The organism is Streptococcus zalophi, from assembly GCF_016481285.1.
Classification (GTDB): domain Bacteria; phylum Bacillota; class Bacilli; order Lactobacillales; family Streptococcaceae; genus Streptococcus; species Streptococcus zalophi.
The window spans coordinates 115343-157672 of sequence record NZ_JAENBP010000004.1 but is presented as its reverse complement, the minus strand read 5'-3'; the positions used below and the strand labels follow the sequence as shown (position 1 = coordinate 157672).

General features: G+C 35.1%; 44 protein-coding genes (1 of these 44 running past the window's edge). 6 read left to right on the top strand and 38 right to left on the bottom strand.

All coding sequences use genetic code 11. The features are described from left to right. Positions 1-194: 194 nt before the first annotated feature. The 3 genes from hpf to JHK64_RS04650 form a co-directional block, all read right to left on the bottom strand. On the bottom strand, positions 195-743 hold the full coding sequence (hpf, locus tag JHK64_RS04660) for a ribosome hibernation-promoting factor, HPF/YfiA family (protein WP_199567834.1): 549 nt from the start codon (positions 741-743) through the stop codon (positions 195-197). A 78-nt stretch (positions 744-821) separates the two neighbouring features. After that, on the bottom strand, positions 822-1484 hold the full coding sequence (locus tag JHK64_RS04655) for a ComF family protein (RefSeq protein WP_199567833.1): 663 nt from the start codon (positions 1482-1484) through the stop codon (positions 822-824). After that, positions 1484-2782 carry an ATP-dependent helicase ComFA gene (locus tag JHK64_RS04650; protein WP_199567844.1) on the bottom strand — a complete coding sequence of 433 codons (1299 nt, stop codon included), beginning with the start codon at positions 2780-2782 and terminating at the stop codon, positions 1484-1486. Before JHK64_RS04650 ends, JHK64_RS04655 begins: the two co-directional genes overlap by 1 nt. A 56-nt stretch (positions 2783-2838) precedes the next feature. Between JHK64_RS04650 and JHK64_RS04645 the strand changes: the two genes are divergently transcribed. Continuing rightward, positions 2839-3465 (top strand): YigZ family protein, encoded by a 627-nt coding sequence (locus JHK64_RS04645; RefSeq protein WP_199567832.1) that lies wholly within the window; start codon positions 2839-2841, stop codon positions 3463-3465. A 49-nt stretch (positions 3466-3514) separates the two neighbouring features. Beyond that, positions 3515-4435: a cysteine synthase A gene (gene cysK, locus JHK64_RS04640; protein ID WP_199567831.1), complete on the top strand. Its 921-nt coding sequence runs from the start codon at positions 3515-3517 to the stop codon at positions 4433-4435. Positions 4436-4466: 31 nt separating this feature from the next. Here cysK and JHK64_RS04635 read toward each other — a convergent pair whose 3' ends face one another. The 16 genes from JHK64_RS04635 to rpmG all read right to left on the bottom strand — a co-directional run bounded on the left by JHK64_RS04635 (position 4467) and on the right by rpmG (position 20486). Continuing rightward, the gene (locus tag JHK64_RS04635; protein WP_199567830.1) at positions 4467-4823 is read right to left on the bottom strand and encodes a S1 RNA-binding domain-containing protein; all 357 of its coding nucleotides are present in this window, start codon (positions 4821-4823) and stop codon (positions 4467-4469) included. Beyond that, positions 4823-6220, bottom strand: a complete 1398-nt coding sequence (locus JHK64_RS04630) for a Cof-type HAD-IIB family hydrolase (RefSeq protein WP_199567829.1) — start codon at positions 6218-6220, stop codon at positions 4823-4825. The genes JHK64_RS04635 and JHK64_RS04630 overlap by 1 nt, the downstream gene beginning before the upstream one ends. A gap of 30 nt (positions 6221-6250) precedes the next feature. Continuing rightward, positions 6251-6892: a response regulator transcription factor gene (locus tag JHK64_RS04625; RefSeq protein ID WP_199567828.1), complete on the bottom strand. Its 642-nt coding sequence runs from the start codon at positions 6890-6892 to the stop codon at positions 6251-6253. After that, positions 6885-7892: an envelope stress sensor histidine kinase LiaS gene (locus JHK64_RS04620; RefSeq protein ID WP_199567827.1), complete on the bottom strand. Its 1008-nt coding sequence runs from the start codon at positions 7890-7892 to the stop codon at positions 6885-6887. Before JHK64_RS04620 ends, JHK64_RS04625 begins: the two co-directional genes overlap by 8 nt. After that, entirely contained in the window at positions 7889-8587 is a 699-nt protein-coding gene (gene liaF / locus JHK64_RS04615; protein ID WP_199567826.1) for a cell wall-active antibiotics response protein LiaF, read from the bottom strand. The genes JHK64_RS04620 and liaF overlap by 4 nt, the downstream gene beginning before the upstream one ends. Before the next feature lie 132 nt (positions 8588-8719). Continuing rightward, the gene (pknB, locus tag JHK64_RS04610; RefSeq protein WP_199567825.1) at positions 8720-10579 is read right to left on the bottom strand and encodes a Stk1 family PASTA domain-containing Ser/Thr kinase; all 1860 of its coding nucleotides are present in this window, start codon (positions 10577-10579) and stop codon (positions 8720-8722) included. Continuing rightward, the gene (locus JHK64_RS04605; RefSeq protein WP_199567843.1) at positions 10579-11316 is read right to left on the bottom strand and encodes a Stp1/IreP family PP2C-type Ser/Thr phosphatase; all 738 of its coding nucleotides are present in this window, start codon (positions 11314-11316) and stop codon (positions 10579-10581) included. Before JHK64_RS04605 ends, pknB begins: the two co-directional genes overlap by 1 nt. Before the next feature lie 41 nt (positions 11317-11357). Beyond that, entirely contained in the window at positions 11358-12680 is a 1323-nt protein-coding gene (gene rsmB / locus JHK64_RS04600) for a 16S rRNA (cytosine(967)-C(5))-methyltransferase RsmB (RefSeq protein ID WP_199567824.1), read from the bottom strand. Next, positions 12670-13605, bottom strand: coding sequence for a methionyl-tRNA formyltransferase (fmt, locus tag JHK64_RS04595; RefSeq protein ID WP_199567823.1), 936 nt, complete (start codon positions 13603-13605; stop codon positions 12670-12672). The genes rsmB and fmt overlap by 11 nt, the downstream gene beginning before the upstream one ends. Before the next feature lie 48 nt (positions 13606-13653). Further along, positions 13654-16035, bottom strand: coding sequence for a primosomal protein N' (locus JHK64_RS04590; RefSeq protein ID WP_199567822.1), 2382 nt, complete (start codon positions 16033-16035; stop codon positions 13654-13656). Between the two features lie 40 nt (positions 16036-16075). Further along, positions 16076-16393, bottom strand: coding sequence for a DNA-directed RNA polymerase subunit omega (gene rpoZ, locus JHK64_RS04585; protein ID WP_199567821.1), 318 nt, complete (start codon positions 16391-16393; stop codon positions 16076-16078). 21 nt (positions 16394-16414) lie between these two features. Continuing rightward, positions 16415-17041: a guanylate kinase gene (gene gmk / locus JHK64_RS04580; protein ID WP_199567820.1), complete on the bottom strand. Its 627-nt coding sequence runs from the start codon at positions 17039-17041 to the stop codon at positions 16415-16417. A gap of 169 nt (positions 17042-17210) precedes the next feature. Continuing rightward, positions 17211-17678, bottom strand: a complete 468-nt coding sequence (gene smpB / locus JHK64_RS04575) for an SsrA-binding protein SmpB (protein ID WP_199567819.1) — start codon at positions 17676-17678, stop codon at positions 17211-17213. Further along, complete coding sequence (rnr, locus tag JHK64_RS04570; protein ID WP_199567818.1) at positions 17641-20007, bottom strand: ribonuclease R; 2367 nt, start codon at positions 20005-20007, stop codon at positions 17641-17643. The genes smpB and rnr overlap by 38 nt, the downstream gene beginning before the upstream one ends. Positions 20008-20055: 48 nt before the next feature. Continuing rightward, a complete protein-coding gene (gene secG, locus JHK64_RS04565) occupies positions 20056-20292 on the bottom strand; it encodes a preprotein translocase subunit SecG (protein WP_018369796.1) in 237 nt (78 codons plus the stop codon). Between the two features lie 47 nt (positions 20293-20339). Next, on the bottom strand, positions 20340-20486 hold the full coding sequence (gene rpmG / locus JHK64_RS04560; protein ID WP_199567817.1) for a 50S ribosomal protein L33: 147 nt from the start codon (positions 20484-20486) through the stop codon (positions 20340-20342). Between the two features lie 376 nt (positions 20487-20862). On the opposite strand from rpmG, the gene JHK64_RS04555 reads away from it, so the two are divergent. After that, positions 20863-21063, top strand: a complete 201-nt coding sequence (locus JHK64_RS04555; RefSeq protein WP_026216741.1) for a cold-shock protein — start codon at positions 20863-20865, stop codon at positions 21061-21063. Between the two features lie 71 nt (positions 21064-21134). Here JHK64_RS04555 and coaE read toward each other — a convergent pair whose 3' ends face one another. From coaE to rplK, 12 genes are all read right to left on the bottom strand, one after another. Continuing rightward, positions 21135-21731, bottom strand: coding sequence for a dephospho-CoA kinase (gene coaE, locus JHK64_RS04550; RefSeq protein WP_199567816.1), 597 nt, complete (start codon positions 21729-21731; stop codon positions 21135-21137). Beyond that, positions 21728-22549 (bottom strand): DNA-formamidopyrimidine glycosylase, encoded by an 822-nt coding sequence (mutM, locus tag JHK64_RS04545; RefSeq protein WP_199567815.1) that lies wholly within the window; start codon positions 22547-22549, stop codon positions 21728-21730. Before mutM ends, coaE begins: the two co-directional genes overlap by 4 nt. Positions 22550-22558: 9 nt before the next feature. After that, entirely contained in the window at positions 22559-23458 is a 900-nt protein-coding gene (gene era / locus JHK64_RS04540; protein ID WP_199567814.1) for a GTPase Era, read from the bottom strand. A gap of 15 nt (positions 23459-23473) precedes the next feature. Then, positions 23474-23878 carry a diacylglycerol kinase family protein gene (locus JHK64_RS04535; RefSeq protein WP_199567813.1) on the bottom strand — a complete coding sequence of 135 codons (405 nt, stop codon included), beginning with the start codon at positions 23876-23878 and terminating at the stop codon, positions 23474-23476. Next, positions 23862-24356 (bottom strand): rRNA maturation RNase YbeY, encoded by a 495-nt coding sequence (ybeY, locus tag JHK64_RS04530; RefSeq protein WP_199567812.1) that lies wholly within the window; start codon positions 24354-24356, stop codon positions 23862-23864. Before ybeY ends, JHK64_RS04535 begins: the two co-directional genes overlap by 17 nt. Positions 24357-24465: 109 nt before the next feature. Beyond that, complete coding sequence (locus JHK64_RS04525; RefSeq protein WP_199567811.1) at positions 24466-25425, bottom strand: PhoH family protein; 960 nt, start codon at positions 25423-25425, stop codon at positions 24466-24468. A gap of 115 nt (positions 25426-25540) precedes the next feature. Continuing rightward, complete coding sequence (locus JHK64_RS04520) at positions 25541-25756, bottom strand: YozE family protein (protein ID WP_199567810.1); 216 nt, start codon at positions 25754-25756, stop codon at positions 25541-25543. Between the two features lie 76 nt (positions 25757-25832). Beyond that, positions 25833-26699 (bottom strand): CvfB family protein, encoded by an 867-nt coding sequence (locus JHK64_RS04515; protein ID WP_199567809.1) that lies wholly within the window; start codon positions 26697-26699, stop codon positions 25833-25835. A 94-nt stretch (positions 26700-26793) separates the two neighbouring features. Next, a complete protein-coding gene (frr, locus tag JHK64_RS04510) occupies positions 26794-27351 on the bottom strand; it encodes a ribosome recycling factor (protein ID WP_199567808.1) in 558 nt (185 codons plus the stop codon). A 26-nt stretch (positions 27352-27377) separates the two neighbouring features. Beyond that, complete coding sequence (gene pyrH, locus JHK64_RS04505; RefSeq protein WP_199567807.1) at positions 27378-28109, bottom strand: UMP kinase; 732 nt, start codon at positions 28107-28109, stop codon at positions 27378-27380. A gap of 161 nt (positions 28110-28270) precedes the next feature. Beyond that, complete coding sequence (gene rplA, locus JHK64_RS04500; RefSeq protein WP_199567806.1) at positions 28271-28960, bottom strand: 50S ribosomal protein L1; 690 nt, start codon at positions 28958-28960, stop codon at positions 28271-28273. 95 nt (positions 28961-29055) lie between these two features. Then, the gene (gene rplK, locus JHK64_RS04495; protein WP_199567805.1) at positions 29056-29481 is read right to left on the bottom strand and encodes a 50S ribosomal protein L11; all 426 of its coding nucleotides are present in this window, start codon (positions 29479-29481) and stop codon (positions 29056-29058) included. A 246-nt stretch (positions 29482-29727) separates the two neighbouring features. Here rplK and JHK64_RS04490 point away from each other — a divergent pair, with 246 nt between their 5' ends. Next, positions 29728-30075 carry a DUF3397 domain-containing protein gene (locus JHK64_RS04490; protein WP_199567804.1) on the top strand — a complete coding sequence of 116 codons (348 nt, stop codon included), beginning with the start codon at positions 29728-29730 and terminating at the stop codon, positions 30073-30075. Between the two features lie 82 nt (positions 30076-30157). On the opposite strand, the gene JHK64_RS04485 is transcribed toward JHK64_RS04490, so the two are convergent. The 3 genes from JHK64_RS04485 to ahpC all read right to left on the bottom strand — a co-directional run bounded on the left by JHK64_RS04485 (position 30158) and on the right by ahpC (position 33412). Continuing rightward, positions 30158-31117: a Gfo/Idh/MocA family protein gene (locus JHK64_RS04485; protein WP_199567803.1), complete on the bottom strand. Its 960-nt coding sequence runs from the start codon at positions 31115-31117 to the stop codon at positions 30158-30160. A 189-nt stretch (positions 31118-31306) separates the two neighbouring features. Further along, entirely contained in the window at positions 31307-32839 is a 1533-nt protein-coding gene (gene ahpF / locus JHK64_RS04480) for an alkyl hydroperoxide reductase subunit F (protein ID WP_199567802.1), read from the bottom strand. A 12-nt stretch (positions 32840-32851) separates the two neighbouring features. Beyond that, positions 32852-33412, bottom strand: coding sequence for an alkyl hydroperoxide reductase subunit C (ahpC, locus tag JHK64_RS04475; protein WP_199567801.1), 561 nt, complete (start codon positions 33410-33412; stop codon positions 32852-32854). Between the two features lie 556 nt (positions 33413-33968). Between ahpC and JHK64_RS04470 the strand changes: the two genes are divergently transcribed. Beyond that, complete coding sequence (locus JHK64_RS04470) at positions 33969-34361, top strand: (deoxy)nucleoside triphosphate pyrophosphohydrolase (protein ID WP_199567800.1); 393 nt, start codon at positions 33969-33971, stop codon at positions 34359-34361. A gap of 14 nt (positions 34362-34375) precedes the next feature. Here the strand turns inward: JHK64_RS04470 and JHK64_RS04465 are convergent, their stop codons facing one another. Then, on the bottom strand, positions 34376-37252 hold the full coding sequence (locus tag JHK64_RS04465) for a DUF3427 domain-containing protein (RefSeq protein ID WP_199567799.1): 2877 nt from the start codon (positions 37250-37252) through the stop codon (positions 34376-34378). A 149-nt stretch (positions 37253-37401) separates the two neighbouring features. Beyond that, positions 37402-39735, bottom strand: coding sequence for a DNA translocase FtsK (locus tag JHK64_RS04460; RefSeq protein ID WP_199567798.1), 2334 nt, complete (start codon positions 39733-39735; stop codon positions 37402-37404). An 87-nt stretch (positions 39736-39822) separates the two neighbouring features. Here JHK64_RS04460 and JHK64_RS04455 point away from each other — a divergent pair, with 87 nt between their 5' ends. Continuing rightward, positions 39823-40572 carry a peptidylprolyl isomerase gene (locus tag JHK64_RS04455; RefSeq protein WP_199567797.1) on the top strand — a complete coding sequence of 250 codons (750 nt, stop codon included), beginning with the start codon at positions 39823-39825 and terminating at the stop codon, positions 40570-40572. A 94-nt stretch (positions 40573-40666) separates the two neighbouring features. Here JHK64_RS04455 and JHK64_RS04450 read toward each other — a convergent pair whose 3' ends face one another. Together JHK64_RS04450 and JHK64_RS04445 are read right to left on the bottom strand one after the other, a co-directional pair. Then, the gene (locus tag JHK64_RS04450; protein WP_373880452.1) at positions 40667-41611 is read right to left on the bottom strand and encodes a metal ABC transporter substrate-binding lipoprotein; all 945 of its coding nucleotides are present in this window, start codon (positions 41609-41611) and stop codon (positions 40667-40669) included. Position 41612: 1 nt separating this feature from the next. Further along, positions 41613-42330 carry the 3' portion of a metal ABC transporter permease gene (locus tag JHK64_RS04445; protein WP_199567796.1) on the bottom strand. 119 nt of this gene lie beyond the right edge of the window, so only the last 718 of its 837 coding nucleotides appear in the window; the start codon falls outside the window, past its right edge; its stop codon occupies positions 41613-41615.

Genomic DNA, 42330 nt, shown 5'->3' with positions numbered 1-42330 from the left:
TTTTTGACAGGTTACTTTCATAACCCTGCACGTTTGGTTTCTTGTCTTGTTCAGTTTTCAAAGGTCATGCTCTTTCGAGACAACTATTATATTCTAGCACCTCAACTAAGCTTTGTCAATACCTTTTTTTCTCTTTTTATAAAAAATTCTCACCAAGTAGGCTTGGTGAGAAGAATTATATCATTATTTTTGAATTATTTTGCTTCGATAAGACCAATTTGTCCATCTTCTCTACGGTAAAGGACATTTGTGGTGTTGTCATCTCCATCTGTATAGATAAAAAAGTCGTGTCCAAGTAGTTCCATTTGTAACAAAGCCTCTTCAACATCCATTGGTTTTAGAGTGACATTTTTTGTTCTCACAATTTTTGACATAGGTGCTTCTTCAACTTCTTCTGCCTCAAAAACAGAAGAGAAAACTTCATGTGACGGTAATTTTTCTTTGTGTTTTCTTTCAATTTTAGTTTTATTTTTACGGATTTGGCGTTCAATTTTATCTACTACTAAATCAATTGAACCATACATATCTTGTGATACATCTTCAGCTCTTAGCGTGATAGATCCTAGTGGAATGGTAACTTCTACTTTTGATGTTTTTTCACGATAAATTTTCAAATTAACTCTTGCATCTAATTCTTGTTCTTCATTAAAATATTTTTCAATTTTTGAAATTTTTGCTTCGACATAGTTGCGTATAGCATCTGTTACTTCAATGTTTTCCCCACGAATACTATATTTAATCATACTTATACCTCTTTTCTATTAATTAGCGTTACCTTTACTTATATTATAACGTTTTCATGGATATTTGCAAGTTTTAAATTACCTTGCTAGTGAAAAACTAATCACTTCTTTAGCACCTTTTTGATAGAGTAACTTTTGAATACCTAAAACTGTTGCACCTGTTGTATAAATGTCATCAATTAATAAGATTTTTGGGGGTATTTTAACCTTTGATTTTATTTCAAACCCCATTAGTGCTGCTAATCGTTCGTTTTTTGATTTTTTTGATTGGGCAATGCCGTCTTTTTTTATTAGTATATCTTGATAAGTTACTTTAGCATCATCTAAGAATCCTGTTACTTGGTTAAACTGTCTTTTGGAAAATCGTTCTTTGTTTGTTGGAACAGGGACAATAGTGTAGCTTTTATATCCTTTTAAAAACAGTTTTATTTGATTTGAAAAAACTTTTCTAAGAAGATAATCTCCTTCAAACTTATAGCGACTAAAAAAACCTTTCATCGCTTCATTATAGAGATACAAACTTTGATGTGATGGCTTACTGCCTTTTTCTTGCCAGCGGTGACAATCATCACAAATTCCTAAAATGCCTTCTTTGAAACAAGTCATGCAATGGCAGTCGGACAGTTTGGTAAATTGTGATGAGCATTCCGTGCAAATCGTTGGGATTTCTTTTTTAAGAAGGATAATATCAGTTAGTTTAATCTGATTTATCAGTGCTCTTTGACATAATAAACAAGTCATTAAAATCCTCCTTTTTGATTCATTATTTTAATTTCTTTTATAGCTTTTTTAATACTGACATTTAAACCATCATGAAAAAACAAAAGTTCTCCTGTGGGTCTTTCACTACTACGGCCGACCCTGCCGGCAATTTGCACTAATGAACTTTTTGAGTAGAGTTTATGGTTTGCTAATAGGACAAAAACATCAACACATGGAAAAGTAACACCTCTTTCTAAAATGGTTGTCGTGATTAGAATCCTCAATTTTCCTTGTCGAAAAGATTCAACAATTTCTAAGCGATCTTCTGATAAACTCGAGACAAAAGCTATGTTTTCATCAGAAAAATAACTGGTCATCACTTCTAATAATTGTTTGCCAAGTGTGATATCTGGGATAAACAGTAACAAAGGGTATCGTGTTTTTGCTTGTTGTTTTATTTTTTGTTGCAGTTTTCTGGGTAATTTTCCTTTGACAATACTTTCTCTTAGTTGGCTTAACCAAAAAGGTTTTGGAACAACTAAGGGATTGGCATGAAAACGTCTTGCTAAATCTACTTTTTGTAACCTTTTTTGAGCCACTTCTTTATCTAATTTTTCGGTTGATGTTGCTGTTAAAAAAATGGTGAACCCATCTTTTTTTAAAGCATTGGTCACTGCTCGATATAAACTTGTGTTATCAACAAAAGGAAAAGCATCTACTTCATCAATAATAATCAAATCAAAAGCATGATAGAATTTAAATAATTGATGAACAGTGGCAACAACCAAAGGACTTCTTTGATAAGGTTTTGAACCATTATGGAGTAAACTGATTGGAGACGTAAAATCACGAGAAAAACGATGGTGAAGTTCACGGCAGACATCAATCCTAGGACTTACAAGAGCAACACTTTTTCCTTTTTTTAAATAGCTTGACACAACTGGATAAATCATTTCTGTTTTTCCAGCCCCTGTAACCGCATGAACCAAACTATTTTCTTTTTCTTTCATTGCAACTAATAATTTTTGTGATACTTCTGCTTGTAAATCGGTTAATTTCCCTTGCCAGTTTAAGTAATCTTTTTTAGGAAAAACTTTTGGTGGCAGATAATACAGTTTTTCTGAACTGCTTATTCTACCAAAAACAAGACATTCTCTACAATAATAATCACCGTTAGGTAGGTTGGCTTCTTGTTCAACTGTTGAGGCACATCGCTGACAATAATAAACACCATTTTTCTTTGTCATGGCTGGCATGCTTTTCACATGTCCTTTTATAATTTCTGGCAAAGTATTTTGGGTAAACAATCTACCGTAATAATCATCTAAATTGGTCATCATTTCTTTATTCGACTTTTTTTGTCAAAAAATCTAAAAAGAGGTAAAATAAATCTATGAATTATAAAACAATTGCACAAAACGGTGAGAACGAACAAGAGATTAAAAAATCACGCTTTATTTGCCAAATGAAGCGTATTTCGTCTGAAGAAGATGGGAAAGCTTTTATTAATGACGTTAAGAAGAAGCACTATAAGGCCACTCATTCTTGTTCTGCCATGATTATTGGTGACAATAGTCTCATCAAACGAAGTAGCGATGATGGTGAACCTAGTGGTACTGCGGGTGTTCCTATGCTAACAGTTCTTGAAAAGAATCAGCTGACTAATGTTGTTGCTGTAGTGACACGCTATTTTGGTGGGATTAAGCTGGGTGCTGGAGGATTAATCAGAGCTTATGCTGGTAGTGTTTCTGAAGCCATTAACACTTTGGGCAAGGTTGAAGTCAAACAATTAGAAGGCATTAAAATTGAACTTTCTTATACCCAATATCAAACCTTATCTCAATTTTTAGAAACTGAAAACTTACAAGAATACCACACTGAATTTTTAGCTAACGTCACAACTTTTATTTACTTGGAAAAAGAAAACATTGAAGCTACACTTTCTCGTTTAACAGAATTTTACAATGGAAAAATAAAGACTTCTAGGGAAGGAAACCAAATTGTTGAAATTCCATTTTGATAGTGATAGTATACTGTGTTATAAAGCTAATAAAGATTGGAGAATTTTTATGACTAAACTCTATAACAATATTACTGAACTCGTTGGGAATACACCAATTGTCAAATTGAATAAGTTGGTTCCCGAAGGAGCTGCTGATGTTTATGTTAAACTAGAATCTTTCAATCCAGGTTCCTCTGTAAAAGATCGTATTGCTTTAGGGATGATTAATCAAGCTGAAAAAGATGGTCTTCTAAAAGAAGGCGACACCATTGTTGAAGCAACCAGTGGAAATACTGGTATTGGTATTGCTTTTGTTGGTGCCACTAAAGGATATCATGTTATTATTGTCATGCCTGATAGTATGAGTGTTGAAAGACAAAAATTAATTAAAGCCTATGGTGCTGAGTTAGTTCTAACACCTGGTAGTGAGGGTATGCCAGGTGCTATCCAAAAAGCAAAAGAAATTATGACGGAAAAAAATGCCGTTTCATTATCACAATTTAATAACCCAGCTAACCCAGCAGCTCATGAAAACACTACTGGTCCAGAAATTATTGCTAGTTTTGAAGATATTGGTTTAGATGCTTTTGTTTCAGGGGTTGGTACTGGTGGTACTATCTCTGGGGTTTCTCACGCTTTGAAAAAATGGCAACCAAATATTGGTATTTATGCTGTTGAAGCAAAAGAATCTGCTGTGCTTTCTGGCCAACCTAAAGGTAAACATGGCATTCAAGGAATCTCAGCTGGTTTTATTCCAGATACACTAGATACTTCTAGCTATGACGGTATTGTTACTGTTTCTACTGATGAAGCCTTAGAAACAGCCAGAGCAGTTGCCAGAAAAGAAGGTATCTTGGTTGGTATTTCAGCAGGTGCCGCTCTCTTTGCAAGTATTGAAGTGGCAAAAAAATTAGGAAAAGGTAAGAAAGTATTAGCAATTCTACCAGACACTGGAGAACGCTACCTTTCTACAAGTTTGTTCCAATAAAATAAATAAAGGTTGTCGCTTACGACAACCTTTATTTATTTTTTAGAAACTGAAGTGTATCGTTAATCCAATGAGGTAGTTGTTTTTCTAATGATTGAAATCCAATTTTAATACGACTATTTGAAAAACGATGTCGACGTGTTTTTGATTGCTTTTCTTCTTCGAGAGTTCTTAAAGAAAGGCTTATTTTGTGATTATATTCATCATAGTCAATCACTTGAGCTAATACGTCATCACCAATCTCAAGTAGTTTATGGATATCATCAATATAACCAGCCTTGATTTCTGAAATATGAATCAAGCCTATTAAACCATTATCTAAATGAACAAAAGCGCCATATGGTTTAATACCTGTGATTACACCCTTATGCTTTTCACCAATTTTCATTAGTCAATAACCTCTATGGTTAAAATGGTGACGTCTTGTACTGGTTTATCAGCAAAACCTGTTTCAACACCAGCAATTTTGTCTAAAACCTCATAGGATGCTTCATTTAACAACTGTCCAAAAACAGTGTGGCGATTATCTAAATGAGGGGTTCCTCCTTTGGTATAAGCTTGAGCAATTTCTTCAGGCCATCCACCTCTTACCATTTCTTTTGGACTATATGGTAAGGTTTTATTTTGTACGATAAAGAACTGACTGCCATTAGTGTTTGGTCCGGCATTAGCCATCGATAAAGCACCACGAAGATTATATAACTCTTTTGAAAACTCATCTTCAAAACGTTCACCATAGATTGATTCTCCGCCCATACCAGTTCCAGTTGGATCACCGCCTTGAATCATAAAATCATTTATCACACGATGAAAAATCACACCATCATAATAACCATCTTTACTAAGGGCAATAAAATTGGCAACTGTTTTAGGGGCTTGTTCAGGAAATAATTTAAGAGTTAAATCACCTAAGTTTGTTTTAATAACAGCCACAGGCCCTTCATTGTTTTCCACTTCTAACTGTGGGAAGTGTAATGTTTTTTCTACCATTCCTAGTTCCTCCAAGGCATTAAAAATGCCATTTGCTTCTACTGTTTCTGTAATATAATCTGCTTTTTCTTTAATCTCATCAATAGCATTACCCATGGCAATGGTCAACCCTGCATAATCAAAAATCTCTATATCGTTTTTTTCATCACCAAAGACAAGAACGTTCTCGGGTTTTAAACCCGTTTTTTCAAGCACTTTGGCTAATCCAGAAGCCTTTGAAATTCCTTTTCTAACTACGTCTGAGGAATGCTTGTGCCATCTCACCAATCTCAAATCTTTAGAAAGATTTTCTGGTAAGGTAAGACTATCGCCTACCTCTTCAAACGTCCACATTTGATAAATATCGTTAGTTTGATAAAAATCTGGTTCAACATCTAGTTCACCATAAACTGGAACAATTGCATCATCAATTAAATTTGTTCTTTTTGACACCACTGCTTTTTTTGAACCAACAAAACCATAGTCTATTCCAACTGAATGACACCAATTAACGAAGCCCTCCACCCATTCTTTAGGAATGGGTTTTTTAAAGATTTCTTTTTCTTGTCCAGTTTCTACATAACTCCCATTAATGGTAACAAAGTAATCTGGTCCTAGTGCTTTAATCTCTGGAACAATCCCGTAAATGGCACGACCAGAAGCAATACCTGTGATAAAGCCCCTTTTTTTCAATGATTGAAAAACTGTCTTGATCGACTCTGGCATATAACCTGTATCTTTAATGCGTAAGGTATCGTCTATGTCAAAAAAGACTGCTTTAATTTTCTTTGCTTTGTATTTAGTTTTTAAGTTCATAAGGCTCCTTCGTTGTTGGTATTGATTTAATTATTGATCATCCTCAGGTACTAAGTGATGTTGAAAGGCATAAACAACAGCTTGAGTACGGTCATCAACATTTAATTTTGAGAGAATATTTGAGACATGTGTCTTTACTGTTTTTAGGGAGATAAAGAGTTCATCAGCAATTGTTTGATTATCATAGCCTTTCACTAAAAGACTCAAAATATCTCTTTCTCTAGCTGTTAAGTCATCGTGAAGTTCTGGATGTTCTTTATGATGTTTGAATTTTTTATCAACCTCTGTCTCAATAGCTAGCTCACCATTATAAACTTTTTTAATAGCATGTAATATTTCAACAGCACTTGATGTCTTCAACATATAGCCTCTAGCACCAGCTTCTATTACTGGATAAATCTTTTCATTGTCAAGATAGCTAGTAAGCACTAAGATTTTAGCTTCTTTCCACTCTTTTAAAATTTCTAGTGTCGCTTTGACACCATCCATCTCAGGCATAACCAAATCCATAACAATAACGTCTGGCTTTTTTTCTATGGCTAAATGAACACCTTCAAGACCGTTTTTTGCTTCTGCAACAACTTCTATGTCTGGTTGCATATTTAAAAAACTACTCAAACCCAGTCTTACCATTTCATGATCATCAACTAAAATGACTTTTATCTTACTCATCTTGTTCTCCTTCTTGCATCAGTGGCATACGAATATCCATTGATACTCCTCTTCCTTTAGCACTTTTAATATCAAGTGTTCCTGCTAAATCATCAACGCGTTCTTCGATGTTTTTAAGACCATAACTAAGACTTCTTGCTTGATCAACATCAAAACCTTGGCCATTATCAACCATTTTCAATTGAACTTCAGACTCTTTTTGATTGAGATAGACTTCTAGTTGACTGGCTTTAGCGTGTTTTAAGGTATTACTGATAAATTCTTGTGCTATCCTAAAGAGATTGTCTTCTATGGCTTTAGGTAATTGTTTAATGTTTTCCTTATAGACCACTTTTATGCCACTTTTATCCGTTAATTCTTGTAAAATCATGGCAAATCCTTCAGAAAGTGTTTTATCCTCCAACTCCGTTGGTCTTAGGTGTAACAACATCACACGCAAATCATTTTGAGCATCTGTTAAAATGCTTTCTACGGTTAATAACTGATTTTTAAGATTTTCCTTATCTAGCTGATCGATATTTTGAGAAACACCTGATAAAATCAATGCTGAAGCAAACAACTCTTGACTGACCGTATCGTGAAGATCTCTTGCAATACGATGTCTTTCTTTTTTAACAATTTCTTCACTGTTTTGAATGTAAGCATTTTCAGTTCTTTGTAAATTAGCAACGAGATGCTTCATTTTATGAGATAAATGACTAATGTTATTTCCCAACTCACTACTACTTTGTTTACCAATTGGTTTATTATTAATAATGCGTCTCAAGTTATTATTCAATTGTCTTTTACTGTATTCATCCATTATAAACCAAACAATCAGTAAAAAGAAGGTTAAAGAAATGATAACAGAAAATGTTGAAAAAATAAACTTAATAAGGATAGATTGATTACTCACAAGAAGTTCAATATCAAGGCCTAAACTATCAATAATAATGTAGATAATTGATAAAATTGCAATAACAGCATAGAGAAACAAGAGAAGGACAGTATGTTTTTTCATATACGTCTCACCTCAACATTTCCAGCGATAACACTAATCACAATTTTAACAGTCTTAACAGAGTCTTCATAATCTTTTTCTTGGAATTTTATCGTCTCATTTCGTAAATCATACTCAGGAAAATCAAGAAACTGAACACTGCCGTAGACACTACTAATGTCTAATTTAATCCCAACGTCAATAGGAACTTTGATAATAGTTGGTCCGTAAATTTTGCGGATGAGAATGATATTATCATGTCCTGTCATAATGACTTGACTCAAATCAATAGTGTCTGTACCACTTAAACGAATAATATTAATATCATCAAAAGCATAAACGGAAGAATTGAGATGATTATTATTACCTATCCATTGATTAGCCATTGGTTTACTAGATAAACGACGTTCTTGAAATTTAATCAATGCATAACGATTTTTTCGTTTAACTTGTGAGAAATGATTAATAATCATATATAAGATGGCTAAAATAATGGCAGTAATCACATAAGGATTCAACATCAAAATTAAAAAGAATAACAAAAGACTGGTTGTTAAGAAAAAATTACTACGATTATCACGATTATAAAATCTCAAAGCTAGTAAGGTCAAGACAACAATCAATACAAAGCCTGTTAAATCATTTGAAAGGATTGTCATAAAAGCTAAAGCAATTAAAACACTTTCAATAATTAAAAAAAATTGAAACTTTCTCATAGGACTCCTCATATCATAGTGGTCTATTTTTGTCATTTTAACAAAAAAATAAGAAAAATTCATCTTCTACCCATCAAAAAAATATCTTTAGGTGATGCCCCCTAACAAGGGGGCACCAACCTAAAGATAATATTATGGGGTTGCTTCTTCTTGAGAAGGTGTTGTTTCTTCTGTAGTTGTCGTTGTTCTTTGACTTTCTGTTGTTGGTGTTTCAGTTGTTTTATTCTCCGTTTTTTCTTTACTTGTTTCTTCATCATTTGTTGGTTGAAGATAGATGATAATATCATCTTTTGCAGAGAGAATAATCTCTGCCCCATAGTATGGTTCTTGAGCAACAATCAAACTAGATGTTGGTGGAGATTTCACTTCAACGTAGCCTGCATTACTTGCCACAAAGGTCTTAATGCGAGATGTTGAAACACCAAGATCTTTCAAGATATTAAGGGCATTTCCATAAGTATCACCTGTAATATTTGGCATGATAATAGAATCATTAACAGCTACTTCTAAGGTGATTTTAGACGAGCCCTTCGGGTTATAAGTTTTTCCTGGGGTAGGTGTTTGTGCAACAATAGTATCTTTGGCAAATTCTGTTGTCGGAACCTCTTTAATCATGATATTATCTCGTGGAACACCAAAGTTCTGAACCAGTGAATCAACAATAATTTGATAGGGTTGACCCACGTAATTTTCCATAATAAATGTTGTATTACCAATTGAGATATAGATATCAACATCAGACCCTTTACGTCTACTAACACCAGCTGATGGATTGGTTCTTACAACATGACCTTCTTCTACTGTTTCACTTTCAACTTCAATCACTTCGCCAACAGAAAAACCAGCGTCTCTAATCATGTCCTGGGCAACTGCCAAAGTTTTATTCTCAACATCAGGAATTTTTTCTGTACCAGGTTGTGTTAAAACAAGGTAGGCAAAACCAACAATAACTAAGATTACTAATCCAAAGAACAACTTTAATGCAGTTGACAAAAATGGATTTTTCTTAATTTTTTTCTCCTTAACCACTTCTTTTAATTCTTGTGTTTCTGTCTGCGCTTTTAACAACTGGTTTGCAGGAATTGTTGCTGTACTAGAAGTGAATTTTGGTAAAACTTTGGTATCTGTCTGTTGCTCAAAAATAACTTTTTTCTCTTTAATTCTTTTAGGATCTAGAGCAGCTGTTAAATCACTACTCATTTCGACCGTTGAAGAATAACGATTTTCAAGTTTTTTTGCTGTTGCTTTAATAACAACATTTTCAAGAGATTGTGGCACATTTAAATTCTCTGCCATGATAGATGGTAGAGGATTTTGGAAATGTTGCAAAGCTATCGTGACAGCACTATCACCATCATAGGGAATGTGACCTGTCAGCATCTCAAAGAGCATAATTCCCATAGCATAAATATCACTTTGAACGGTGGCTTTAGAACCTCTTGCTTGTTCTGGAGACAGGTAATGCACACTACCCAACATAGAATTGGTTTGTGTTAGACTAGTCTCAGCAAAAGCAACTGCAATACCAAAATCGGTTACCTTAGCCATTCCATCTGCCGTGAGCAAGATATTTTGTGGTTTTAAATCACGGTGAATAATACCTTTTTGGTGAGCAAGTGTCATTGCTGATAGGACTTGCGTCATAATTGATACCACTTTTTGGTTGGATAGTGGCGCATGTTCTTTGATGAATTTTTTTAAATCTGGGCCGTCAACATACTCCATCACGAGGAATTGTTGACCTTCTTCTTCTCCAATATCTCTTATCGCAACAATATTGGGGTGATTCAGTTCAGCCATAGCTTTTGCTTCACGTTGGAAGCGAGCTACCGCTACATGATCTGTTTGATAGTTGGTTCGAAGCACCTTGATGGCTACTTCTTCATTATCCAAAATCAAATCATTTGCTAAATAAACATCAGCCATCCCCCCACGACCAATTGATTTGAGGATTCTATATCGCCCAGCAAATAATTTTCCTATCTGGATCATTAGGTTTCCTCTCTTTCAATCTTAACGAGAGCTATGGTGATGTTATCTAGACCACCCGCCTCATTAGCCATCTCAACTAATTTTTCTGTTTTTTCATCTAGGCTCAAATCCTCAGCCAATACTGACACAATTTTTTCATTTGGCAACATATTGGTCAGACCATCACTATTTATCAAGAGATAGTCATTTTCTTCAAGAATTTGAACACCTAAATCTGGCTCAACAGGTGCTGCTTGACCAATTGATTGGGTGATAATATTTTTTTGTGGGTGAATAGAAGCTTCTTCCTCAGTTAGCTGACCAGCTTTAACGAGTTCATTCACCAAAGAATGATCGCTTGTTAGCTGAATATACTCTCCATTTCTAACAAGACCGATTCTTGAATCACCGACATGGGCAAACAAGGCGTTTTTATCAACGATAGCCACTGCCTCAATAGTTGTTCCCATCCCTTTATAATCTTCTGATCTACCTAAATCATGGATTTTTTTGTTTTCAATTTCAATAATGGAAATGAGCCAATCTTTTATCTGATTAAGTTCAGTAAAATCAGTATTAACCCACTCACGACCTAAATCAGTGACAGTCATTTCACTGGCAATATTTCCAGCTCTATGACCTCCCATCCCATCGGCTAAAATAATGAGAGTAATCCCACTTTTATTATCAAATTTATTGATATAATCTTGATTATTTGAGCGCTTCTGCCCAATATCTGTTAACAATGAAATTTTCATATGATTCATACTTTTTCTGACTTTGTCAGTCTCCTTTCAAACTATGAAATACGTTTTATTTGCCCGATAAAGAAACCATCTGTATGGTATTGTTCCGGGGTGATACTTATAAAGCCATTTTTAGTAATATCCTTAAGAGGATGTGTTAATGCGACTTGTTTAAAATTAGGGTGTGTTTCTAAAAATTGAGAAATCACCTGATTATTTTCTTCTTCAAATAGTGTACAAGTACTATAGGTTATTATACCACCTTTTCGTAGTGTTTGACAAACACTAGCTAGGATTTGTAACTGAATCTTTTGTAAATCGACTAAATCTTGTTCTTTTTTTTGATATTTAATCTCTGGTTTACGACGAATAAGTCCTATTCCTGAACAGGGAGCATCAACTAAAATTTTGTCAAAGCTATCTTTTGGAAAATGTTTATGCACAGTTGTTGCGTCTAATTGCTGAGTGTTAATCTTGTCAGAAACGTTCATGCGAATAGCATTTTCTCTTACTAATTCCAGTTTATGGTCATAAATATCTAGGGCAGTAATCTGACCACTGGTTAAATAAGTAGCCATATGAACTGTTTTTCCACCAGGAGCACTACAGGCGTCAAGAATAGTTTCATCACCTTTTATTTCTAGAGTAGGAGCAACAAGTTGACTAGATTCGTCTTGAATGGTTATCTCACCATTTCTAAAATAATCTGTTCTTGTTACATTTCCTGACGATTTCACTAAACCAACCGGCGATAAAAGTGATGAACTGGCTTCTAAAAAGTCAGCTATTTCTGTTATTTTTTCTGGATTTGTGACACGAAAACTGGTTTTATTGCGTACAAAAAGACTTTCAAAAATGGCAACTGCTTTTTTTTCGCCATATTGGGCAATCATTTTTTTCACCAACCAGACAGGTACAGAATATTGGATGGAATAACGTTTGTTGATACGTTTTATGGCTTGAAAATCTGGTCTTTTTGTTCTTAAAAATTGACGAAGAACAGCATTAACCAACTTCTCTTTGCCTCTATTTTTACCTCTATCTTTAGCGATAACAACAGCATCGTTGACAATAGCATGATCTGGTATTTTATCGAGATAGATGATTTGATAAAGACTCATCATCAAAAGATGATAGAGCCAAGGCTCTAATTTATCACGGTCTTCAATAAAATGAGAAAGATACCATTCTAAAGTGATTTTTCGAGAGACGGTTCCATAAACTAGTTCGGTGATAAGCGCCTTATCTTTATCTCCTAATTGACTTTTCTCTAAGTTTTGATTTAGGAGAATATTAGAATAAGCACCTTCTTCAAAGATAGCAGTTAACATTTCTAGTGCTTTACCTCTAGGCATTTTTTTCCATTTACTCACCAAAAACATCACCTACTTCAATCGTTCTTCCAACTCCATTTAGAAAATCACTAACAGACATTCTTGGTTTTCCTGCTAGTTGCACACTCTTTAATGAAATGGCCCCTTTGCCAGCAGCAACAATCAGTTCTTTTTTTGTTTTCTTAATGATTGTTCCTGGATGACCCTCACCTGAAACTTCACTGGCTTCATAAATTTTAAAGCGTTTGGCATTTAAAAAGGTGTAGGCCACAGGCCACGGGTACATCCCTCTAATTTGATTAAAAATGGTTCTTGCAGGTTTCTGCCAGTCTATTTGTTCTTCTTCTGGGGTAATATTGGGTGAAAATGTCGCCTTATCTTCTTCTTGAGCGATTGGTTTTAATTCTCCTTTAATATAAGCTGGTAAACTCTCTAACAGCAAATCTCTACCGATAATGGCTAATTTGTCAAATAAGGTGCCAACATTATCCTCATCTGTGATAGCTAGTTTGGCCTTTGCAATCATCGCACCTGCATCCATTTGTTTGACCATTTCCATGATGGTCACTCCAGTTTCTTTTTCATCATTCATCAGAGCGTAATGAATCGGAGCCCCTCCTCGGTATTTGGGTAGAAGAGAAGCATGAACATTAATCGCAAAGTCTACTGATTTTAGGAGTTTTTCTGGTAAAAATTGACCAAAAGCAGCTGTAACAATCCCATCAGCTCCCAAGGTCATTAGTTGATCAAGTTCTTGGCTGTTGGATAGTCTTTCTGGCTGATAAACAGGAATGCCATGCAGTAAAGCAAGATTTTTTACTGGCGTCATTTTGATTTCTTTTTTGCGTCCAACGGCCCTATCAGGCTGAGTGACCACTGCAAGAATATCATACTGTGGCTGGGTTAGTAGCCCTTCTAAAACAGTCGCTGAAAAATCAGGAGTCCCCATAAAAATTAGTTTTGTCATTATACTTCCCTTTCCTTATCCAAACTATTATAGCATAAGACTGACAAGCTACATAAAGTTTTGAGGTTCGTAATCAATAGCTAAACGCAAGTGTTTATTTTCTTTGTCTTGCGTCAATTCTAAAATACGATTCATTGCTTTTTCTAAATGCTCTTCAAAACGATACTTGACTATTAACTGGTAGTGATAATAATTATTGGTTCTTGCAACAGGTTTTGGTGTTGGACCAAGAATGGTCACTTGATCGCTGAGTTGATTTTTCAGGATATCCAAGACCTGATATGATTTTTTAATGGCTTCTTCTTCACTACGATGTGACAAGGTTAAACCAATCGTAAAATAATAAGGTGGGTACCCGAGTTGGTGTCTTAGTGTCATTTCATAGCGATAAAAACTTTCATAATCTTGTTGTTGAGCTAATTGAATAGCATAATGATTAGGATTGTAGGTTTGGATAATCACTTCCCCAGATTTATCAGAACGACCTGCTCGACCAGCAACTTGGGTTAAGAGCTGAAATGTTTTTTCAGAGGCACGAAAATCTGGGAGATTAAGTGAGGTATCAGCATTTAAAACACCAACAAGAGTGACGTTAGGAAAATCAAGGCCCTTAGCAATCATTTGAGTTCCTAAGAGAATATCGGCTTCTTGTTTTTCAAACTGTGCTAAAAGAGATTCATGTGCTCCTTTTTTTCTTGTTGTATCGACATCCATCCTTAAAATTTTAGCAGTTGGAAAGGCTTGTTGTAATTCATCATAAGCTTTTTGAGTCCCTGTTCCATAATATCTAATACTTGAACTACCACAGTTTGGACAGGTTCTTGGAATCGCCTTTGAAAAACCACAGTAGTGGCAATTCATTGTTTTTGTCGACATGTGAAGCGTTAATGAAATGTCGCAATTTGGACATTCATCAACATAAGCACACTCCCGACACATGATAAAACTAGAATACCCTCGTCTATTTAGCATTAAAATACTTTGCTCTTTTTTATTGAGACGATCAGCTATCTTTTCAAGTAATAATGGAGTATAGTTACTCAATTCTTGTTGACCAACATAATCCCTAAAGTCAACCACTGTCACTTTAGGAATGGTTGCATTTGGCGTTGCTCTTTTTGTCAACTGAAGAAAATGATAAACCTCTTTACTAGCACGTGCGCGACTTTCTATACTTGGTGTTGCACTTCCCATTACCAAAACTGCTTGGTGATATTTGGCTCTTATGAGAGCAACATCACGCGCGTGATATCTTGGATTAGAATCTTGTTTATAGGAAGATTCATGCTCCTCATCAATAATAATGGCTCCAATATTATCTAGTGGAGCAAAAATGGCTGACCTAGCACCAACGACGACCTTGGCTTCTTTGTTTTTAATCTTTCGCCATTCATCAAATTTTTCACCTTCAGACAAGCCAGAGTGCATAATCGCCACTTGATGACCAAAACGTGAAATAAAGCGACTAGTCATTTGTGGCGTTAAAGAGATTTCAGGGACTAAAACAATAGCTGTTTTTCCCATTTTTAAAACCTGATCAATCACATGAAGGTAGACTTCTGTTTTTCCACTACCTGTAATACCCTCTAAAAGATAAGGTTTATTAGGTTTTCCAACATGAGCAACAATCTCATCAACAATCTCTTTTTGTTGCTTATTGAGTTGTAAAAAATCTGTTTTAGAAATGGCATCAAAGTAATTTTGATTACGATTAATTTCAATTTCAGAAATTGTGATAAGCTGATGATCAATAAAATAGTTGACAACATTTCTTGAAAATTGTTGATAAAGGTCTGATAATTTCCCTTTTTCTTTTTGGGTCAGTAGATATTCTTTCAATGCAAGACGTTTCTTTGCACGATTAGAAATCTCTACTTGTGATAGTGCTTTTGAAATGTCATAATACTTTTCAACTTTTATCGTTTTTTTATCTTTGGCTTCATAGGTTACTGAAATTTGCCCTGAAGCAATTAGCTTAAGACTTCTTTTTTGTACTTCTTCTGAAAGAGATGAAAACAAAACATCTTCTTTCTCTTTGAAAATGAGTTTGGCATCTTCTTGGCTAAGACTCTCTCTAGGTGTCAACCGTTTATCATAATTAGAATTAAGGAGGTTAGGAATCATTGCTTTTAGGATTGATACTTTATAAGAAAAGACTGTTTTTCTCATTTCAGTTGCCAAAAACAGTTGTTCTTTATTAAGAACTGGCATAAAATCTAATACACTAACAACTTCTTTTAACTCGTCAGACTCAGAAAGAGTAATATCAAGGACAAAGCCTTGTAGTAATCGATTTGCTCGACCAAAAGGGACATGAACTCTTGAACCAACGGCAACAAGATCAAGCAAGTGATCTGGAATACTGTATGAAAAAGGTTTATCTGTTTGCATTGAAGGAATATCAACAATGACTTGAGCTGTTTTTTTCATTAGCTACCTCCATACGAAAAATCTAAGATTGATAGCAATCTTAGATTTTTTCACCTTCTTCTTCTTTTTCTTTTGCAATTTGTTCTTTTATCTTACGTTCTTCAGCTTCTTTAGCAAGTCGTTCTGCTTCAATCTTAGCTCGTACTGCTGCACGTTTTGCAACGGGATCTGGATGAATCACAACATTTCCTGACTCAATTTCTTCTAAAGCACGTAAGGTTGACTTCACTGATTTAAAGTCTTGTGTTGGAGATGCTCCCATCTCTAACTCATGAGCTCTTTTAGCTTGAAGCACACAAAGTGAATATTTAGATGGTACTTTATCTAATAAAGTATCAATGGAAGGTTTTAACATCATAAGTTTGATCTCTTTTCTATATTATCTAACAGGTAATTCTTTGGGAATCATGGCATTGTAATGACCAATCACTCGCTCAACTCTAAAATGTTCAACTTCAATAATTCGTTTCACACGTTCAGCTGCTAAAGCTACTTCGTCATTAACAACGGCATAGTCGTACTCACGCATAAGAGCAATCTCTTCTTTGGCACGCTCAATTCTTTTAGCAATCATTTCTTCACTATCAGTTCCACGACCAATTAAACGTCCTTCTAACTCTTCTAAGTCAGGTGGTGTCAAGAAGATAAAAACACCATCTGGTACTTTCTTTTTAACTTGAAGGGCACCTTGAACTTCAATTTCAAGAAAGACATCAATGCCTTTATCAAGCGTTTCGTTAACATAAGTGAGTGGGGTTCCATAGTAATTGCCAACGTATTCTGCATACTCTAGCATCAACCCTTTTTTAATAAGGTCCTCAAACTCTTCACGCGTCCTAAAGAAATAATCCACACCATCTACTTCACCAGGTCGTTGTGGTCTAGTTGTCATTGAAACGGAATATTCAAATTTGTGATTGGGTGTCGAAAAAATTTCTTGTCTAACTGTGCCTTTTCCAACACCTGATGGTCCAGAAAAGATGATTAATAAACCACGTTCAGACATTCTATTCTCCTTATCATTTTGTTCTCTTTAGTCTATCAAAAATCGATCATTTTTTCAAGTTTATTTCACAAGGACTAGCTGGCAATGTCTACTCTATCACTTATTTATCTTTTTATTTTAAATACTTATTTACAATTCAAACATTAGAACAATAACAATCGTTTTTACCTTAGCGTTTGTTAAATTGTTTCATCTGACGTTTAATGTCTCTTTCTTGCTCACGACGCTTGATAGATTCACGTTTATCATAGTCATGCTTACCTTTTGCTAAACCAATCAAAACCTTGGCAAAACCATTTTTAAGGTAGACTTTCAAAGGAACCAAGGTCATCCCAGTCCCTTTTAATTCTTTTTCAATTTTTTCAATTTCTCGACGTTTTAGCAGTAATTTACGGGTTCTATCAGGGTCTTGGTTCCAGATGTTCCCTTGTTCATATGGGGTGATATGTACATTATTTAGCCAAACTTCACCATTTTTAATTTGGGCAAAACCATCTTTTAAGGTGATTCTAGCAGCTCTGACACTTTTAATTTCTGTTCCTGTTAGAACAATTCCTGTTTCGTAGGTGTCAATAATATGGTAATCGTGTCTCGCTTTCTTATTTTGAGCGACGAGTTTTCCCTCTTCTTTTACCATGGCCTCCTCCTTTTTTAATCACTTCCTTATATTTTATTTTCTCGCCTTTTTTCTTGGGAATCGCTTTAGCGATTTTTTTATCAAGTGATTGTTTATTAGCTTTTTTCTCACCGTGTTTGGTTAAAGGTTTCTTTTCTTTTGTTTTTGAACGACGACGATGATTTTTTTCTACTTTCATGCGTTTTTCAACAACATCAAAATCACTAGGAAGATACTCAAAATCAATATCGCCTGTTTCTTTATCGGCATTAACCAGTTTGACTCTAATGGGCTGTCCAACCCTAAAAACCTTGCCTGATTTTTCTCCTTGCAATAACATGCCACGTTCATTGTAATGATAGTACTCAGGGAGATTAGTGACATGGATTAAGCCTTCAATAGTATTTGGTAATTCAACAAACATCCCAAACTTAACAATACTACCGATAATACCATCAAATTCTTCACCAACATAGGCAGACATGTATTCTGCTTTTTTCATTGACTCAACTGTTCTTTCAGCATCAACGGCACGTCTTTCTAATTGTGACGATTGGCTAGCAATCTCTGGAATCAGATGGTTAAAGTGGTCTATTTTTTCATGAGAAACTGTTTCATATTCTCTAATCAAACGGTGAACCAGTAAATCTGGGTAACGTCTGATGGGACTTGTGAAATGCGTATAATACTCTGCAGCCAAGCCATAATGTCCATGATTGTGCTCAGAATATCTGGCTTGTTGCATGGAACGTAGTAACATCATAGAAAGTACTTCACTACCTGGTTGCCCTTTAATATTTTTCATGAACTCCTGAAGAGCAGTTTGTGTGATTTTATTGGCTGTTCCTTGAATTTTCACACCAAAAACACTAGCATAGTCAATAAATTTTTGTACTTTTTCTGCTTTTGGTTCTTCGTGAATACGATAGATAAATGGTAATTCTAATTTAGCAAAATGTTCAGCAACACATTCATTGGCAGCCAACATAAAGGATTCAATCATCCTCTCAGATAGACCTCTATCGCGAACAGCTATATCAATAGGAAACCCTTTATCATTCACGATAATCTTGGCTTCTGTTGTATCAAAGTTAAGACTACCTCTTTTTTCACGCATTTTTTCAAGACGATCATGAAGAATAACCATCTGTTCAACACTGTCTTTAATAGCTGAGTAGGTCTGTAACAATTCTTCATCACCAGCAATCATCTGGTTAACATCACTATAAGTCATCCTAAAAGTAGTGTTAATCACTGATGGTGCAATTTGATAGTGGACAACTTTCCCTTTTGGATTAATTTCCATGATGGCTGAAAGTGTTAGGCGATCAACGTTTGGATTAAGAGAACAAATACCATTTGACAAGTGTTCTGGTAGCATAGGTACCACACGGTCTGTCACATAAACACTTGTTCCTCTTGATAAGGCTTCCTTGTCAAGTGGTGAATTTTCTGTGACATAATAAGAAACATCTGCGATATGTACTCCCAACTCGAAATTGCCGTTATCAAGTGCTTTAATATGAATGGCATCGTCCAAGTCCTTGGCATCTGCACCATCAATAGTAAAAGTAATCTCATCTCTTAAATCAATACGACCAAGATAATCTTTTTTGTCGGGTTTTTCTGAAATACTATTTGCTTGATTAATGACCTCTTCTGGAAATTGTGAGACGATGTCCATCGACTCTAACACTTCCAAGACATCAATACCTACCTCACCTTTGTGACCAATAATATCTGTAATGTCAGCTATAAAATAATCAGCTTCTTTAGTCGGATAACTGCTAATAGTTACTTTTAGGACTTCTGTCCCATCTAAAACAAGCGGTGTTTTTTTGAGATAGATTTTTTGACTAATCTTTTGATTTTTACTCTTAATATAACCGATAAAACCATTTTTTTCTGTGCTTGGGACAAAGGACCCAACAACTGTTTTAATACTTCTCTCAACAATTTCAACAATCTCGGCTTCTGCTGAAGAATCACTCAAGCGATTTGCCACTTTTTTGATACTGACTTTCACCCTATCACCATCTATGGCATTCGCGGTATCTTGTCTACTGACGAATAGATCAGCTTCTTCACCATCAATTGAGATAAAGCCAAAACCAGCTCGGTTAGCTCTAAAAATCCCTTCTATCAAGACTGCTTCTTTCTTTTTTTTCGCCTCTTTTAAAGAGATATCTCCTTGGTCATTAAACCATAGAACTCCCTTGTTATCTAATTGGGCAATTATCTTAATAAGATCACGAAAACCAGTTGAAGTGGCAACCTCTAAGGCCTTAGCGATAGTGTCAACACTAGATGGTCCGTGTTCTTTTAAGTAGTTCAATAATAAATCTTTCATTTGTTCCTTTCATTAAAAAAATGAGCTAGACAATGTCAAGCTCACCTTTTATTTACTTGATAAAATAGCTAAAGCAAGTGCAACTAAGAGCCAGACAAAAACTAAAATTCCGGTAAAGCGTTGCATGAATGCTTCAAAACCACGCGCCTTTGTTCGTTCAAACAGGGCTTGTGAAGCACTATTGTCAAATACGTTGCTACTTGGATTTTTTTGTGGTTGCATAAAAATAGCAACAATAATAATACCAGATAATATCAATAATATGTTTAGTAATAAGCTATACATGAGTCATCTCCTCTACTGTCATCTTGGTCATTCTATCATAATTTTTATTAAGATTCAAGATGTAAGGTCACTTTTCTTTCCTTGGGGCAATACTTTAAAACCTTAATTTTTTCGGGATGATTGGTTTTATTTTTGCTGGTGATGTAATTTTTACTACCACATTCTGTACAAGTTAAATTAATTTTAATGCGCACACCATCACCTACCCTTCTTTCAATATTTCAGTTATAACAATCATAAGATTTCTTTTAATGTTTATCATGATGATGACTTCATCTAAAATACTAGAGATATTATATCACACAAACCATCACTTTAGGAAATAAACTTGACAAGTCACATCAAAAGAACTAAATCATTTAATATTTTTTAAAAGATTATTTCTTACCCATTTTTAATCTTCAAAAACAATATTTAAAAAGAATTGTCAATTAGTTTTGCTATATGGGTGGACAAAGGTATGAAATGATGTTATACTGACTCTAGTAGATTGATTAAGAGTAACATTTGTGTTTTATCATATTTTGTCTCAAAGATTTACCAATATTAAAGAGAGGAAGTATGTATACTATGACACAAGGTACAGTAAAATGGTTTAATGCTGAAAAAGGCTTTGGCTTTATCAGTACTGAAGAACATGGCGACGTTTTCGCACATTTCTCAGCAATCCAATCTGATGGTTTCAAAACATTAGATGAAGGCCAAAAAGTGACATTTGATATTGAAGAAGGCGCTCGCGGACTTCAAGCAGCAAATATTACAGCAAACTAAAACAAAGCCACTAATTAGTGGCTTTTTTTGATTGCCCTAAAAGAAGACTGATGAATCTTTTCTTTGGTGGTTTAATGCCTTGTTTGGTTTAAAAGTGCTAATACTTTTTGTTTTGTGACTTCTTTTGAGCCGTTGTTATCAATGATAACATCTGCTTTTTTCTTTTTTGTTTCGAGACTTTCTTGAGAGGTTATTCTTTTCATTGCCTCTTCTTCACTATAATGATTTCGTGCCATAAGACGTTTTAGTTGTGTTTGTTTATCCACATAAACAAGCCAAACCTCATCAACTGAAGTTTCATAATGCCTTTCAAACAAGAGGGGGATATCCATGAAAAATATATCATGGGTTTGACTGGCACATTCTCTTTCAAAAGTTAGAGCTTCTCTGATAATATCATCTTGGAGCTGCGAAACTTTTTGTTGCACTTCATGGTTAGAAAAAAAGAGAGCCGATAATTTAGGACGATTGAGTTCCCCATCAGTTTGAAGAATGTCATCGCCAAAAAAATCTACTAAAACACGATAGAGTTTGCCTCCTTTTTTTTGGAGTTTGTGGACCACTTCATCAGCATCAATCACTAGAAAACCTTGTTCTTTAATCAACTGACTAACAAACGATTTCCCCGAAGCTATCCCTCCTGTTAGACCAATAATTTTTGTTTTCATCTTCCTTGACAAGACGGACAAAAGTGTGTCCCTCTTCCTCCTAACTTTATTTTTTCAATCGGTGTTTGACAGTTAAAACAAGGTAGCCCTTGTCTACCATAGACTTTCAAGAAATCTTGCATTTCTCCTGACTCACCAAGTGTGTTTTGATAGGTTCTAATCGTTGAGCCTCGCTTAGACACTGCAAAGGCCAGTAAGTCGATAATTACTTGATGTAATTGTGTCACTTGTGTTGTCGATAAGCGAGAACTAGCTGTTTTAGGATGAATTTTAGTGGCAAACAAGACCTCGTCCACATAGATGTTCCCAAGACCAACGACTAAGGTCTGATCAAGGAGATAGGACTTGATAGGACGACTAGACTTTGATAGGGCTTTTTTAAAGGGAGCTAACTTAAAATCATTTTCTATAGGCTCTGGGCCTATTTTTTTTGTTTTAAAATAGTTATCCAGTTCTGCTTTAGAGAAAAGTTCCATGGTGCCAAATTTGCGAACATCTTGATAGACCAAGGTAGAACCATCAGATAATTCAAAGAAAGCATGAAAATGCTTGTTTTCGGGCACTTCATTAGCAAAACTAAAATATTTCCCTTCCATGCGCAGATGAGAAATAATAACATTGTCTGTCAGCTCAATCAAAAGATATTTCCCTCTTCTTTTGACGGCAGTAACCACTTTATCAGTAATTTCCTGCATAAATTGTTTTTTATCTGTTTTAATCATTTGAGGATAGGAAAAGAAGACCTTTTTGATCTTCTTTCCTACAAGTAATGTTTCTAAACCACGTCGAACAGTTTCAACTTCTGGTAATTCAGGCATGTTAACTCCTTAGTATTCTTTTTTATTATAACCAAAATCAGCTAAATCAAGTTTTTTATCACGCCAGTTTTTCTTAACCTTAACCCAGGTTTCTAAAAAGACCTTATCTCCAAGCATTAATTCGATATCTCTGCGAGCGAGACTACCAATCTTTTTAAGCATACTACCATTTTTACCGATGATAATGCCTTTTTGACTATCTCTTTCAACCATGATTGTTGCCCTGATATGGATTTTATCAGTTTCTTCATCACGTTTCATCGATTCAACAACAACGGCAACTGAGTGAGGTACTTCTTGCATGGTTAAATGAAGAACCTTCTCACGAATCATCTCAGACACTAAAAAACGTTCCGGATGATCGGTAATCATATCTTCTGGGAAATACTGAAAACCCTCTTCAAGATTATCAACTAAGATGCTCATCAAGCGCTCAACATTGTTTCCTTGAGTGGCTGATATTGGAACAATTTCTTTAAAAGCCATCTGACTTCTAAAATCATCAATTTGTTCTAGTAATTGATCAGGATGCACCTTATCAATTTTATTAATGACTAAAATAACGGGAATATTGGCGGCTTTTAAGCGTTCAATAATCATGTCATCACCTTTACCACGCTTTTCATCTGCTGGTACCATAAAAATGACAGTTTCTACTTCTCTTAAGGTGCTGTAGGCTGATTCCACCATAAAATCTCCAAGAGCCGTTTTAGGTTTATGAATACCTGGCGTGTCAATAAAGACAATTTGCTCTGTTTTAGTGGTGTAAATCCCCATAATTTTATTGCGGGTGGTTTGTGCTTTATCGCTCATGATGGCAATTTTTTGACCCATCACATAATTTAAAAAAGTTGACTTTCCAACATTTGGACGTCCTAAAATGGCTACAAAGCCTGATTTAAATGTCATTTCATTCTCCAATACTTAATCAAAAATAAGGTTCCAAATTTTTGGAACAAAAATAACGAGACCTGTGATCACTGCATAAAAAGAGACCAGTAAAACAGCTCCTGCTGCCATATCCTTAGCATTTTTAGCTAGCATTGAAAAGTGATAGTCACTAGCTAAATCGACCACATTTTCAATAGCTGAGTTTAAGACCTCAAAAGAAATCACTAAAAAGATACTTAACAGTAGCAATAACCATTCAATAGCTGATAACTGGAAAAAAATGCCCGCAAGTGAAACTAAAAGAGCAGATAAAATGTGCTTTTTCATGTTTCGTTCTTCTTTGAAGGCCGTAAAAATACCTGTCAAGGCAAATTCTAAACTTGCTATCAGGGTTTGATTTTTCCATTTTTTCTTTGTTTTTTTATCTGGTGAGGCCATAAGCAGTCAGTATCTCCTCTTGTAGCGTGAACATTTCTTTTTCTTCTTCAGGGGTATAGTGATCATATCCATTAATATGTAAAAAACCATGGACGACTAAAAAGCCCATTTCTCTCTCAAAACTATGCCCGTAGTCATGTGCTTGTTCTTTAGCCTTATCTATTGAGATAAATAATTCACCAATGTATGCATTCATTTCAAGAAGCAGCTCAGCCAAATCTGGATTTTCTGCCAAATCATCCTCAGAAAATAAAATGTCATCATCTGGTTTATACTCTAGACTAATGACATCGGTGGGTCTATCAGTATCTCGATAATAACGATTTAACTCATGACTACGCTCATTAGTCACAAAAGTAACAGCCATTTCCTTGTCTGTCTTGTTGATTTTTTCGGCTGCCAAATTAAGCAAATCAAGTGTTTGCTTCTTAATCACATCAGAGACTGTATTTGTCTCATCAACCATCTCTATATACATATCCTTCTTCTTTCACTTTATGATAACTTCATTATACCATAGACCAAGCATTATTGCTTCTAACATATAAAAAAGCAGCGACGGCTGCTCTTATTTTTAAACATTATTTTTAGTTTGTGTCATTATCTTCATAAGCATTGATAATTTCAGCCACAACGGGATGTCTAACCACATCTTTAGCAGAGAGGTGAACAAAATCAATGGCTTTGATGGTTCTTAATTTTTCTCTAGCATCAATAAGACCCGACGTCACATTTTTGGGCAAATCAATCTGACTAATATCGCCATTAACAATCATCTTGGAATTAAAACCTAGACGGGTTAAAAACATCTTCATTTGCATGATTGTAGTGTTTTGCGCCTCATCAAGAATGACAAAGGCATCATCTAACGTCCGTCCACGCATATAAGCTAGAGGGGCGATTTCAATAATTTCACGCTCCATCAAACGGTTAGTATGTTCTTTTCCTAAAATCTGGTAGAGTGCATCATAGACTGGACGAAGATAAGGATCAACCTTTTCTTTTAAGTCACCAGGTAAGAAACCTAGGCTTTCACCGGCTTCAACAGCAGGACGTGTCAGGATAATACGTTTGATTTGACCACGCTTTAATGCGGTGACTGCTAAAGTAACAGCTAGAAATGTTTTTCCTGTCCCTGCTGGACCAATGCCAAAAACAACATCATGAGACTTAATGGCGTCAACATATTCTTTTTGACCTAGTGTTTTAACGCGAATGGGCTTTCCGGAATTGTCTTTAATGATTTCTTCTTCATACAAAGCGACAAATTTATTAATCTCATTATTTTTAGCCATAGATAGAGCCGTGACCACATCTGGTGTGTTGATTAGCATGCCACGTCCGACAAGAATTAACAGAGCTTCAATCGTTAGACGAGCCAACTCTACCTTTTCTTTGTCGCCAATCACTTGAATATTTTCAATGCGAGCATGGATAGTCACTCTCAATTCTTTTTCGATGAGTTTCAAGTGACGTTCATTACTCCCAAACAGGCTAAATAAATCATCTGGATGGTTTAAAATAATATCAATAGAATAATCTTGCAAAAAGTGTCTCCTTTAGTTTAAACTCTTTTCTTTCATTATATAATAAACGCAGTAAAATACCTAATAAATGCGACAACTGAGTTGATGCCACCTCAGTAAAAAGATATTTTTGTTTTTAATGATTAAGGTACTCTTCCCAAATCAAATCAAATTCATTTAAAGGAAAGCTAAAGCTAGCTTCTTCTTCCAAAAACCGACTAATGCGATCAAAATCACTGGTTTGCTTGGGAAAATCAGATTCTTCAAAAACATGATCGGCTAAAATGGCCAAAGGGGCATTACTTTTAGGATTTCTTTGCGACATTAGCCAAGTATAAAAACTTTTTCTCATTTGTTATCTCTTTCTGGAAAATACACTGAGTATTTCACTCATCGTATCTCTTAACGTTTATCGTTGTTTAGGGTTATCAGGATTGATGAGTAATTAAGGTCACACCTGTTGAATCTTGGGTAATCTTTTTAGCTTTCATCAAGCCACCTAAGGCTTTTTTAAATTGGCCTTTGGAAATACCAAAGGTTGTTTTGATGTCTTCTGGGGATGATTTATCATTTAAGGTCATAAACCCACCATTACTTTCCAGATAGGTTAAGATCATCTGTGCATCATTTTCGAGCATTTCAAAAGAGCGTGGTTTTAAAGAAAGATTCAGCGTTTGATCTATCTCACGGTAACCAATGACACGGACACTTAATTCTTGACCAAGCCTTGGTTCACTATATCTTTCACTTGGGTGAATAAAACCAAGCATGTTATTATCAGGTAGATAAACAAAGGTTCCTGATAACTTCAAACGATAAACAATGGCTCTTAGTTGTTGATTATGCATGTTATCATAAGCACGTCCTGCTAGTTTTTGAAAAACCTCAGGTTGCGCTGGTTGCGCCCAAAGACGTCCCTTACTATCAACATCTAAAGAAACTAGTAATTGATCGCCCTTTTGTGGCCACAATTGCTTTATCTCAGGTAAAATATCAAGCGAGATGACAACTTCTTTATCTGGTAATCCGGTATCAACAAAGACACCTAAATCTTTTCTGACAGCTGTGACAATTCCCCAGCCATAATTGTTTCGGGTTGCTTCAATAGGTTTTGTTGTTAGGCGATTTTTTTGATGTTTGTCGGTATAGGTAAAGCCCGACACCATTTCACCCAGCTGGTGTTTTCCTTCTGATTTAGAAAGAGCAAAAGTGATACCTTCTTTTTGGATAAAATAAAAATTATCATTTTCATCTGTCACAAGACCTGTCAGTCTCGTCGCAAGTAATTCGTTCATTTTTTTACCTCGTGTTTATCACAACACATTTCTTTTTTTTAATAGGCTGACTAAAGTGATAGGAAAAAGGGATCTGCTTGCAAATCCCTTTGACTTAGACTTCAAGCAACTCTTTTTCTTTTTCTGCTGTCATCTGATCGATATGTTTAATGGCATCGTCTGTTGCTTTTTGAATATCTTTTTCTAGCGTTTTCAACTCATCTTCTGTGATTTCTTTATTTTTTTCTTGTTTTTTAGCCTCATCCATAGCATCACGACGGATATTTCTAATGGCTATTTTGGCATTTTCACCAACTTTTTTCACTTCTTTGGCTAGTTCTTTACGTTTTTCTTCTGTTAACGCAGGGATAACAAGACGAACAACACTACCATCTGATTGAGGTGTAATTCCGATATCGCTGGCATTGATGCTACGTTCAATTTCTTTTAAAATAGATTTGTCAAAAGGTGTGATGAGTAATACACGTGCTTCTGGAACAGTAATAGAAGCCATTTGATTGAGTGGTGTCATGGCACCATAATATTCTACTTGAATACGATCTAGTAAACTAGCATTAGCACGACCTGCACGAATAGTAGCATACTCACGACCAAGTGCTTGAAATGATTGTTCAAATCTTTCGTTAGCTTTTGTAATAATAGCGTTTGTCATTATTTTTCTCCTTAAAATGAATATGATTATTGTTGATGTTTATTAGAGACAGTAGTCCCAATTGGCTCACCATAGACAACTCGTTTGATATTTCCGGGTTGGTTAAGATTAAAGACAACCAAGTCAATATCATTATCCATGGATAATGAACTTGCCGTTGAATCCATAATCTTGAGCCCTTGTTTTAAGACTTCGATGTGGGTTAATTCGTCAAATTTGATGGCATCGGCATTTTTTCTAGGATCATCATTATAGACACCATCAACACCATTTTTTGCCATTAAAATAGCATCTGCCTCAATCTCTACCGCTCTTAGAGCTGCTGTTGTATCCGTTGAGAAATAAGGAGAACCCGTTCCGGCTGCAAAAATAACAATACGATTTTTTTCCAAATGTCTAAGGGCGCGCCCTCTAATGTAAGGTTCAGCAAGTTGTTGCATGTTGATAGCGGTCTGTACACGTGTATCAACACCATATTGCTTCAAGCTATCTGCCATCACCAAAGCATTCATGACTGTTCCAAGCATACCAGTATAGTCTGCAGAAACACGGTCCATGCCTGCTCTTGCTGCAGGCTCACCTCGCCAAAGATTGCCCCCACCGATGACAAGAGCAATATCAATACCTTCTTCGTGAACTTCTTGAATTTCTTTGGCCATTTTTTGAACGGTCGGTAAATCGATACCAACACCTCTCTCACCAGCTAAAGCTTCACCAGATAGTTTTATCAACACACGTTTATATTTAGGTTTTACCATATCACTACTCCTTACTTTATCTGTACTATTTTATCATATTTTATTTTTTTTAGATAGTTAAATCTATAGAGAAAGACTAGAAAACTGCAATTTAAAATGCTTTTTATTTTTTTTCTGATAATATTGAAAAAAACACTTGCTAAAAGCAAGTGTTTTTATGATTAAAGTGAACTTGTATCAACTTTGATACCAACACCTTGAGTTGTTGTAATTGAAAGGTTTTCAATATAAGTACCTTTAGAAGTTGCTGGTTTAGCTTTAAGAATAGTATCATGGAATGCTTTGAAGTTTTCAACTAATTTTTCTGAATCAAATGACACTTTACCGATAAGTGCTTGAACGTTACCTGCTTTATCAGCACGGTAAGTGATTTTTCCACCTTTAGATTCTTCAACAGCTTTAGCAACATCCATTGTTACAGTACCTGTTTTAGGGTTTGGCATAAGGTTACGAGGCCCAAGAACACGTCCTAGACGTCCAACAACTGCCATCATGTCTGGTGTTGCAATAACAACATCAAACTCTAACCAACCACCTTGGATTTTTGCCACAAGGTCGTCTTCACCGACAAAATCTGCACCAGCAGCTTTTGCTTCTTCAGCTTTTGGTCCACGCGCAAAAACAAGCACGCGAGATGTTTTACCAGTTCCGTTAGGTAAAACCATAGCCCCACGGATTTGTTGGTCAGCTTTTTTAACATCAATGTTAAGGTTATAAGCCACTTCAACTGAAGCGTCAAATTTTGCGAAGTTAGTTTCTTTTGCAAGTGCTACAGCTTCTTCAACGCTGTAGGCTTTTGTGCTGTCAATTTTTTCAAGAGCAGCACGTAATTGTTTGCTTTTTTTAGCCATTTTAAAATTCTCCTTGTAATGTGGTATTATCGATTTAAAATCTCCCACGTCACTCATCCAATTATGATGAAGTCTTGCGGGTAATGGGGTTACGATTAATCAGTAACGTTGAATCCCATAGAACGAGCAGTACCTTCAATCATACGCATTGCAGACTCAATGTTTGCAGCGTTCAAATCTGGCATTTTAGTTTCAGCAATTTCTTGTACTTGTGCACGAGTAACTGTTGCCACTTTTGTTTTGTTAGGTGTTCCAGAACCTTTTTCAACACCTGCAGCTTTTTTCAAAAGAACAGCAGCTGGTGGTGTTTTGGTAATGAAATCAAATGATTTATCCTCATATACTGAGATAACAACTGGGATAATCATACCAGCTTGATCAGCTGTACGAGCGTTAAACTCTTTTGTGAATCCCATAATGTTAATTCCTGCTTGACCAAGTGCTGGTCCAACTGGTGGCGCTGGTGTAGCTTTACCAGCAGGAATTTGTAGTTTGACAATTTTTTCGACTTTTTTCGCCATTTTAAAATCCTCCTGTTGTGGTTCTTTCGGTAATTAAGATTTTTACCTCCCACAGTTATGCTAATATAGCATACCTTACTATTATACCTTAAAATCAGTAAATTGCAAGCTATTTTTCTTATTTTTTTATCATTAAAATCAGAAAGATATGAGCTAAGTTAGATTGATTCTTGCTCTGTTCTTTTTCATATGATTATTTTAGGATTGGTCATTTACAATTAAAGCGATTAACGCTAAAATAGAAACATGATGATATACAAATTAATGGCAGTACTTTTTATTATAATAACACCCATTTTCTCATTTATTATAGTGAAGTTGTTGGGACTTAGTAAATATAAGATTAACTTAGCAGACCTCTCTCTCCCTCTTTTTGTTGGAGAAATTTATCTGGTGTCTAAGAACTTTTTTACACATAGTTTTATTTTTTATTATCTGATTGTAATGTCTCTCCTTGCTATCGGATTAACGATTTGGCTACTACGTTCTAAAAAAGAATTCCACTATCGTCGCTTCTTTAAATTCTTTTGGCGCACAGGATTTATCCTAACCTTTTTATTTTACCTCGCCACTGTTGTCGCTATTTTTCTTTAGATAAAACTATAGCAAAAGCATCCATCTCTGCAACGGAGATGAGATGCTTTTTTTGTTTGCTGATAAGTAATTTCTTAAACCCTTATTTTCCCCAAGAACGATATAGTTCTTCAATGATTTTAATGCCAGATAAGGTCAAATCCTTGGTCATGATTGGACTTGTTTTTTGATTTTCTAAAATCATTTGACTCACATGGTAGGCTTCTGCTTCAAAATCACTTTGCATGGGGGCCTCGATGATGTCGTGACTGCCGTCTTCTCCAATCAACCTAGCGTGTGTTGCCTTCCAAAAATGTGGAATTTCAAGACGCCCCTTGGTTCCTATTATCACCATTTCATGTGGTAATTTAACATGTGTGGTGAGATAGACATTCACCAAAATATCATTAGATAATTTTAGCAGGATTTTTGATTGACTATCACTTTGACCATCAGGAAAAGTAGCTACACCACTGTATGAAGTAATGGTCGCATCAAAAATATATTGTAAATAAGACAAGGCATAAGGTGCCATAAAGTGTACCGTACCGCCACCTAGAGATAGATCTCTAAACCAAGTGACGTGGTCGATATTATCATAGGCTGTGGTTGATGAGACTGAAACAATTTGACCCAATTTCCCAGAAGCAACCACTTCCTTAATGGCTTGTGTCATCGGGATAAACACTGATTTTTGAGCCTCCATCAAGAAAAGGTTGTTGGATTGCGCTAAATCAAACAATTCAACAGCTTGATGATAAGTCAGTGTGAAGGGTTTTTCAACGAGCACATGCTTACCTGAAAGGAGCGCTTTTTTAGCTGTGGGATAGTGGGCTTGATTGACATTGGCAACATAAATGACATCAATATCAGGGTTTTTTAACATCTCTTCAAGACTTCCATAAGCTTTAGAGACGTTATGCTTATCGGCAAAAGCCTGGGCTGACTCTAGCGAGCGACTAGACACTGCCACCACCTCGCCATTACCAGCAAGACGGACTCCCTCAATAAAACGAGGCGCCACCTGAGCAGTTGATACGACACCATACTTTACCTTAGCCATAAGAAACTCCTTTGTCTTTGATAAGACTATTATAACATGCGAGAAGAAAAGACATAAACAGAAATATTTTATTAATGTGTGACATATTCTTATCGTCCTTTTGATGCTTGTCTTGAGTAAAAAAGACAAACTCATAAAAGAGCCTGTCTTCATTTGGAATCTATTCTATTGAATAACTTTTGAATTATTTTACTGTCTGATCAAATAATCAAAGGCGCCAAGTGCAGCTGTTGCACCAGAACCCATTGAGATAATGATTTGTTTGTAGGCGGAATTGGTACAATCACCGGCAGCAAATACACCAGCTATATTCGTTGAACCATGATTGTCAACTTCTATTTCCCCTCTATCATTTAAAACAATACCACTGTTTTTTAACCATTCTGTATTTGGGACTAATCCAATCTGAACAAATACTCCTTCCAAATCTAACCTTGTTTCTTGGTTGGTTTCTCTGTCAACGTAAATGAGTCCAGTAACATGGTTATCTCCAACAATTTCTTTTGTGGCCACATTTTTGATGATGGTTACATTATCTAGTTTTGACGCACGATCTTGCAAAATCTTATCAGCTTTTAACTCTGGTAAAAATTCTAAAACATAAACATGACTAGCGAGACCTGCCAAATCAATAGCAGCCTCTAATCCTGAGTTTCCACCACCAATCACAGCCACATTTTTATTAGTAAATAAAGGACCATCACAGTGTGGACAGTAAGTGACACCTTTGTTGCGGAATTTTTCTTCTCCAGGAACATTAATATTTCGCCATTTTGCACCCAGTGATAAAATAACTGTTTTTGATTTTAGAACAGCACCATTTGCCAACTCTATTTCAACAACATCTGAGCGTTTCAAAGAAACCGCTCGTTGAGATTTCATAATATCAACATCGTAGGATTTGGTGTGCGCTTCTACTTGGGCCATCAATTGAGACCCTTCCGTATAAGTTGTCCCAATCATATTTTCAATCCCAACGGTCTCTAATACTTGACCACCAAAAGTTTCTGCTAAAAGACCTGTTTTAATCCCTTTTCTTGCTGCATAGATTGCTGCACTGTTTCCTGCTGGGCCACCACCAACAACTAAAACATCATACAGGCCTTTATCAGAAAAGTTTTCCATTGATAAAGGTGCTGTCACCAAGTCTAATAGTTGCTCAATCGTGTTACGACCAGACGTTAATTCCTCACCATTTAAATAAACAGTTGGGACAGCCATAATTCCTTTTGCCTCAATCTCATCTTTAAACATGCCACCTTCTATCATAACATGAGAAATGTTTGGATTGAGAACTGACATAATGTTTAGTGCTTGTACCACATCTGGGCAATTGTGGCAGGATAAGCTAACATAAGTTTCAAAGTGTAGGTCCTTATCGATTTTCTGAATGCGATCAATCACTTCTTGTTCAATCTTTGGTGCACGACCAGAAACTTGTAGTAAAGCTAATATAAACGAGGTGAATTCATGTCCTAAAGGGACCCCGGCAAATTCAACGCCACTTTCTTCCCCTTTTTTAGCTATGCGGAAACTCGGGAGACGATCTAGTTTTTTTTCTTCAAAACTGATACGTTCTGACATCCCAATAATGTCATCAAGAAAATCTTTGACTTTTGAAGAATTGTCATCGTCTGATAAATGTGCTTGAAAGACAATATCCGACTCTAGTAGGGCAAGATATTGTGCTAATTGATCTTTAATACTTGCATCTAAAGTCATAAGCCCATCTCCTTATATTTTACCAACTAAGTCAATACTAGGGGCCAAAGTGTCGTCCCCTTCTTTCCATTTTGCAGGACAAACTTCATTTGGATGTTTTCTCACATATTGTGCTGCGCGAACCTTATCAATTAAAGTGCTAGCATCACGGCCGATACCACCAGCATTGATTTCCATCATTTGAATGACGCCATCTGGATCAATGATAAATGTCCCACGTTGTGCAAGGCCATCTTCACCTAAAACATCAAATCCAGTTGATAATTCATGTGATGGGTCGCCAATCATGGCATAAGTAATTTTTCCAACAACATCAGAATCATCATGCCAAGCTTTGTGTACAAAATGAGTATCTGTTGATACAGAATACACTTCAACTCCTAAAGATTGTAAAGTTTCATACTGTTCTTGCAAATCACCTAACTCAGTAGGGCAAACAAATGAGAAATCTGCAGGGTAGAAGCAAAAAATAGCCCATTTCCCTTTCACATCTTTATCTGTTATAGTGATAAATTTCCCATCTTTATAAGCGGTTGATGTAAATTCAACCATTTGTTTTCCGACTAATGACATAGATTAGTCCTCCTTCTAAATTTAAAATGCTTTTATAAATTCATTATAGGAAAAAAATCTTTTAAAGTCCAATAAACACTGGGATTTTCATGATTTAATTTAACCTTATCTCATCAATGAGAATAGTAATGATAACAATTGTTAAACAGTTGGCTTTCAGACAGGTGAGAGTCGAAATTTTTAATACTTATCAGTTTTGAAGTAGAGTTTAGGAATTGGGTATGTTGTAGATTTTTTAATTGTTTAAATCAAATGAACTGGAATTCAATAAAATCATAGTTTGTATTTTTAAAAATCAAATTATAGTAAATATCATCTCTATTATTTGCACATTGAGAGACTTGTTTTCTTTTTCTATTATCAAATCATTTAATTCTGTTTTTTATGTGTTCTCATCCCCTTTAATTGCTTTATATTTTTATTTGAGGAGTATTCAGTATATTGACTTGAGCCAACCGAATACAGAACTATTATAACTAGAAAGCGATGAATGTTAGAAAAGATAGCAGAAAGTGGTGAAGAAATATGATATTATATAAATATTACGGAGGTTAACATGTCAAATAAAATTATAAATGTAGTTGCTGCAGCAATTATAAAAGATAATAAAGTTTTTTGTGCTCAACGTGCAAATAATAAATCACTCGGTGGCTATTGGGAACTGCCAGGAGGTAAATTAGAAATTGGTGAAAGTCCTGAACAAGCCCTTATCCGAGAAATAAAAGAAGAATTTAATGCTGATATAGAAATAATAGATTATGTTAATGAAGCATCGTACGACTACGATTTTGGAACTGTTGTGATGAAAACATATAGAGCTAAATTAACATCGAATAATCTTGAGTTGTTAGAACATCAAGACTCTATTTGGTTAGAGTTAAGTAAACTCAACACTTTAAATTGGGCGCCTGTTGATCGACCTGCAGTTAGACTATTAAGTAAAAAATAGCGATTATATAATCGCTATTTTATATTAGTTGTTAAGTATCTATAAAGTGATGGCTCGATAGGAGTATTCAAAGAAAATAACATCTTGACAACACTATCTCCACCTCTGTTTATTTCCATAGCACTATTTTCAATATAGTTTAAACTACCAAGATAATAAAAATCTCCACCCTCTGCATCATTCTTTTTCACAAAAAGCTCTAATCTTAAATTATTTTGGTTTGAATTGAGAATAGTTGAAACGTCAGGTGAGTTTTTTGTCCGCTTATTTTTAGAAAAATAGATTAATGTCGTCTCGTTAATTAACTCATCTTCATACTTTATCGTATCACTTATATCTTCACTTTTATGATAAGTAATAAATATTGGACACGAATTTGTTTCTTTATCGATTTTATATCCACCGATATTCAATGACGGTTCATCTTTCTTCACATTAAGAAGTTTCAAGATATCTCTTCTTGAATATTTTTGATTAAGTGTAAAGATTTCTGGATAATCTTTTGATTTTTCAAGACCAGTTTCTAAAACGTCTAAGAAAAACTTAGCGTAACTAGGTTTCTTTTGAAAAGAATCTAAAACATTTTTATTCAGATAATAAACGTTTTCTTTTTCTGATACCAGAGCCTCCGTTCCATATTTCTTTTGTTCTTGCGCTTTTAGAAATTTTAAATTTAGAACTCTATTGATAGAAGTTAGTGTACTATTATCAGATGTTAGTTCTTTATTATGTAAAAAATCAAGCCATTTCTCATGAGTTATTTGTCCATTATTATTTATTAACAACATCAATAAATAAAGTTCATGAGGCCTTTTCCCGCTTAACAATTCAAATGTTATAAAATTTAAATATCTTTCTTCAACATCCGTTATACTAATTATTTCATTTGAAAATTTATTAACAACATCAATATAATTAGAAAAACGACTATTTTCAAAAAAAGTTAACGGATCAACACCATGATACTTAATATAATCAAGCATCATAGGAGAACGACCAAGTTTATTTTTAAGTTCAACAAAAGACTCTCTTAATATTTTTATACTAGATAATGAGGTGTTTGTTATGGCATCAAATATTTGTTTTTTAGCAATTTCTTCAAAATTCACAGTAGTTAAGCCTTTTATTGTGCTGGCTTCCCTAACTTCTCGACGATAATTATCTTTATTCATAGTTTTATCACCAAATAAAGCAATAGGGATTAAATAATTATTTTTATAATTGCCAATAAAATCTATAATCGTAACATAGTCTTTAGATTTATGTTTTCTAAGACCACGTCCAAGTTGTTGAATGAAAACAATACTTGATTGGGTGTTACGTAGCATTACGACCTGATTTACACTTGGAATATCGATACCCTCATTAAAAATATCAACGGTAAATAAATAATCTAATTGACCTTTTTCTAATTTTTCAACAGCTTCTTCTCTTTTTATTTGAGAATCTTCTCCAGTCAAAACTAGACTTTTAAGATTCTTACGATTAAATTGTCTCGAGAGCTCTTTAGCTTCTTTTTTAGTAGAACAAAATATTAAACCTTTGACCTTTTCTCCACTATGACCATAATATGTTATTTTATCAATAATATGTTTTAGTCTTTCACTTGAAACCAAGTTAGAAAAATTAGCTTTTTCATCTATTAAAGAGCCATCAATTTTAATATCGGTTACACCAAAATAAAGAAACGGACAAAGCAGATCGTTATCTAAAGCTTCTTGAAGTCTAATTTCATAAGCAATATTATAATCAAAAAGTTCAAAAATATTTTGACCATCAGTTCTTTCAGGTGTTGCGGTCATACCTAATAGAAATTTAGGAGAAAAGTAATCAATAATTTTTTTATATGATACCGCACCAGCTTTATGAACCTCATCTATTAAAATATAATCAAAAAAATCTTTTCTAATTTTTTTAAGATTTTCATCTTTTGATAAAGTTTGAATGGTTGCAAAAATATATTTTTTTGATGAGATATCCATATTTGTTTTATATATACAAGCTTCTTCATCATTAAATTTAATAACTTTTTGAAAACTTTCTAAAGAGGTTCTTAAAATCTGTTCTCTATGGACAATAAAAAGTACTCTTCTAGGATTAACTTCTCTAACATCAAAGGCAGATAAATATGTTTTCCCTGTACCCGTTGCACTAATTATTAGAGCTTTATCTTTCCCTTGCTTTCTGATATTCTCAAGCCCAACCAAAGCTTGTTCCTGCATTTTATTAGGGTTTATTTCTGAATTAAAGCTACTGGATTTATTTTCTTGAATATCTACAATTTGGATAGACATTTTTCTTTTCAATTTATATTTTTCTATAAAAGCATTTGTTAAAGGAATTGATTGCTCCCAAATTCTTTCAAATTCTTTCTTCGATTCTTTAATAAAATTACCATTATCAGTTGAAGTTAGTTTTATATTCCATTCATAGTTATTTTTCAAGGCATTACCAGTTAAATTTGAACTACCTGAAATCATTACCTGTTTATCATGTTGTTCAAAGAGATAATATTTCGAATGTAACTGTAATTTCTCGTCCGAAATTCTCACTTCTACATTTTTCAATTTCAGAAGCTCTTTCATTGCGAGAGGTTCATTGAAATCTAAATAAGGAGAAATAATAATTTTTCCCTTAACATTTTTTAATGCTAAATCAGCTAATTGACTTTTAATTAAAGCAATTCCTGACTGTGTAACAAAAGCAACTGAAAAATAAAAAGCAATTGATTTACTAAGTTCTTCTTGTATTTCACTTAAAACAAATCTTTTTTCATCAGGAGAGTTAATAACAATTTTTGGTGCATAATGATGATTTTGATATCTTTCATAATCAATAAAACCAAATTTAAGAGATTCTAACAAATTATTTTGAAATAACGATTTATCCATGCTTCATTTCCTATTCTAAAAACTAATACTATTATCCTATTTAATTTATAGAACTTCAAGAAAAAATAAAAATAAGTTAATTTTAATATACTAATCTGAATTAATTATATTAACGTAACGACAAAAAAAGATAGCTCACGCTATCTTTTTTATTTACTCTGTAACACTTTTCGTGGTTTGGTGCCTTCGGCTGGGCCGATGACGCCTGCTTCTTCTAGTTCTTCCATTAGGCGTGTTGCTCGGTTAAAGCCTACGGATAGGCGTCTTTGTAACATGGAGGCGCTGGCTTTTTGGGACTCGATAATCAATGCCTTGGCTTCTTCAAATAAAGGATCCCCCTCACCAGATGAACCATCACTTGAAGCATCGTTTTCTGATACTTCGCCTGGATCAAAGTTCTCGTCATAGTCCGCGTCAGCTTGTTTTTTGATAAAGTCAACAATTCGTTCCACCTCATCATCAGAGATAAATGAACCTTGCAAGCGAACAGGGTGATTTTCATCAATTGGTTTAAAGAGCATGTCGCCTCGACCAAGGAGTTTTTCTGCGCCATTTTCATCTAAAATCGTACGGCTATCTGTGCCACTTGATACCGCAAAGGCGATACGACTTGGCACATTGGCTTTAATCAAACCACTAATAACATCAACACTTGGGCGCTGTGTGGCAAGAATCATGTGGATACCAGCTGCTCTAGCTTTTTGTCCCAAGCGAATAATGGCATCTTCAACTTCTTTACTAGCTACCATCATTAAGTCTGCCAATTCGTCAACGATGACAACAAGAAGTGGGAGTGGGATTTGTTTAACTTCTGATGTGAGGTTATATTCTGCTACTTTTGCATTATAACCAGCAATGTTTCTGACACCGATTCGGCTAAAGAGCTCGTAACGGTTTTCCATCTCATCCACCACTTTTTGAAGCGCCTTACTGGCTTTTCTAGGATTGGTCACTACAGGAATCAAGAGATGAGGAATATCATTGTAGACGGATAATTCAACCATTTTCGGGTCAATCATCATCATTTTTACCTGGTCTGGTCTAGCTTTCATCAAGATACTTGCGATAATGCCATTTATCGCAACCGACTTCCCAGAACCAGTTGATCCGGCAACAAGCAGATGAGGCATTCTTGCTAGGTTAAAGGAACGGCTAGTACCATTAACAGCTTTTCCAAGTGGCACTTCAAGCAGTTTTTCTGGGTCTGTTTTTGACTGCTCCCATAACTCTCTAAAGGAAACTGTTGCCACTTCTGAGTTTGGTACCTCAATGCCGACCAAGGACTTCCCTGGAATTGGTGCCTCAATACGAACGTCTTTTGCTGCTAGGGCAAGGGCTAAGTCATCTGCTAAGTTGGAAATACGGTTAACACGAACACCAATGGCAGGTTTAACCTCATATTTTGTCACAGAAGGGCCTATCTCTGCTCTTTCAACGACCACTTTAATGCCAAAGCTGGCAAATGTTGCTTCTAATACTTTGATATTATCACGCACCAGTTTTTTCTCGCGTGTTTGGTTTTTTGGTTTGTCAACATCAAATAGATCGATGGTTGGTAACTGATAATGAAGCGTTTTTTTCGGTGTAAAATCAACATCAATTGGCGTCTCATCATCTTCAAAAGAAGACTTATCTGCTAGATCATCATCTAAATCATAGGTGATTTCTTCTTCCTCATCAGCCACATAACCAACAATTTCTGGTTCACGATAGTTTTTGGTCTCCAAAACGTTATCATAACCAGCCAGTCTTACTTCTTCTTGAGAAAAATCAGAGTCCTCTAAATCTTCTTCAGCGACTTCAATTTGTGCTAAAGCTTTTTCTTCTTCAAGGCGTTTTCTTTCTTCTTGTTTGAGGAAGCGTTCCTGTCTTTTTCGTTCATTTCTTGCTTTTATTTTTTGAGCCGTGTCTTTTACAAATTCAGTAATATCTCTAATGTTCCACGGCGTCATTAAAAATAATCCTAATAAGATAAAAAGACCACCGATGAAGAAACTACCAATGTTTGAGAATAAAAAAGAAATGGGTTTGTATAAAAGGGCACCAAGCATGCCACCACCAGTGAAAGATTTGACCTGAAAAGCCAGCAAATCATTAACGATGACTTTCATTGTCCCAGCAAAAATCTCCTTGTCTCTCATTATTGGCAGTGAAAAGAAATAAGCATGCCATTCCAAAAGAAGACCCATGAGTGCCATGATAAAGCCACCTAAAAGACCATCTCTTTTTCTAATCCATTTGAAAGCATACAAATAAATGAGATATGAAAAAATAACGAGATAAGCTAGGCTACCAAATAAAAAACGGATGACATTGTAAATAGTCGTCCCAAATGGTCCCAATTTAAAAATCGCAAAAAAGAGAACAATCGTCATCCCAAGCGCTAATACTAAGCGTTTGGTTGCCGCTTGTTTTTCCTTTTCTGCCTTTGTTACGTAACGTTTTTTTGTTCTTGTTTTTCCAGAATTCTTCGATTTAGCCATACTTTCATTATAACATGTTTTTAAGTTTTAGGTAATATTAGATAAATATGGTAAAATAAAAAAAGATTATCATTTGAAGGAGTTCCTATGAAAAAAATTATTCTTTTAGCCCTTGGTCTGCTACTTTTTTTAACTGGTTGTAGCAGTGAAGCAAAAGACACCCAAGAAACCACGCAAGAAGATCCGATTGCAGAAAGACTTGAAAAACTCAACAAAGCCGACTTCCCTCAGCTATCAACAACTATCGCTGACAACGAAGCTGCTGTTAAGATTGTCACTTCTAAAGGTGACATCACGATTAAACTCTTTCCAGAACTTGCGCCTTTAGCCGTTGAAAACTTTTTAACACATGCTAAAGAAGGCTACTATGATGGTGTTATCTTTCACCGAGTGATTGATAATTTCATGATTCAAACAGGTGACCCTAAAGGAGATGGTACTGGTGGGGAGTCTATTTGGCAAGGTAAGGATGAGAGTATTGACGCAGGCAATGGCTTTGTTAATGAGCCATCTGATTATCTCTATAATATTCGTGGTGCCCTTTCTATGGCTAATGCCGGACCAGATACTAATGGCAGTCAATTTTTTATCAACCAAAACACCTTTGACCAAACGTCAAAACTGGATCCAAGATATTTCCCGAAAAAAATCATTCAAGCCTACTCAAATGGTGGCAATCCGAGTCTAGATTTTCAATACACTGTATTTGGTCAGGTGATTGAAGGGATGGATGTAGTAGATAGCATCGCTTCTGTCCCAACTGATGATAAGGATAAGCCTCAAGAAGACATCGTGATTAAAACCATTGAGATCACAAAAGACTATACTTTTAAGTAAATTGAAGACACTAAAAAAAGCGTTAGCAATGGCTAGCGCTTTTTAAAGGTATTGTAATTATGTATTAACCTTTATTTTCTTTATTTTTTGTTTCTTATTGTCCTAAACCTTCTGCAATTTTGTTAAGGTTCCATTCCATCATCGCATAGTATGAATCCCCGTCTTCTCCTTCTTCAGCAACAGAGTCTGTGAAGATTTCAGCGTAGATTGGGATATTTGTGTCTTTAGACACAGTTTCCATTGGACGACGGTCAACTGAACTTTCAACAAAGAGAGCTTTAAGTTCTGTTTTTCTTAATTTATCTACTAATGTAGTGATTTGTTCAGGTGTTCCTTCTTCTTCTGTGTTGATTTCCCAGATATAAGCTGATGGGACATTATAAGCTTTAGAGAAGTACTTGAAGCAGCCTTCACTTGTAACAATCAACTTGCGGTCTTCTGGAATAGCATCAAAAGCAGATTTTGCTTTTTTATCCAATGTTTCTAATTTTTCAACATAAGCATCAAGATTTTTTTGGTAAGCTTCCTTGTTAGCAGGATCTTTTTCCATCAAATGTTTAGCAATGTTTTCAGCGTAGATAATACCATTTTCAAGGTTTAACCAAGCATGAGGATCTTCTTTTCCTTCTTCGTTTTCTCCCTCAAGATAAATGATTTCGACACCATCACTGGCTGCAAAATAATCTTCGTTTTCTTTTTTACCAGCATTTTCAATCAATTTTGTAAACCAAGCGTTTCCACCTGTTTCAAGATTGATACCATTGTAAAAAATAAGATCTGCATCAGTTGTTTTACGAACATCTTCTGATAAAGGCTCATATTCATGTGGATCTTGACCAATTGGAACAATACTGTGAAGATCTATAAGATCTCCAGCAATGTTTTTAGTCATATCAGCTAAGATAGAGTTTGTAACAACAACACTAATTTTATCATTAGTATCAGCTGCTTCATCAGCTTTTTTGTTAGTTGAACATCCTACTAAAAGTACAATTGCAACTAAGGCTCCTAAAAAGCCTAAAAATTTTTTATTTATCACGTTAACTTCTTCTCTTTCTAAAAATTTGTTGTTTTGGAGAAATAAAGAAAGAAATAATGAAAATCACTGCGGAAGTCAAGACAATACACGAACCAACGGCAATATTAAAGGTATATCCTAAAAAGATACCAAGAATTGAAGCGCTAGCTCCTAAAGTAGAAGATAGTATTAGCATGTATTTCAGCCTATTTGTATACAAATAAGCTGTCGCTGCAGGTGTAATCAGCATGGCAACAATGAGGATGGTTCCAACACTTTGCATGGCTGTTACCGCTACTAACGTTAAACAAATCATCAAAAGATAATGGTAAAACTGAACATTCATTCCTGTTGATTTTGCAAAAACAGGGTCAAATGAGGTCAGTTGTAATTCTTTGAAAAAGATAACGATGACTAGTAAAACGATACCAGAAATCAGAATCGTTAACCATTTGTCACTATCTTGAACTGCCAAGATATTCCCAAAAAGGATGTGAAAAAGGTCAGTCGAACTTTTGGCAACACTAACAAGAATAACCCCTAATGCTAAAAAGGCACTAAATGTTATCCCGATAGCCGTATCACCTTTGAGAGAACTATTTTCCTTGACAAAGGTGATAATAATGGAGGCTAAAAGTCCAAAAATCGTTGCCCCTAAAAAGAAATTAATCCCCAAAATATAGGATACCGCAACACCCGGTAATACAGCATGTGAGATAGCATCTCCCATGAGCGACATG

Coding starts and splice junctions, on each gene's coding strand:
- ybeY (WP_199567812.1), bottom strand. CDS start 24,356: ATGTATATAGAGATGGTTGATGAGACAAATACAGTCTCTGATGTGATT.
- secG (WP_018369796.1), bottom strand. CDS start 20,292: ATGTATAGCTTATTACTAAACATATTATTGATATTATCTGGTATTATT.
- rplA (WP_199567806.1), bottom strand. CDS start 28,960: ATGGCTAAAAAAAGCAAACAATTACGTGCTGCTCTTGAAAAAATTGAC.
- cysK (WP_199567831.1), top strand. CDS start 3,515: ATGACTAAACTCTATAACAATATTACTGAACTCGTTGGGAATACACCA.
- rpoZ (WP_199567821.1), bottom strand. CDS start 16,393: ATGATGTTAAAACCTTCCATTGATACTTTATTAGATAAAGTACCATCT.
- JHK64_RS04625 (WP_199567828.1), bottom strand. CDS start 6,892: ATGAGTAAGATAAAAGTCATTTTAGTTGATGATCATGAAATGGTAAGA.
- JHK64_RS04635 (WP_199567830.1), bottom strand. CDS start 4,823: ATGAAAATTGGTGAAAAGCATAAGGGTGTAATCACAGGTATTAAACCA.
- JHK64_RS04555 (WP_026216741.1), top strand. CDS start 20,863: ATGACACAAGGTACAGTAAAATGGTTTAATGCTGAAAAAGGCTTTGGC.
- frr (WP_199567808.1), bottom strand. CDS start 27,351: ATGACAAACGCTATTATTACAAAAGCTAACGAAAGATTTGAACAATCA.
- JHK64_RS04645 (WP_199567832.1), top strand. CDS start 2,839: ATGAATTATAAAACAATTGCACAAAACGGTGAGAACGAACAAGAGATT.
- JHK64_RS04485 (WP_199567803.1), bottom strand. CDS start 31,117: ATGGCTAAGGTAAAGTATGGTGTCGTATCAACTGCTCAGGTGGCGCCT.
- ahpC (WP_199567801.1), bottom strand. CDS start 33,412: ATGTCATTAGTCGGAAAACAAATGGTTGAATTTACATCAACCGCTTAT.
- JHK64_RS04605 (WP_199567843.1), bottom strand. CDS start 11,316: ATGAAAATTTCATTGTTAACAGATATTGGGCAGAAGCGCTCAAATAAT.
- JHK64_RS04460 (WP_199567798.1), bottom strand. CDS start 39,735: ATGGCTAAATCGAAGAATTCTGGAAAAACAAGAACAAAAAAACGTTAC.
- rnr (WP_199567818.1), bottom strand. CDS start 20,007: ATGAAAGATTTATTATTGAACTACTTAAAAGAACACGGACCATCTAGT.
- era (WP_199567814.1), bottom strand. CDS start 23,458: ATGACATTTAAATCAGGCTTTGTAGCCATTTTAGGACGTCCAAATGTT.
- JHK64_RS04470 (WP_199567800.1), top strand. CDS start 33,969: ATGTCAAATAAAATTATAAATGTAGTTGCTGCAGCAATTATAAAAGAT.
- JHK64_RS04465 (WP_199567799.1), bottom strand. CDS start 37,252: ATGGATAAATCGTTATTTCAAAATAATTTGTTAGAATCTCTTAAATTT.
- pyrH (WP_199567807.1), bottom strand. CDS start 28,109: ATGGTAAAACCTAAATATAAACGTGTGTTGATAAAACTATCTGGTGAA.
- JHK64_RS04520 (WP_199567810.1), bottom strand. CDS start 25,756: ATGAGAAAAAGTTTTTATACTTGGCTAATGTCGCAAAGAAATCCTAAA.
- smpB (WP_199567819.1), bottom strand. CDS start 17,678: ATGGTAAAAGAAGAGGGAAAACTCGTCGCTCAAAATAAGAAAGCGAGA.
- JHK64_RS04620 (WP_199567827.1), bottom strand. CDS start 7,892: ATGAAAAAACATACTGTCCTTCTCTTGTTTCTCTATGCTGTTATTGCA.
- liaF (WP_199567826.1), bottom strand. CDS start 8,587: ATGAGAAAGTTTCAATTTTTTTTAATTATTGAAAGTGTTTTAATTGCT.
- JHK64_RS04650 (WP_199567844.1), bottom strand. CDS start 2,782: ATGACCAATTTAGATGATTATTACGGTAGATTGTTTACCCAAAATACT.
- rplK (WP_199567805.1), bottom strand. CDS start 29,481: ATGGCGAAAAAAGTCGAAAAAATTGTCAAACTACAAATTCCTGCTGGT.
- mutM (WP_199567815.1), bottom strand. CDS start 22,549: ATGCCTGAATTACCAGAAGTTGAAACTGTTCGACGTGGTTTAGAAACA.
- JHK64_RS04655 (WP_199567833.1), bottom strand. CDS start 1,484: ATGACTTGTTTATTATGTCAAAGAGCACTGATAAATCAGATTAAACTA.
- JHK64_RS04590 (WP_199567822.1), bottom strand. CDS start 16,035: ATGAAAAAAACAGCTCAAGTCATTGTTGATATTCCTTCAATGCAAACA.
- JHK64_RS04455 (WP_199567797.1), top strand. CDS start 39,823: ATGAAAAAAATTATTCTTTTAGCCCTTGGTCTGCTACTTTTTTTAACT.
- JHK64_RS04490 (WP_199567804.1), top strand. CDS start 29,728: ATGATGATATACAAATTAATGGCAGTACTTTTTATTATAATAACACCC.
- JHK64_RS04630 (WP_199567829.1), bottom strand. CDS start 6,220: ATGAACTTAAAAACTAAATACAAAGCAAAGAAAATTAAAGCAGTCTTT.
- hpf (WP_199567834.1), bottom strand. CDS start 743: ATGATTAAATATAGTATTCGTGGGGAAAACATTGAAGTAACAGATGCT.
- coaE (WP_199567816.1), bottom strand. CDS start 21,731: ATGAAAACAAAAATTATTGGTCTAACAGGAGGGATAGCTTCGGGGAAA.
- pknB (WP_199567825.1), bottom strand. CDS start 10,579: ATGATCCAGATAGGAAAATTATTTGCTGGGCGATATAGAATCCTCAAA.
- ahpF (WP_199567802.1), bottom strand. CDS start 32,839: ATGACTTTAGATGCAAGTATTAAAGATCAATTAGCACAATATCTTGCC.
- gmk (WP_199567820.1), bottom strand. CDS start 17,041: ATGTCTGAACGTGGTTTATTAATCATCTTTTCTGGACCATCAGGTGTT.
- JHK64_RS04515 (WP_199567809.1), bottom strand. CDS start 26,699: ATGAACGAATTACTTGCGACGAGACTGACAGGTCTTGTGACAGATGAA.
- fmt (WP_199567823.1), bottom strand. CDS start 13,605: ATGACAAAACTAATTTTTATGGGGACTCCTGATTTTTCAGCGACTGTT.
- JHK64_RS04535 (WP_199567813.1), bottom strand. CDS start 23,878: ATGGCCTCACCAGATAAAAAAACAAAGAAAAAATGGAAAAATCAAACC.